This is a genomic window from Actinacidiphila sp. bgisy167 (assembly GCF_965342175.1).
Classification (GTDB): domain Bacteria; phylum Actinomycetota; class Actinomycetes; order Streptomycetales; family Streptomycetaceae; genus Actinacidiphila.
In genome coordinates this window covers 1-54,038 of record NZ_CBDRBL010000040.1, presented here as the reverse complement: position 1 = coordinate 54,038, position 54,038 = coordinate 1, and the positions used below count along the sequence as shown (strand labels likewise).

At 72.4% G+C, this 54,038-nt stretch carries 45 protein-coding genes and 2 pseudogenes; 28 read left to right on the top strand and 19 right to left on the bottom strand.

Going from position 1 to position 54,038, the window contains the following annotated elements:
- Positions 1 to 72: 72 nt before the first annotated feature.
- A complete protein-coding gene (locus ACRWND_RS17180) occupies positions 73 to 2,394 on the bottom strand; it encodes a transglycosylase domain-containing protein (RefSeq protein WP_431950187.1) in 2,322 nt (773 codons plus the stop codon).
- A 396-nt stretch (positions 2,395 to 2,790) separates the two neighbouring features.
- On the opposite strand from ACRWND_RS17180, the gene ACRWND_RS17175 reads away from it, so the two are divergent.
- Complete coding sequence (locus tag ACRWND_RS17175; RefSeq protein WP_361007162.1) at positions 2,791 to 3,129, top strand: WhiB family transcriptional regulator; 339 nt, start codon at positions 2,791 to 2,793, stop codon at positions 3,127 to 3,129.
- Here the strand turns inward: ACRWND_RS17175 and ACRWND_RS17170 are convergent.
- Together ACRWND_RS17170 and ACRWND_RS17165 are read right to left on the bottom strand one after the other, a co-directional pair.
- A complete protein-coding gene (locus ACRWND_RS17170; RefSeq protein WP_431950185.1) occupies positions 3,111 to 4,604 on the bottom strand; it encodes an ArsA family ATPase in 1,494 nt (497 codons plus the stop codon). The genes ACRWND_RS17175 and ACRWND_RS17170 overlap by 19 nt on opposite strands.
- Positions 4,601 to 5,581 carry an ArsA-related P-loop ATPase gene (locus tag ACRWND_RS17165; RefSeq protein ID WP_431950183.1) on the bottom strand — a complete coding sequence of 327 codons (981 nt, stop codon included), beginning with the start codon at positions 5,579 to 5,581 and terminating at the stop codon, positions 4,601 to 4,603. The genes ACRWND_RS17170 and ACRWND_RS17165 overlap by 4 nt, the downstream gene beginning before the upstream one ends.
- Positions 5,582 to 5,652: 71 nt before the next feature.
- Between ACRWND_RS17165 and ACRWND_RS17160 the strand changes: the two genes are divergently transcribed.
- The 4 genes from ACRWND_RS17160 (at position 5,653) to ACRWND_RS17145 (ending at position 8,133) form a co-directional block, all read left to right on the top strand.
- On the top strand, positions 5,653 to 5,814 hold the full coding sequence (locus ACRWND_RS17160; RefSeq protein ID WP_075033571.1) for a DUF4177 domain-containing protein: 162 nt from the start codon (positions 5,653 to 5,655) through the stop codon (positions 5,812 to 5,814).
- Complete coding sequence (locus ACRWND_RS17155; RefSeq protein WP_431950180.1) at positions 5,811 to 6,275, top strand: RidA family protein; 465 nt, start codon at positions 5,811 to 5,813, stop codon at positions 6,273 to 6,275. The genes ACRWND_RS17160 and ACRWND_RS17155 overlap by 4 nt, the downstream gene beginning before the upstream one ends.
- A 161-nt stretch (positions 6,276 to 6,436) precedes the next feature.
- Positions 6,437 to 7,309 (top strand): NUDIX hydrolase, encoded by an 873-nt coding sequence (locus ACRWND_RS17150; RefSeq protein WP_431950178.1) that lies wholly within the window; start codon positions 6,437 to 6,439, stop codon positions 7,307 to 7,309.
- Positions 7,306 to 8,133: an MBL fold metallo-hydrolase gene (locus ACRWND_RS17145; protein ID WP_431950176.1), complete on the top strand. Its 828-nt coding sequence runs from the start codon at positions 7,306 to 7,308 to the stop codon at positions 8,131 to 8,133. Before ACRWND_RS17150 ends, ACRWND_RS17145 begins: the two co-directional genes overlap by 4 nt.
- Before the next feature lie 88 nt (positions 8,134 to 8,221).
- Here ACRWND_RS17145 and ACRWND_RS17140 read toward each other — a convergent pair whose 3' ends face one another.
- Positions 8,222 to 8,896, bottom strand: a complete 675-nt coding sequence (locus ACRWND_RS17140) for a Crp/Fnr family transcriptional regulator (protein ID WP_431950174.1) — start codon at positions 8,894 to 8,896, stop codon at positions 8,222 to 8,224.
- A 254-nt stretch (positions 8,897 to 9,150) separates the two neighbouring features.
- Here ACRWND_RS17140 and nth point away from each other — a divergent pair, with 254 nt between their 5' ends.
- From nth to ACRWND_RS17125, 3 genes are read left to right on the top strand one after another with little or no spacing between them, the layout of a single operon-like run.
- Entirely contained in the window at positions 9,151 to 9,972 is an 822-nt protein-coding gene (gene nth, locus ACRWND_RS17135; protein WP_431950172.1) for an endonuclease III, read from the top strand.
- Positions 9,969 to 10,649 (top strand): NUDIX hydrolase, encoded by a 681-nt coding sequence (locus tag ACRWND_RS17130; RefSeq protein WP_431950170.1) that lies wholly within the window; start codon positions 9,969 to 9,971, stop codon positions 10,647 to 10,649. The genes nth and ACRWND_RS17130 overlap by 4 nt, the downstream gene beginning before the upstream one ends.
- A gap of 22 nt (positions 10,650 to 10,671) precedes the next feature.
- Positions 10,672 to 11,874, top strand: a complete 1,203-nt coding sequence (locus ACRWND_RS17125; RefSeq protein WP_431950168.1) for a MarP family serine protease — start codon at positions 10,672 to 10,674, stop codon at positions 11,872 to 11,874.
- A gap of 328 nt (positions 11,875 to 12,202) precedes the next feature.
- Here ACRWND_RS17125 and ACRWND_RS17120 read toward each other — a convergent pair whose 3' ends face one another.
- The 7 genes and pseudogenes from ACRWND_RS17120 to ACRWND_RS17090 form a co-directional block, all read right to left on the bottom strand.
- A complete protein-coding gene (locus ACRWND_RS17120) occupies positions 12,203 to 13,126 on the bottom strand; it encodes an alpha/beta fold hydrolase (RefSeq protein WP_431950166.1) in 924 nt (307 codons plus the stop codon).
- A gap of 12 nt (positions 13,127 to 13,138) precedes the next feature.
- Positions 13,139 to 13,621, bottom strand: a complete 483-nt coding sequence (locus ACRWND_RS17115; RefSeq protein WP_431950189.1) for a phage holin family protein — start codon at positions 13,619 to 13,621, stop codon at positions 13,139 to 13,141.
- A gap of 62 nt (positions 13,622 to 13,683) precedes the next feature.
- Complete coding sequence (locus ACRWND_RS17110) at positions 13,684 to 13,896, bottom strand: hypothetical protein (RefSeq protein ID WP_431950191.1); 213 nt, start codon at positions 13,894 to 13,896, stop codon at positions 13,684 to 13,686.
- 57 nt (positions 13,897 to 13,953) lie between these two features.
- A pseudogene (locus ACRWND_RS17105) lies at positions 13,954 to 14,202 on the bottom strand (Na+/H+ antiporter NhaA); the annotation flags it as partial.
- Entirely contained in the window at positions 14,199 to 16,160 is a 1,962-nt protein-coding gene (gene acs / locus ACRWND_RS17100) for an acetate--CoA ligase (RefSeq protein ID WP_431950164.1), read from the bottom strand. The pseudogene ACRWND_RS17105 and the gene acs, both read right to left, overlap by 4 nt.
- A gap of 267 nt (positions 16,161 to 16,427) precedes the next feature.
- Complete coding sequence (locus tag ACRWND_RS17095) at positions 16,428 to 18,737, bottom strand: SulP family inorganic anion transporter (protein ID WP_431950162.1); 2,310 nt, start codon at positions 18,735 to 18,737, stop codon at positions 16,428 to 16,430.
- Between the two features lie 196 nt (positions 18,738 to 18,933).
- Positions 18,934 to 19,914, bottom strand: a complete 981-nt coding sequence (locus ACRWND_RS17090; RefSeq protein WP_431950160.1) for an ATP-binding protein — start codon at positions 19,912 to 19,914, stop codon at positions 18,934 to 18,936.
- Positions 19,915 to 20,126: 212 nt separating this feature from the next.
- Between ACRWND_RS17090 and ACRWND_RS17085 the strand changes: the two genes are divergently transcribed.
- Positions 20,127 to 20,957 (top strand): oxidoreductase, encoded by an 831-nt coding sequence (locus ACRWND_RS17085; protein WP_431950159.1) that lies wholly within the window; start codon positions 20,127 to 20,129, stop codon positions 20,955 to 20,957.
- A 362-nt stretch (positions 20,958 to 21,319) separates the two neighbouring features.
- Here ACRWND_RS17085 and ACRWND_RS17080 read toward each other — a convergent pair whose 3' ends face one another.
- Complete coding sequence (locus ACRWND_RS17080; protein ID WP_431950157.1) at positions 21,320 to 22,150, bottom strand: HAD family hydrolase; 831 nt, start codon at positions 22,148 to 22,150, stop codon at positions 21,320 to 21,322.
- Positions 22,151 to 22,693: 543 nt separating this feature from the next.
- On the opposite strand from ACRWND_RS17080, the gene ssd reads away from it, so the two are divergent.
- The 7 genes and pseudogenes from ssd to ACRWND_RS17045 form a co-directional block, all read left to right on the top strand.
- Positions 22,694 to 23,803, top strand: coding sequence for a septum site-determining protein Ssd (gene ssd, locus ACRWND_RS17075; RefSeq protein WP_431950155.1), 1,110 nt, complete (start codon positions 22,694 to 22,696; stop codon positions 23,801 to 23,803).
- Positions 23,800 to 24,954, top strand: coding sequence for a TadA family conjugal transfer-associated ATPase (locus ACRWND_RS17070; protein WP_431950153.1), 1,155 nt, complete (start codon positions 23,800 to 23,802; stop codon positions 24,952 to 24,954). Before ssd ends, ACRWND_RS17070 begins: the two co-directional genes overlap by 4 nt.
- Entirely contained in the window at positions 24,951 to 25,859 is a 909-nt protein-coding gene (locus ACRWND_RS17065) for a type II secretion system F family protein (RefSeq protein WP_431950151.1), read from the top strand. The genes ACRWND_RS17070 and ACRWND_RS17065 overlap by 4 nt, the downstream gene beginning before the upstream one ends.
- Positions 25,856 to 26,632, top strand: coding sequence for a type II secretion system F family protein (locus tag ACRWND_RS17060; RefSeq protein WP_431950149.1), 777 nt, complete (start codon positions 25,856 to 25,858; stop codon positions 26,630 to 26,632). Before ACRWND_RS17065 ends, ACRWND_RS17060 begins: the two co-directional genes overlap by 4 nt.
- 69 nt (positions 26,633 to 26,701) lie before the next feature.
- The gene (locus tag ACRWND_RS17055) at positions 26,702 to 26,890 is read left to right on the top strand and encodes a DUF4244 domain-containing protein (RefSeq protein ID WP_431950147.1); all 189 of its coding nucleotides are present in this window, start codon (positions 26,702 to 26,704) and stop codon (positions 26,888 to 26,890) included.
- Complete coding sequence (locus ACRWND_RS17050; protein ID WP_431950145.1) at positions 26,877 to 27,224, top strand: TadE family type IV pilus minor pilin; 348 nt, start codon at positions 26,877 to 26,879, stop codon at positions 27,222 to 27,224. Before ACRWND_RS17055 ends, ACRWND_RS17050 begins: the two co-directional genes overlap by 14 nt.
- Positions 27,221 to 27,478: pseudogene (locus ACRWND_RS17045) on the top strand (Rv3654c family TadE-like protein); the annotation flags it as partial. The gene ACRWND_RS17050 and the pseudogene ACRWND_RS17045, both read left to right, overlap by 4 nt.
- A 59-nt stretch (positions 27,479 to 27,537) precedes the next feature.
- Here the strand turns inward: ACRWND_RS17045 and ACRWND_RS17040 are convergent.
- Positions 27,538 to 29,937, bottom strand: a complete 2,400-nt coding sequence (locus tag ACRWND_RS17040; RefSeq protein ID WP_431950143.1) for a DEAD/DEAH box helicase — start codon at positions 29,935 to 29,937, stop codon at positions 27,538 to 27,540.
- 134 nt (positions 29,938 to 30,071) lie between these two features.
- Between ACRWND_RS17040 and bldG the strand changes: the two genes are divergently transcribed.
- The 5 genes from bldG to ACRWND_RS17015 all read left to right on the top strand — a co-directional run bounded on the left by bldG (position 30,072) and on the right by ACRWND_RS17015 (position 36,030).
- A complete protein-coding gene (gene bldG, locus ACRWND_RS17035; protein ID WP_384628251.1) occupies positions 30,072 to 30,413 on the top strand; it encodes an anti-sigma factor antagonist BldG in 342 nt (113 codons plus the stop codon).
- Between the two features lie 84 nt (positions 30,414 to 30,497).
- On the top strand, positions 30,498 to 30,992 hold the full coding sequence (locus ACRWND_RS17030) for an ATP-binding protein (RefSeq protein WP_431950141.1): 495 nt from the start codon (positions 30,498 to 30,500) through the stop codon (positions 30,990 to 30,992).
- A 305-nt stretch (positions 30,993 to 31,297) separates the two neighbouring features.
- Positions 31,298 to 33,721 (top strand): sodium-translocating pyrophosphatase, encoded by a 2,424-nt coding sequence (locus ACRWND_RS17025; protein ID WP_431950140.1) that lies wholly within the window; start codon positions 31,298 to 31,300, stop codon positions 33,719 to 33,721.
- 171 nt (positions 33,722 to 33,892) lie between these two features.
- Complete coding sequence (locus ACRWND_RS17020; protein ID WP_431950138.1) at positions 33,893 to 34,456, top strand: small secreted protein; 564 nt, start codon at positions 33,893 to 33,895, stop codon at positions 34,454 to 34,456.
- A 56-nt stretch (positions 34,457 to 34,512) separates the two neighbouring features.
- Positions 34,513 to 36,030, top strand: coding sequence for a DUF7059 domain-containing protein (locus ACRWND_RS17015; RefSeq protein WP_431950136.1), 1,518 nt, complete (start codon positions 34,513 to 34,515; stop codon positions 36,028 to 36,030).
- Positions 36,031 to 36,088: 58 nt separating this feature from the next.
- Here ACRWND_RS17015 and ACRWND_RS17010 read toward each other — a convergent pair whose 3' ends face one another.
- The 3 genes from ACRWND_RS17010 to ACRWND_RS17000 all read right to left on the bottom strand — a co-directional run bounded on the left by ACRWND_RS17010 (position 36,089) and on the right by ACRWND_RS17000 (position 37,395).
- The gene (locus ACRWND_RS17010) at positions 36,089 to 36,364 is read right to left on the bottom strand and encodes an NINE protein (RefSeq protein ID WP_431950134.1); all 276 of its coding nucleotides are present in this window, start codon (positions 36,362 to 36,364) and stop codon (positions 36,089 to 36,091) included.
- 151 nt (positions 36,365 to 36,515) lie between these two features.
- Positions 36,516 to 36,926 (bottom strand): DUF2752 domain-containing protein, encoded by a 411-nt coding sequence (locus ACRWND_RS17005; protein ID WP_431950132.1) that lies wholly within the window; start codon positions 36,924 to 36,926, stop codon positions 36,516 to 36,518.
- Between the two features lie 31 nt (positions 36,927 to 36,957).
- Entirely contained in the window at positions 36,958 to 37,395 is a 438-nt protein-coding gene (locus ACRWND_RS17000) for a TM2 domain-containing protein (protein ID WP_431950130.1), read from the bottom strand.
- Positions 37,396 to 37,693: 298 nt separating this feature from the next.
- On the opposite strand from ACRWND_RS17000, the gene ACRWND_RS16995 reads away from it, so the two are divergent.
- The 4 genes from ACRWND_RS16995 (at position 37,694) to ACRWND_RS16980 (ending at position 45,595) form a co-directional block, all read left to right on the top strand.
- On the top strand, positions 37,694 to 37,894 hold the full coding sequence (locus ACRWND_RS16995; protein ID WP_431950128.1) for a hypothetical protein: 201 nt from the start codon (positions 37,694 to 37,696) through the stop codon (positions 37,892 to 37,894).
- Positions 37,895 to 38,055: 161 nt separating this feature from the next.
- A complete protein-coding gene (gene topA, locus ACRWND_RS16990) occupies positions 38,056 to 40,941 on the top strand; it encodes a type I DNA topoisomerase (RefSeq protein WP_431950126.1) in 2,886 nt (961 codons plus the stop codon).
- 80 nt (positions 40,942 to 41,021) lie between these two features.
- Entirely contained in the window at positions 41,022 to 44,120 is a 3,099-nt protein-coding gene (gene tmk / locus ACRWND_RS16985) for a dTMP kinase (RefSeq protein WP_431950124.1), read from the top strand.
- A gap of 776 nt (positions 44,121 to 44,896) precedes the next feature.
- Positions 44,897 to 45,595 (top strand): DsbA family oxidoreductase, encoded by a 699-nt coding sequence (locus ACRWND_RS16980; protein ID WP_431950122.1) that lies wholly within the window; start codon positions 44,897 to 44,899, stop codon positions 45,593 to 45,595.
- Between the two features lie 22 nt (positions 45,596 to 45,617).
- On the opposite strand, the gene ACRWND_RS16975 is transcribed toward ACRWND_RS16980, so the two are convergent.
- Together ACRWND_RS16975 and ACRWND_RS16970 are read right to left on the bottom strand one after the other, a co-directional pair.
- Complete coding sequence (locus tag ACRWND_RS16975) at positions 45,618 to 47,414, bottom strand: sigma-70 family RNA polymerase sigma factor (protein ID WP_431950120.1); 1,797 nt, start codon at positions 47,412 to 47,414, stop codon at positions 45,618 to 45,620.
- 113 nt (positions 47,415 to 47,527) lie between these two features.
- A complete protein-coding gene (locus ACRWND_RS16970; protein ID WP_431950118.1) occupies positions 47,528 to 48,244 on the bottom strand; it encodes a TetR/AcrR family transcriptional regulator in 717 nt (238 codons plus the stop codon).
- 292 nt (positions 48,245 to 48,536) lie between these two features.
- Here ACRWND_RS16970 and ACRWND_RS16965 point away from each other — a divergent pair, with 292 nt between their 5' ends.
- Together ACRWND_RS16965 and ACRWND_RS16960 are read left to right on the top strand one after the other, a co-directional pair.
- The gene (locus tag ACRWND_RS16965; protein WP_431950116.1) at positions 48,537 to 49,910 is read left to right on the top strand and encodes an NAD(P)/FAD-dependent oxidoreductase; all 1,374 of its coding nucleotides are present in this window, start codon (positions 48,537 to 48,539) and stop codon (positions 49,908 to 49,910) included.
- A gap of 117 nt (positions 49,911 to 50,027) precedes the next feature.
- Positions 50,028 to 51,677, top strand: a complete 1,650-nt coding sequence (locus ACRWND_RS16960) for an ATP-binding SpoIIE family protein phosphatase (RefSeq protein WP_431950114.1) — start codon at positions 50,028 to 50,030, stop codon at positions 51,675 to 51,677.
- 7 nt (positions 51,678 to 51,684) lie between these two features.
- On the opposite strand, the gene ACRWND_RS16955 is transcribed toward ACRWND_RS16960, so the two are convergent.
- Positions 51,685 to 52,932, bottom strand: coding sequence for an MFS transporter (locus ACRWND_RS16955; protein ID WP_431950112.1), 1,248 nt, complete (start codon positions 52,930 to 52,932; stop codon positions 51,685 to 51,687).
- Between the two features lie 116 nt (positions 52,933 to 53,048).
- On the opposite strand from ACRWND_RS16955, the gene ACRWND_RS16950 reads away from it, so the two are divergent.
- Positions 53,049 to 53,612: a MarR family winged helix-turn-helix transcriptional regulator gene (locus ACRWND_RS16950; protein WP_431950110.1), complete on the top strand. Its 564-nt coding sequence runs from the start codon at positions 53,049 to 53,051 to the stop codon at positions 53,610 to 53,612.
- The last annotated feature ends 426 nt before the right edge of the window (positions 53,613 to 54,038 follow it).

Here is a 54,038-nt window from a genome sequence, read left to right as displayed (position 1 = left end):
CCCCCCCCCCCCCCCCCCCCCCCCCCCCCCCCCCCCCCCCCCCCCCCTCCGGCTTTGTCCAGTGCCACGGACTCAGCGTTGGCCGGGACCGCCCGTCTCAGGGACGGTGTTGCCCGTCCCGGGCCCGCCGTCGTTCCCGGCACCGGTGTTGCCACCGTTGGCCAAACCGTTGGCCCCGTTGCCGCCGAGGGTGTCGCCGCCGAAGATGCCGCCGAAGAGGTTCTCGTCGCCGCCTCCGCCGCCGCCGTTGCCGTTGCCGCCGTGACGGCCGTCGCGCGGGCGGCCCTCGTCGCCGGGGTCCTGGTGGTCGTCGTTGCGCGGCTTCTCGGGCTCGCGGATGGCCACCGTGGGCAGGTCCGCCGACGTCGTCCCCGACAGGGCCCCGGACATCGCGTCCTTCCAGATCGGGCCCGGCGTGTCGGCGCCGAAGACCATGGCGTGGTACACGCCGCCGATGGTGATGTTGGTCATGCGGCGCTTGTGGGTCGGGTCGCCGACCCAGACGGCGCCGGCCATGTCGGAGGTGTAGCCGACGAACCAGGCGGCGTAGCGCTCGTCGGTCGTACCGGTCTTGCCGGCGCTGTCGCGGTCGGACAGACCTGCCTCATGGCCGGTGCCGTCCTCGACGACGCCCTTGAGCAGCGTGTTCAGCGTGGAAGCCGTCTGCTCGGACATCGCCCGCTTGCACTCGGCCTGCGGCACCTTGAGCTTCTTGCCGGTGGCGTCGGTGATCGACTCGATGGCGATCGGGCTGCAGTAGACGCCCTTGTTGGCGAAGGTCGCGTACGCGTTCGCCATCGTCAGCGGAGAGACCTCCTGGCTGCCCAGGGTCAGCGAGGGCACCTGCGTGAGGGCCTTGCCGTTGGCCCGCTTTATCCCCATGGACTTCGCCATGTTGACCACCGGGCACACACCGATGTCGCTGATCAGCTGCACGTAGTAGGTGTTGACCGACTTCGCGGTCGCCTCCTTCATGGAGTACGGGCCCTTCTCGGACTCGTTCTCGTTCTCGACCGTGCTGCCCTCGGTGTTGACCCAGTTGCCGCCGCAGGTGGAGACGGGGCTCGGGTAGGCCATCTTGTACGGCGAGGGGTAGACGGTCGCCGGGTCGGTGCCCTGCTCGATGGCCGCGGCCGCGGTGATCGGCTTGAAGGTCGAACCGGGCTGGTAGCCGATGCCGCCACCCATGGACTGGTTGACCGAGAGATTGATCTGCGTCTGGTTCTTCGCGAAGCCGTAGGGACGCGACTGCCCCATCCCGACGATCTTGCCCGTGCCGGGCTGGACCAGCGTCACCGCGGTGGCGACGTCGTCGCTCTTGTACACGTGGCTGCTGATCGAGTCCTGGACGGCCCGCTGAGCCTTCGGGTCGAGGGTGGTGCGGATGGTGAGGCCGCCCTGGTCCCAGCGCTTGGAGCGCTCGGCCTTGGTCTTGCCGAAGGCCTTGTCGGTGAGGAAGACCTGGCGCACGTAGTCGCAGAAGAAGCCGGCGCCGTTCACGGCGGTGATGCAGCCGTTCTTGGGCTGGCTGATCTTGAGGCCGAGCGGCTTCTTCTTCGCCGCGTCCGCCTCGGCCTGGGTGATGTCCTTCAGGTCGGCCATGCGCTGCAGCACCACGTCGCGGCGCTTCTTGGCCTCTTCGGGGTCGTTGACGGGGTCGTAGCGGCTCGGCGACTGGACGAGGCCGGCCAGCAGGGCGGACTCGGTGAGCGAGAGGTCCTTGGCGGACTTGCTGAAGTAGCGCTTGGCGGCGGACTCGACGCCGTACGCCTGCTCGCCGAAGAAGGTGATGTTGAGGTAGTTCTCGAGGATCTTCTGCTTCCCCAGCTCCTGCTCGAGCTGGATGGCGTACTTCATCTCCTTGATCTTGCGCCCGAGGGTCTGCTGGGTGGCCTGGGCGACCTTGGTCGCGTCGTTCCCGGCCTCCTCGACGAAGACGTTCTTGACGTACTGCTGCGTCAGCGTGGAGGCGCCTTCGGAGACCCCGCCCTCCTGGGCGTTCTTGTTGAGCGCGCGCAGGATGCCCTTGACGTCGATCGCTCCGTGCTCGTAGAAGCGGGCGTCCTCGATGGCGACGATGGCCTGCTGCATCGGCTTGCTGATCTTGTCGAGCCCCACGACCGTGCGGTCGCGCGAGTAGACGTTCGCGATCAGATCGCCCTTGGCGTCCAGGATGCGGGTGCTCTGGGAGAGCGGCGGACGCTTCAATTCCCCCGGTAGCGAGTCGAATCCGGCCGCGGTGCCCTTGGCGCTCAGTCCGAGCGCCCCTGCCGCGGGCAGGGCGATGCCGGCCAGGACGACGCCGGCCAGGACGCTTACGCCGAGGAACTTGGCGGCCTGCTGGGCGGAGCTGGTGCCGCCGCTGCTGGGGGGGCGCGATCGCTTGTGACCCATGGAGTGCAGCTTACGTTGCCATTCTCAAGACGAGGGCTCGCTTGTTCGCCTAGTCTGTAACAGACAGGCGCGGTCCCAGCGCACACGCCTGCCTTCTCCCCTCACTCTTGTGGGTGATGAGAGCTGCCCGAATTTTTGTCATATGCCAGTGATGTGACACAGATCTCGGGTCTCGATGTGGCGATCTGACTCTTTTGTGGTTGTTCGTCCATTTTGTCGTCGGCTCACTCCGTCGGGTGATCTGCCGCGTACGCATAGTCCGTTTGGGCCATCCAAGATTGGGCCTGAAAGGGCTGTTGCGCCGTGCCTACCTTCCGTAACGTCCTCAACTGGCAACGGTGAATATGCCGCTTGCCGCCGTGGGGGAGCCTCGATTCGGGAGAGGACGGCGCCAGCATGAGCAGCTGGGTTACGGACTGGAGTACGCAGGCCGCGTGCCGCACGACGGATCCGGATGAACTTTTCGTCCAGGGAGCGGCCCAGAACAGGGCCAAGGCGGTGTGCACCGGCTGCCCGGTGCGCACCGAGTGCCTGGCCGACGCCCTGGACAACCGCGTCGAGTTCGGCGTCTGGGGCGGGATGACCGAGCGGGAGCGCAGGGCGCTGCTGCGCCGGCGTCCCACGGTCACCTCGTGGCGCAGGCTCCTGGAGACGGCGCGCACGGAGTACGAGCGCAGCACGGGTGTGCTTCCGCTCGACGACGAGGGCTACGACGACTACGCGGCCGTCGGCTGACCCTGCGCGAGGCGTTCGCCGATCGCGCGCAGGCCCTCGAGGTCGTGCACGTCGCCGGGCAGGGCCGCGACGTCCACCAGGGGCACGTCCGGGTGCACGGACACGAAGCGGTCGAGGGTGCGCCGTTCGCGCGCGACCAGTTGCATCCGCTCCGCGTGCAGGCGCAGCAGGCCGGCGGCGATGCGGTCGGCGTCCAGCGGGCCCCCGTCGGGGGCCGGGTCGGTGTCCGTGTGTCGCTCCGGGGCGCGGTCTCGTGCGGGGTCCTCGGCGGGCGCGGGGGCCTGGGAGCCGGTGGGCGATGGGGGAAAACTTGTGTCCGCACTGTCCGTACTGGTGGTCCCTTCGCCGCCGTCGGCCGTACGGAATCCAGCTTTCCCGCCGGGCTGATCCACAATGCCGACGCTTTGAAGATTTTCTGCGGATACGTCAAACTCCCCGGTCAGCTGGGGAGTTCGCGGATCTTCGGCTCCGAGGCCGACGTCGGCGGGGTCGTCGTCGGCGCCGTTGCCGAGGGCGTCAGCGGTGGTATGGCCGTTCAGATCGTCCAGTGCCTCCGCCGCCGCCAGGGCCCGTTCCGCCGTGAGCTGGGAGGCACCGCTGCTGTGCACGCGGTTGAGCACCAGCCCGGCGAGCGGCATGTCCTCCGCGGCGAGCCGTTCCACGAAGTACGAGGCCTCCCGCAGCGCGTCCCGTTCCGGCGCGGCCACCACCAGGAACGCCGTCCCGTTCGCCTGGAGCAGCTTGTAGGTGGCGTCCGCCCGGGAGCGGAAGCCGCCGAACATCGAGTCCATGGCCGCCACGAAGGTCTGCACGTCGCGCAGCAGGTGCGCGCCCATGACCTTGCTGAGCGTGCCGGTCATCATCGACATCCCGACGTTGAGGAACTTCACGCCGGCCCGTCCGCCGACCTTCGCCGGGGCCATCAGCAGCCGGATGAAGCGGCCGTCGAGGAAGGACCCCAGCCGCTTCGGGGCGTCGAGGAAGTCCAGCGCCGACCGGCTCGGCGGGGTGTCGACGATGATCAGGTCCCACTCGTCGAGCGCCCGCAGCTGGCCCAGCTTCTCCATGGCCATGTACTCCTGCGTGCCGGCGAAGCCCGCCGAGAGCGACTGGTAGAAGGGGTTGTCGAGGATCGCCCGGGCCCGCTCCTCGTCCGTGTGCTGCAGCACGACCTCGTCGAAGGTGCGCTTCATGTCCAGCATCATCGCGTGCAGTTCACCGCCCGCGGACTCGTCGATCCCGGCCACCTTGCGCGGGGTGTTGTCGAGTTCCGTGAGCCCCATGGACTGCGCCAGCCGGCGCGCCGGGTCGATGGTCAGCACGACGGCCTTGCGGCCGCGCTCGGCGGCGCGCACGCCCAGCGCCGCGGCCGTGGTGGTCTTGCCGACGCCTCCCGAGCCGCAGCAGACGACGATCCGGGTCTCCGGATCGTCGATCAACGGGTCGATGTCCAATACCGGACTCTCCAGGCTCATGCGACCCCCAGCCCCTGCTTCCGCAGATTTTCAGCCAATCTGTACAGCCCGCCCAGATCGACTCCGTCTCCCATCAGCTCCAGCTCGCACGCCGGCAGCCCGAGCGAGCTCAGCTCCTCGCGCTGGGCGCGCTCCAGAGCCACCCGCTCCGCGTGCTCGTGCGCCTGGGCCAGCAGGGGGTCGACGAGCCGCTCCGCGAGGCCGCCGCGTCGCGCGCCGCCCAGCCCCGCCTGGGAGAGCGCCTTGGCGATCGCCGTGCGCTGCCCCTCGCGGGCCGCGGTGACGGCCGCGCCGTCCATCACCACCGGTCGCACCATGTTGATGACCACGGCGCCGGTCGGCAGCCCCGCGGCGCGCAGCTCGGCCACGCCGTCCACGGTTTCCTGGACGGGCATCTGCTCCAGGAGGGTGACCAGGTGCACCGCCGTCTCCGGGGACTTCATCACCCGCATCACGGCCTGCGCCTGGTTGTGTATGGGTCCGAAGCGGGCGAGCCCGGCGACCTCGTCGTTGACGTTGAGGAAGCGGGTGATCCGCCCGGTCGGCGGCGCGTCCAGCACCACGGCGTCGTACGAGCGCCAGCCGGCCCGGTCCTTGCGGCGCACGGCTTCGCAGACCTTACCGGTCAGCAGGACGTCGCGCAGACCGGGGGCGACCGTGGTGGCGAAGTCGATCGCGCCCAGCTTCTTCAGGGCCCGGCCCGCCCGGCCCAGCTTGTAGAACATGTCGAGGTAGTCCAGCAGCGCCTGTTCCGCGTCGATGGCCAGGGCGTGGACCTCGCCTCCGCCCGGCGCCACCGCGATCTTGCGCTCCTCGTAGGGGAGGGCCTCGGTCTCGAAGACCTGTGCGATGCCCTGGCGCCCCTCCACCTCCGTCAGCAGCGTCCGCCGCCCCTCGGCGGCGAGGGCGAGTGCCAGCGCCGCGGCGACGGTCGTCTTTCCCGTGCCGCCCTTGCCCGTCACGATGTGGAGCCTCACACCTGCGAGCCTAACCAGTCGAGGGCGGGGCTACTCGGGGGCGGGGCTGTGCCAGGCATTACAGTCCCCTCATGACGAAGTGGGAATACGCGACCGTGCCGCTGCTGGTGCACGCGACGAAGCAGATCCTGGACACGTGGGGCGAGGACGGCTGGGAGCTGGTCCAGGTCGTCCCGGGCCCGAACAACCCCGAGCAGCTGGTGGCCTACCTCAAGCGGGAGAAGAGCGCGTGAGCGCCGTCGAGCAGCGGCTCGCGGAACTGGGGCTGACGCTCCCCGCGGTGGCCGCGCCGCTCGCCGCGTACGTCCCGGCCGTCCGGTCCGGATCGTATGTCTTCACCGCGGGTCAGCTGCCGCTCCTCGAAGGCAAGCTGACCTGCACCGGCAAGGTCGGCGCCGAGGTCACCGCGGACGAGGCACAGCAGCTCGCCCGTACGTGCGCGCTCAACGCCCTGGCCGCGGTTCACTCCGTCGTGGGTGACCTCGACCGCGTCAAGCGCGTCGTCAAGGTCGTCGGCTTCGTCGCCTCCGCTCCCGACTTCACCGGGCAGCCGGCCGTCGTCAACGGCGCGAGCGAGCTGCTCGGCGAGGTGCTCGGGGACAAGGGCGTGCACGCCCGCAGCGCCGTCGGCGTGGCGGTGCTGCCGCTCGACGCGCCGGTCGAGATCGAGATCCAGGTCGAGATCGAGGACTGACGTCCTTCAGCACCCCTCCCACACCCCTCCGGTCCGGCCGCGCCCCGGCCGCCGGAGGGGTGTGGGCCGCCGGACAGGACCCGGCCGGCGGAGCGGCCCCGGTCCCGCCGCCCGGACCGGCCCTATCGAACATCCCCGCGCCAGCGCATAGCATCCGCCCCATGACCACCACGAACGGCCAGTGGTTCCCGCCGACCTGGCCCGACCGTATCCGGTCCCTCACCGCGGGCACCCTGCGGCCCGTCGTGCCACGCCGTGCGGCGACCGTCCTGCTGCTGCGGGACACCGACGGCGGTCCCGCGGTGCACCTGCTGCGGCGCCGGGCCTCGATGGCCTTCGCCGCGGGTGCGTACGCCTATCCGGGTGGCGGGGTGGACCCGCGCGACGAGCGGCCGGTGGCCTGGGCGGGCCCCTCGCCGGCCGCCTGGGCGGCCCGGCTGGGCGAGGGCCTGGACCCCGCCTCCGCGCAGGCGATCGTGTGCGCGGCCGTACGCGAGACCTTCGAGGAGTCCGGCGTGCTGCTGGCCGGGCCCGATGAGGCGTCCGTCGTCGCGGACACCACCGGTGAGCGGTGGGAGGCGGACCGGCGCGCCCTGGTCTCGCGGGAGCTGTCCTTCGCCGACTTCCTCGCACGCCGCTCCCTGGTGCTGCGCTCCGACCTGCTCGGCCCGTGGGCCCGCTGGATCACCCCGGAGTTCGAGGAGCGCCGGTACGACACATGGTTCTTCGTGACCGCGCTCCCGCCCGGGCAGCGCACCCGCGACGTCTCGGGCGAGGCGGACCGTACGGTGTGGCTGCGCCCCGCCGAGGCGGTGGCCGGCTACGACCGCGGCGAGATGACGATGCTGCCGCCGACCATCGCCACCCTGCGCGAGCTGCTCCCGTACGACTGCGCGGAAGCGGCCCTGCGCGGCGCCGCTCAGGGCCGCGACCTCACGCCCGTGCTGGCGAGGGCCACCCTCGTGGGCGACGAGATCGTGCTGAGCTGGCCCGGCCACGAGGAGTTCACCCGGCGCATGGGAGCCGCCGAATGACCACCCCGGCACCGCAGCCAGGCGACCCCCGCGAGCAGGTCGGCGGGCGGGCGACCGCCCGTGCCTTCTGCGTGCTCGCGCCGAACCCTTCGCCGATGACGCTGGACGGCACGAACACCTGGATCGTCGCCGAGCCGGACTCCGAGCTCGCCGTCGTCATCGACCCCGGACCGCTCGACGAGGGCCATCTGAACACCGTGGTCTCCACCGCCCACTCCCTCGGCAAACGGATCGCCCTCACCCTGCTCACCCACGGCCATCCCGACCACGCCGAGGGCGCCGGCCGCTTCGCCGAGCTGACCGGCACGCCGGTGCGCGCCCTGGACCCGGCGCTGCGGCTGGGCGGGGAGGGGCTCGTCGCGGGCGACGTCATCACCACAGGCGGCCTGGAGCTGCGCGTCGTGCCCACCCCGGGGCACACGTCGGACTCGCTCTCCTTCCACCTGCCCGCCGACCGTTCCGTGCTCACCGGCGACACCGTCCTCGGCCGCGGCACCACCGTCGTCGCCCACCCCGACGGACGGCTGGGCGACTACCTGGACTCGCTGCGCCGGCTGCAGGCCCTGGCGATGCACGACGACGTCGCCACCGTCCTGCCGGGCCACGGCCCGGTTCTGGCCGACGCCCGGGGCGCGGTCGAGTTCTACCTCGCCCACCGCGCCCACCGCCTCGCCCAGGTGGAGACGGCCGTGGAACAGGGTCTGACGACGCCTTCCGAGGTCGTCGCGCACGTCTACGCGGACGTCGACCGCGCCCTGTGGCCGGCCGCCGAGCTGTCGGTGCGGGCCCAGCTGGACTACTTGCTGGAGCACGGGCTGATCTGACCGCCCGCGCACCCGGACGCGCGAGGGGGGCGCCCACCCCGGGGTGGGCGCCCCCCTCGTACAGGTACGGGCGTCGGCTCCTGGCCCGTCAGCGCGAGCGCTTGGCCAGCCGCTCGACGTCCAGCAGGATGACCGCCCGGGCCTCCAGGCGCAGCCAGCCTCGGCCCGCGAAGTCGGCGAGGGCCTTGTTGACCGTCTCGCGGGAGGCGCCCACCAGCTGGGCCAGCTCCTCCTGCGTCAGGTCGTGCACGACGTGGATGCCCTCCTCCGACTGCACGCCGAACCGGCGCGACAGGTCCAGCAGCGCCTTGGCGACGCGGCCCGGGACATCGGAGAAGACCAGGTCGGACATGACGTCGTTGGTGCGGCGCAGGCGCCGGGCGACGGCGCGCAGCAGGGCCGTGGAGACCTCGGGGCGGGCGTTGAGCCACGGCTGGAGGTCGCCGTGGCCGAGACCGAGCAGCTTCACCTCGGTCAGCGCGGTGGCGGTGGCCGTACGCGGTCCCGGGTCGAAGAGCGACAGCTCACCGATCAGCTCGCCGGGGCCGACGACGGCGAGCATGTTCTCGCGGCCGTCGGGGGAGGTGCGGTGCAGCTTCACCTTGCCCTCGGTGACGACGTACAGCCGGTCCCCGGGTTCGCCCTCGTGGAACAGCGAGTCGCCACGCGCGAGCGTGACCTCCGTCATGGAGGCGCGCAGTTCAGCGGCCTGCTCATCGTCGAGCGCCGCGAAAAGCGGTGCGCGCCGCAGAACGTCGTCCACGAGCTCTCTCCTTGTCGACATCGCTGGGTCGGTCCCCATCCTGCCCGACAGCAAAACAGTGCGATCAATCACAAGTCTGTCTTATGTGCTCGTGTGATTGTGTTCCGGGGGTCCGTTCGGGGGCCGGATCGAGGCTCTCCGGGGCGATTGTCGGTGGCGAGGCTTAGGCTGGCCGGGTGTCGGATACGCCAAGTGGGCAGAAGAAAACGCGAAGTGGCGGGGCCAGGAGGGTGAGTGTCGCCGCGGATTCCGCTGTGAGTGAACAGCCCGCCGGGGCGGGCTCCACCGCCCGCGCCCGGGCGTCCCGCACCCCCGAGTCGCGGCTCGCGATGGTGCGCAGGGCGCGCCGGATCAACCGCGAGCTCGCCGAGCTCTACCCCTACGCGCACCCCGAGCTCGACTTCGAGAACCCGTTCCAGCTGCTGGTCGCCACGGTCCTGTCGGCCCAGACGACCGACCTGAGGGTCAACCAGACCACGCCCGCGCTGTTCGCCCGCTACCCGACGCCGGAGGACCTGGCCGCCGCCGATCCCGAGGAGCTGGAGCAGATCATCCGCCCCACCGGCTTCTTCCGCGCCAAGGCGCGTGCGCTGATCGGGCTCGCAACGGCGCTGCGGGACCGCTTCGGCGGCGAGGTGCCCGGCCGGCTGGAGGATCTGGTGACGCTGCCGGGCGTGGGCCGCAAGACGGCCAACGTGGTGCTCGGCAACGCCTTCGGCGTCCCCGGCCTCACCGTGGACACCCACTTCCAGCGGCTGGTCCGCCGCTTCGGCTGGACCGGCGCGACGGAGCCGGAGAAGATCGAGCAGGACATCATGGCGATCTTCCCGAAGAGCGAGTGGACGATGCTCTCGCACCGTCTGATCTTCCACGGCCGCCGGATGTGCCACGCACGCCGCCCCGCGTGCGGCGTCTGCCCGATCGCGCCGCTGTGCCCGTCGTACGGCGAGGGGGAGACGGATCCGGACAAGGCCAGGAAGCTGCTGAAGTACGAGCTGGCCGGTGGACCGGGGCAGCGGCTCAAGCCGCCGCCGGGGTTCCCGGGCAAGGCGGCGCCGCCGCTGGAGGTGGAGTGACGCAGGCACGACCGGACATAGACGACGTCGCGCTCGACCGTGAAGGGCTGCCGTCCTGGCTCGGCCCGGTGGTCCGCGCGGTCGACGGAGTACGGCCCGAACAGCTCAGCCGCCTCCTTCCGCCACCGAGCGGCGGCAGGCCCTCCGCCGTGCTCATCCTCCTCGGCGCGGGGCCCGAGGGACCAGAACTGCTCCTGATGGAACGGGCGGCCTCACTGCGCTCGCACGCGGGCCAGCCCTCCTTCCCGGGCGGTGCGCTCGATCCCGGGGACGGCGACCCGGAGGGCGAGGGCCCGCTGCGGGCCGCGCTGCGCGAGGCGTGGGAGGAGACCGGCCTCGACCCGTCCGGAGTGCAGCTCTTCGGGGTGCTCCCGCGGCTGTACATTCCGGTGAGCGACTTCGTCGTGACGCCGGTCCTCGGCTGGTGGCGTACGCCCACGCCGGTCGGAGCGGTCGATCCGGCCGAGACCGCACGGGTGTTCACCGTGCCCGTGACGGATCTCACCGACCCGGCCAACCGCGCCATGGTGACCCATCCCAGCGGCCACAAGGGGCCCGCCTTCCTGGTGCGGGGCGCCCTGGTGTGGGGTTTCACCGCGGGCCTGATCGACCGGATCCTGCACCACGCGGGTTGGGAACGACCCTGGGATCGTGCGAAGACGGTCCCGCTGGGCTGACCCGCCATGAGACGGTGTCCGGGTGAATGTGCTGGACATCGTGCTGCTGCTGGCCGCTGTGTGGTTCGCGATCGTGGGCTACCGCCAGGGATTCATCGTCGGCGTGATGTCGGTGGTCGGGTTCCTCGGCGGCGGTCTGGTCGCCGTCTACGTGCTGCCCGCGATCTGGAACGCGGTCACCGGCAACGCACAGCCCGGCACGGTGGCGGTCGTCGCCGCGGTGGTCCTGATCATCGTGTGCGCGTCAGTGGGTCAGGCCTTCACCACACATCTCGGCAACAAGGTCCGCACACACATCAGCTGGTCACCGGGGCGGGCGATCGACGCCGTCGGCGGCGCCCTGGTCAACGTCCTGGCGATGCTGCTGGTCGCCTGGCTCATCGGCTCCGCACTGGCCACCACGACCACGCTGCCCAGCCTCGGACGTGAGGTCCGCTCGTCCCGGGTGCTGCTGGGGGTGGCGCAGATCGTGCCGCGCGCGGCCGACAACTGGTTCGCGGACTTCAGCTCGCTGCTGGCGCAGAACGGACTGCCCCAGGTCTTCTCGCCGTTCGGTACCGAGCCCATCACCGCCGTCCCCGCCCCCGACCCGGCGCTCGCCGACAGCGCGGTCGTGGGCCGCGCGCGACGCAGCATCGTCAAGGTCGTCGGCACGGCGCCGAGTTGCGGAAAGGTGCTCGAAGGCACCGGTTTTGTGTTCGCGCCGCACCGGGTGATGACCAACGCCCATGTCGTCGGCGGCGTCGACAACCCGACCGTGCAGATCGGCGGCGAAGGCCGGGTGCACGACGGCAAGGTCGTGCTCTACGACTGGCAGCGCGACATCGCCGTCATCGACGTACCGTCCCTGAACGCGCCCGCCCTGACCTTCAGCAGCGGTGACGCCCGGTCACGTGACGACGCGATCGTCGCCGGCTTCCCGGAGAACGGCGGCTTCGACGTCCGTGCCGCCCGGGTGCGCGACCGCATCCCCGCCTCCGGCCCGGACATCTACCACCGGGGCACCGTCGAGCGCGATGTCTACTCGCTGTACACGCTGGTCCGCCAGGGCAACTCCGGCGGACCGCTGCTCACCCCCGAGGGGAAGGTGTACGGCGTGGTGTTCGCCAAGTCCCGCGACGACGCGGACACGGGCTACGCCCTGACGGCGGACGAGGTCGCGCCGGACGTCCGGGCCGGGCGGACGGCGACCTCGCAGGTCGGCACCCAGGGCTGCGCCCTGTGATGTCCCCTGGGATGCGTCCGGGGCGCCGGCCCCGATGAGGGGCCGGGCGGTCAGTCGCCGCGGGTATGCCTCAGCCGGGCGCCCACCCAGCGGGCGCGGCGCCTGAGGATGTGGGGGATGCCGAGTCGGGAGCCTCCGGACCGATGGTCCGGGGCCCGCGTCCCGGTGGTGGTCCGCGCCCTGTCGGCGCGGCGGTCGCGTGACACGTCACGGTGGTGGTGCGTCCAGCTCATGTCGAGCTCTCTGCCCGGGGTGCAAGGTCGATAACCACCTGGCACTCCATCAGTTGGCCTATGCGCCCGGCATGTGGCCCGATCGTCATACCGGATCAGCGGTCGGGCTCGGGATCCTTCAGCCAGTTGACCAGTTCGGCCGAGAACGCCGCCGGATCCTCCTCGTGGGGGAAGTGCCCCAGCCCGTCGAAGAGCCGCCAGCGGTACGGCGCCTCGACGTACTCCCCGCTGCCCGCGGCGTGCCGGGCCCGCATCGCCGGGTCCAGGGAACCGTGCAGATGCAGCGTGGGCACCCGCACCGGGCGCTTCATGCGCCGGTTGAACTGGAAGCCGTCCACCCGGGCCAGCGAGCGCACCATCCAGCGGAACGGCTCGATCGAACAGTGCGCCGTCGACGGGATGAGCATCGCCCTGCGGTAGGCGTCCACCGCGTCGTCCTCCGGCAGCCGCGGCCCGGACCAGTCCCGCAGCAGCCGTCCCACCAGGGCCGCGTCGTCCGCGACGAGTTGCCGCTCCGGGACGAACGGGCGCTGGAACCCCCACACGTAGCCGCCGGCCGCGCTGTGCCGCAGGTCGGTCAGCATGGCGGAGCGCCAGCGCCGAGGGTGCGGCATGGAGCACACCGCGAGCCGCCGGACGAGCTTGGGCCGCATCGCCGCCGCCGTCCAGGCCAGGTAACCCCCGAGGTCGTGGCCGACCAGCGCGGCGTCCGGCTCGCCGAGCGAGCGGATCACGCCGGTGACGTCGAGCGCCAGATTGGCGGGGTCGTAGCCGCGAGGCGTGCGGTCGCTGCCGCCCACCCCGCGCAGGTCCATCGCGACGGCCCGGAAACCCGCTTCGGCCAGCGCGGTCAGCTGGTGCCGCCAGGTCCACCAGAACTGCGGGAAGCCGTGCAGCAGCAGCACCAGCGGGCCGTCACCGAGCTCGGCGGTGTGGAAGCGGGCGCCGTTCGCGGCGACGTCCCGGTGGATCCAGGGCCCGTCGATGCGCACCGCCGGGGAACCGTCAACGACCGTCATGCCCTGAGCGTGTCACACCTTGGCCCGTACCGTGGCCTCCGTCCCGCCGGAGGGGGCGGGACGGGGGTGCGGCTTGACGCCCTGCAGCACCGCCGCGGTCTGCTTCGCCGAGCTGATGCTGCGCTCCGGCTTCTTGATCTTCTTGAACTTCGAGCGCGCCACCAGGCCCAGCACGCCGGCCAGCACCAGATACGCGGCGCCGACGATCAGGAACGACCACGCCAGGCCCAGCCCCAGGTTGTGGATGCCGTACGCCGCCGCGAAGCTGAGCACCGGCAGCGAGAACAGCGCCAGGACGCCGGCGGCGCCCACCGCCCCACCGCCCGTGCCGGCGCGCTTCATGTCCTGCCTCAGCTCCGCCTTGGCGAGGGCGACCTCCTCGTGGACCAGCTCGGACAGGTCCGCCGTCGCGGAAGCGAAGAGCTGACCGAGACTGCGGCTTCCGTTCGGGCTCACGGTCACCCCCATGTCCAGGGGCTCGTCCGCTCGGCTCATCGCGTCCTCCGTCGTCGTCATGGTGCGTCAGTCGTCATCCGGGGCAATCGGGTTACCCCCGATCATGCCCGACTCATCCTCGCCGCTGCCCACGGAGCGCGCCACTTCCGCGAGCTGCGGTGCTCGGCGGCCTTCGCCTCATGGATCGCGGCCATGCACAGGTGGAACTCGGGGTCCGCCCACTCGTAGACGTCCGGGACGCCGTCCCGGTCCTCGTCGCGCTCCTCCTCCTCGCAGATGCGGCGGTACCGGTCGTTGCGGAGCTTCCGCTGCACCGCGGCCAGCACGGCCGAGACGGACGAGCCGATCAGGACGGCCGCCTTGACCTGCGCTGCCAGCGCTTCGTCGCCCTCGAAGGCCGGCTCGCCGATGAGCAGCGAGACCGTGAAGCCGATTCCGGTGAGCGTGGCGAGGGCCAGGACGTCGAGCCAGGCCGGACCGGGCTGGAGCTCCGCCCGGGTGAAGCGGGCCGCCGACCAGGTACCGCCGACACGCCGACCGCCTTGCCCGCCACCAGCCCCAGGGCGAAACGCGAAGGGGCCCCGGAGGGGCCCCTCGGCCGGGTGGCGCGAACGGGTCAGTCCTCGCTCGCGGCGCTCGGGAGCTTGGACTGGATGAGGGTCATGACCGTGGAGTCCGTCAGGGTGGTGACGTCTCCCAGTTCCCGGTTCTCGGCGACATCGCGCAGCAGGCGCCGCATGATCTTGCCGGAACGGGTCTTCGGCAGCTCGGCGACCGTGAGGATCCGCTTCGGCTTGGCGATCGGGCCGAGCGCCTTGGCGACGTGGTCGCGCAGTGCGGCGATGAGCTCCTCGCCGTCCTCGGCGGCCGCGGTGCCCCGCAGGATCACGAAGGCGACGATGGCCTGGCCGGTGGTCGCGTCCGCGGCGCCCACCACGGCGGCCTCGGCGACCTTCGGGTGCGAGACGAGGGCCGACTCGACCTCGGTCGTGGAGATGTTGTGGCCCGAGACGAGCATGACGTCGTCCACCCGGCCCAGCAGCCAGATGTCGCCGTCCTCGTCCTTCTTCGCGCCGTCGCCCGCGAAGTAGCGGCCCTCGAAGCGGGACCAGTACGTGTCCAGGTAGCGCTGGTCGTCGCCCCAGATGGTGCGGAGCATCGACGGCCACGGCTCGGTGAGGACGAGGTAGCCGCCGGAGCCGTTGGGCACCTCGCGGGCCTCGTCGTCCACCACGGTCGCGGAGATGCCGGGCAGCGGGCGTTGCGCGGAGCCGGGCTTGGTCTCCGTCACGCCGGGCAGTGGGGAGATCATCATGGCGCCGGTCTCGGTCTGCCACCAGGTGTCCACGATGGGGCAGCGGCCGCCGCCGATGTGCTCGCGGTACCAGATCCACGCCTCGGGGTTGATCGGCTCTCCGACACTGCCCAGGACGCGCAGCGAGGACAGGTCGAACTTGGCGGGGATGTCGTCGCCCCACTTCATGAAGGTGCGGATCGCCGTGGGGGCGGTGTAGAGGATGGTGACCCCGTACTTCTGCACGATCTCCCAGAAGCGGCCCTGGTGCGGGGTGTCCGGGGTGCCCTCGTAGAGCACCTGGGTGGCGCCGTTGGCCAGTGGGCCGTAGACGATGTACGAGTGGCCGGTGACCCAGCCGACGTCGGCGGTGCACCAGTAGACGTCCGACTCCGGCTTCAGGTCGAAGACGGCGTGGTGGGTGTAGGAGGTCTGCGTCAGGTAGCCGCCCGAGGTGTGCAGGATGCCCTTCGGCTTACCCGTGGTGCCGGAGGTGTAGAGGATGAAGAGCGGGTGCTCGGCCGGGAAGGCCTCGGGGGTGTGCTCGGCGGACTGCCGTTCGACGACCTCGTGCCACCACACGTCCCGGCCCTCGGTCCAGGCGACCTCCTGGCGGGTGCGGCGCACCACGAGCACCTTCTCCACACCCGCGGAGCGTCCCACCGCCTCGTCCACGGCGGGCTTGAGGGCAGACGGCTTGCCGCGGCGGTAGCCGCCGTCGGCGGTGATGACGACCTTGGCGTCGGCGTCGGCGATGCGGGCGGCCAGAGCGTCGGCCGAGAAGCCGCCGAAGACCACCGAGTGCGCGGCGCCGACGCGGGCGCAGGCCAGCATCGCCACGACGGCTTCGGGGATCATGGGCAGGTAGATCGCGACCCGGTCGCCGGCCGTCACACCCAGTTCGCTCAGGGCGTTAGCGGCGCGGCTCACCTCGTCCTTGAGCTCGGCGTAGGTGATGGCGCGACCGTCACCGGGCTCGCCCTCGAAGTGGATCGCCACCCGGTCGCCGTTGCCGGCCTCGACATGCCGGTCGACGCAGTTGTAGGCGACGTTGAGGGTGCCGTCGACGAACCACTTCGCGAACGGCGGGTTGGACCAGTCCAGGGTCTCGGTCGGTTCCTTCGCCCAGGTCAGCCGGCGGGCCTGCGCCGCCCAGAAGCCCAGTCGGTCGTCACCGGCCTGGCGGTAGGCCTCCGCGGTCACATTGGCACCGGCCGCCAGCTCGGCGGGCGGAGCGAACCGGCGCTCCTCCTTCAAAAGGTTGGCCAGGCTCTCGTTGCTCACGCCGTGCTCCTTTGCAGGGTGTCCTCTTGTGTCCCACGCCATAGCTCACCAGCGGAGGGGCGGAAAGACAAGGGTTCACGGCGAATATTGGTTTAGACCTGTCACGGTCAGGCGCCCCACCCGCCCCGCGAGACCCAACCCCGGTCGTCCTCGCCTGTCCCGGCCCGTCCCGGTCGTCCCCGCATGTCGGCCCGTGCGCCCCGTCCCGGCCCGTCGGCGCAGGCCGAGGGGCCGGGACGGGAGGGGCGATTGCCGCTGCGGAGCCCGTCAGACCGCGTCGAGCACCTCGGGGCGTACGGCGGAGAACATCCCGCTGCCGGCGTCCAGGACATAGGTCTGGGCTTCGGCGACGTGGAAGTACATGCCGTGCAGCTGCAGCGTGCCTTCCGCCACCCTGCGAGCGACGCCGGCGTGGGCCATCAGATGGTCCAGCTGCTGCACCACGTTGACGAGGCAGAGCCGTTCGAGGTCGTCGGCCACCGGGCGGGTGGCGAGGGCGACCTCGCCGCGGCCGATCGGGCCCGTCCGCTCCAGGCGGGCGAGGCTCGGACGCCCGTGCCGCAGCCACCGCGCCAGCGGGGTCTGCGCCCCCGGCTCGTGGCCCGCCCCGCTGAGCAGCGCCTGCATGGCGCCGCACCCGGAGTGGCCGCACACCGTGATGCTGCCGACCTCCAGCACCTCCACCGCGTACTCGATGGCGGCGCCCACCGAGTCGCAGGAGGCGTCCTCCCCCAGCGGCGGCATGAGGTTGCCGACGTTGCGGACGGTGAACAGGTCGCCGGGCCCGCTGGAAGTGATCATGCTGGTGACCAGGCGGGAGTCGGCGCAGGTCAGGAAGAGCTGGGTGGGCCGCTGCCCCTCGCGGGCGAGGCGTGCCAACTCGTCCCTGACCAGCGGCGCCGTGTTGCGCTGGAAGGCGCTGAGTCCGCCCACCAGCTGCCCGGCGGCCCCCGCCCGCGTGCCCGGCTTGGTGCAGTGATGGTTGCGCCACGGTGTCCAGGGGCGGCAGGCGTGCATGCCGGAGGGGACCGAGATCGGCGTGCCCGCCCGGCTTGTGAGGGTCGCCCAGCCTCCCCGCGCCCGGTACCCGTCGCACCAGTGCTGCAGCGATTCGTAGGCAGCGTGGTCCATGAAGGAGCCGTCCAGGGTGATCACGGCGCTGGCGCCGTCCGGCACCTCGGCCAGCGCCCGCGTCAGCCGTGGCACCGCGAGGAAGGTCAACTGCCCGCTCACCTGCACCTGATGGACGCCGGACTCCTCCGTCACCGTGATCCGGGTGTGGGTGAGCCGGCGCAGCGACAGGAAGACGGCCACCGCGATGCCGGTCAGGATCCCCTCCAGCACGCCGAGCAGCAGCACCGCTCCGAGTGTCGCCGCGTAGACGGGGAACTCCCGGTGCCGCTGTACGTGCTTGATGTGCGCGAAGCTCACCATCTTCACGCCGACCACCATGACCAGGGCGGCAAGGGCGGCGAGCGGGATGTGCTCCAGCAGTCCGGCCAGCAGCCCGGCGCAGAGCAGCACCCACACACCGTGGAGTGCGGTGGCCCGACGTGTGCGCGCGCCCGCGGCCACGTTCGCCGAGCCGCGGATGGCGCCGCCGGCCACCGGCAGCCCGCCGAGCAGGCCCGAGACCACGTTCGCCGTGCCCTGGCCGAGCAGCTCCCGGTTCAGGCGGGCCGGGACGGCGTCCCCGGGTGCCCCGCGCCCGGCACGCAGTTTGTCGATCGCCACCGCCGACAGCAGTGACTCCATGCTCGCGACCAGGGCGACGGTCAGGACGGCGGCGGCGATGCCGAGCACCGGCCCGTGCGGCAGCCCGGGCAGCGCCACCGTGTGCCAGGCGGGAAGCTCCACCCTCGGCGCGGCGACGGGGATGCCGACGGCGGTCGCCGTCACGATGGCGGCGAGGGGCGCCGGGACGGTGCGCAGCGCCTTGCCGGCCCGTCCGGGAAGGCGCGGCCAGCAGATCAGCACGAGCACCGTCACCGCTGCGATCGACAGTGCGCCGGTGTGCGGGGACGCCAGCTCCTGCGGCAGGGCCAGCAGGTTGGCGAGCGTCGAGCCGTCCGGACGTGCGCCGAGGACGACATGGAACTGGGCGAGCGCGATGGCGGCGCCGATGCCCGCCAGCATGCCGTGCACGATCGCCGGGCTGACGGCGAGCGCCGCCCGTGCCACCCGCAGGGCGCCGAGGGCGATCTGGACGAGTCCGGCCAGCACGGTGATGGCGCACGTGGTCCGCCAGCCGTAGCGGTGGACGAGTTCGGCGGTGACCACCACCAAACTGGTGGCGGCGCCGCTTACCTGCAGCGGCGCACCGCCCATGAGCCCGACGACGATGCCGCCGACGACGGCGGCGACCAGCCCCGACTGCAGGGGCGCTCCGGTGGCCAGGGCGATGCCCAGCGACAGCGGAACGGCGATCAGGAAGACGGTGATCGAGGCCGAGAGGTCGTGCCGCCAGACGACGGAGGTCCCTTCGGCGGCGCGGGGCGGCGGTGACAGATCCTGCGGTGGGGTCTGTGACTGCGGCGTCTGTGACTGCGGCGTCTGTGATTCTGGCGTGGCGTGCATGTTCCCGTCTCCTCCGGGGCTGCGCGGCTGCGTACGTCGGGTGCGCGTACACGGTCGTGGTCACGGCTGTGCGGCGGGTGCTCTCGGCCTTGAAAGTAACGGAAGGTGATTACTTGACTACTCCCAAGAGTCGGTAAATGGAGGGTAATGCAGACAAAGGGCTCATGAACGAGGATTCGCCCGAACGGACGAACGATTAGCCAGTGAGGGTGAACCGTTCGCTCAGGACGAAGCCGGGGTCGACCTGCGAGGCGAGGTCCGCGCCGGTCCGTGCGTTGCCCCAGCTCTCCGCGTTCCGGAGGTGGAAGTGGACCATCTGGCGGGTGTAGCGCTCCCAGTCCCGCCGCTCGTAGGAGGCGTCCGCGGCGTCCCGCATCGACCGCAGCGCGGCACGGACGGGCTCCTCCAGCTCGCCGAACCGCGGCGAGCGGCCCTTCTCCATGGCGCGCACCCAGTCCGAGTGCGCCACGGTGACCAGCAGGTCGTCGCCCACGTGCGAGCGCAGGAAGTCCACGTCGTCCGGGCCCTGCACCTTGTTGCCGACGACGTGCAGGGCGACGCCGAAGTCCCGGGCGTACTCCTTGTACTGGCGGTAGACCGCCACTCCCTTGCGGGTCGGTTCGGCGACCAGGAAGGTCAGGTCGAAACGGGTGAACATGCCGGAGGCGAAGGAGTCGCTGCCGGCCGTCATGTCGACGACGACGTACTCCTCGCGGCCGTCGACCAGATGGTTGAGGAACAGCTCCACTGCCCCGACCTTCGAGTGGTAGCAGGCCACCCCCAGGTCGGACTCGGTGAAGGGGCCGGTGACCATCAGTCGCGCCTCGCCGCCGTCGAGCGTGACGGGCCGGGCGCAGGCGGAGTAGACGGGATTGTCCTCGGTGATCCGCAGCAGGCGGGAGCCCTCGCCGGGCGGGGTCGTCTTGATCATCGACTCGGCGGAGGTGATCCGGGGGTTGGTGCCGCGCAGGTACTCCTTGATCTCCGGGAGGTGGGCGCCCATGGCCGGGAGGGCGGCGGCTTCCTCCTCGTCGAGGCCGAGCGCCGGGCCGAGGTGCTGGTTGATGTCGGCGTCGACGGCGACGACGGGGACGTGAGCGGCTGCCAGGTGGCGGACGAAAAGGGAGGACAGCGTGGTCTTGCCACTGCCTCCCTTTCCGACGAAAGCGATCTTCATGTTCGTTAAGCGTAGTGTCGAGGCTGGCTCTCCCGCAGCCTGCGCCACCGGAGTTCACCCGTCGGTGGGCATCCGCACCCCCTTCCCGGCCTTCGCCGGCCCATGGCGGCTGGACTCCGACCGGCATCGTGCGGTCGGCGGCGGCTCCCGGTGCGGGTGACGATGCCCCCTCGCCCGCCGGCGCGCCATGGGGGATGCGTAGGGTCGGGGGTATGGGTACGTCAGCTGATCCGCTCGCCGTCCTTGCTTCGCTCCCCGGTGTCGCCGAGTCGGTGGACTCCGTGCGCAAGGCCGTGGACCAGGTCTACGGGCACCGGGTGATGCGCCGACGCTCCAACGAGGTGTCCTCGGAGGCGGCGTTGCGCGGCGCACGCGGTTCCGCCGCGCTCGCAGGCGCCGACTGGGCGCTGGAAGAGGTGCGCAGACGCAGCGACTTCTCCTCGGACGGCGAGTCGCGGGTGGTGGGCGCCGCGCTGCGACTCACCGCGGAGTCCGGCCAGTTGCTCTCCGTCTGGCGGCAGTCGCCGCTGCAGGCGCTGGCCCGGCTGCACCTCGTGGCGGCCGGCGGCACGCTGCCGGACGAGACGGTCGGCCGCCCGCGGCTGGCGGGCGAGAAGGTCGACGATCCGCTCCTTGACGACGCCGAGTTCCCGCTGCCGCAGTCCGCGGAGGTCCTGGCGCGGCTCGACGGGCTCGCCGGCCTGCTGCTGGCGGGCAGCGATGCGCCCGCGCTGGTCGTGGCCGCGATCGTGCACGGCGAGCTGCTGTGCCTGCGGCCGTTCAATTCGCACAATGGTCTCGTGGCGCGGGCCGCGCAGCGCATCGTCCTCGTCGGGAGCGGTCTGGACCCCAAGTCCATCTGTCCCGCGGAGGTCGGACACGCCGAGCTCGGGCGCGCGGACCATCTGAAGGCCCTGCGGGGCTACGCCTCCGGCACCCCCGAGGGGATGGCGGCATGGATCTCCCACTGTGGGCACGCGGTCGGTCTGGGCGTACGGGAGAGCGTGGCCGTCTGTGAGGCGCTGCAGCGCGGTGCCGCGTAGCGGGCGTGCGCGGCCGGGCGTGGGGGGCGGCCGGGACCAAAGAGATGCGGCGGCACCGAGCGGGTGCCGCCGCCGGCACGACGGCCGGGGTACCAGGCGTGCACGATTGCTGCCCATCAGGTCGGGGACTTCGCCCGTCACCTGGTGCGGCCGACCCGGTCAGCGGGTCCGCGTCGCGTGGGTTCCCGACTGTCGTGCTCGGTCCGTGGGGCCGGTGCGGCGGAGTTCCTCGCGGAAGTCCGTGGTCTCGCGGGCCGTACAACCTTTGTACTGCACCTTCGGCCGCACCGGAAGCCCTCGCCGCGGGTCTTTGCGTATGGGGAAGAATCAGCGCGAATCACTCGAATGCACGTGGCGCGCTGTCAGGCCGGCGTGAGCCTGCGCCGCCGGGCCGCGTACCAGACCAGTCCCGCTGTGGCGGCGGCCGCGCCGACGGCGGCCAACGCCAGCACGGGCCCCGAAGGTATCGTCAGGGCGGGCACCCGCTGGTGCAGCCGGACGGGGCGGCTGAAGGTGAGCGTCGGCCATTCGCGTGACGAGGCTTCCCTCCGCAGCCCGCGGTCGGGGTTGACCGCGTACGGGTGGCCGACGGACTCCAGCATCGGGATGTCGGTCACCGAGTCGCTGTAGGCGAAGGAACGCTTGAGGTCGTAGCCCTCGAGCGCGGCGAGCTCCGTGATGGCCCGCGCCTTGGCCGGTCCGTAGACGTAGTGCTCGATGCGGCCGGTGTAGCAGCCGTCCTCGACCGCCATCCGGGTGGCGATGACGTGGTCGGCGCCGAGCATCTCGCCGATGGGCTCGACGACCTCTGCGCCCGAGGCGCTGACGATGACGACATCGCGGCCGGCCAGGTGGTGCTCCTCGATGAGTGAGGCGGCCTCGTCGTAGATGATGGGGTCGATGAGGTCGTGGAGGGTCTCGGCCACGATCTCCCGCACCTGCTGCACGTTCCAGCCGCGGCACATGTCGGAGAGGTACTTCCGCATCCCCTCCATCTGGTCGTGGTCCGCGCCGCCGAGCAGATAGACGAACTGGGCGTACGCGGTCCGAAGTACGGCGCGGCGGTTGATGAGGCCGCCGCGGTAGAACGGCCTGCTGAACGCCAAAGTGCTCGACTTGGCGATCACCGTCTTGTCGAGATCGAAGAACGCGGCGGTGCGCGGCGACAGGTGGTTTTCCACGAGGACGAGCATAGGGACCCACCATTCGGCGTAAGCTCCTGCGCGTGGGTTTGCCTGAGAAGGCCTTCGGGTACACCATGGAAGTCACGGATCGTTCGCGACCGTGCTAACCCGGTCTGGCTCCTCCCCCCCCGAGTCGGACCGTGGGGACGACCCCCGCTCTCCCCCCCGGCGGGGGTCGTCGCATGTCCGGGGGCATATACAGGCCATGAGTCCGTACGCGCCCGGCGTGTGACCGGCCCCCCGCGGTTTCCGCGGGGGGCCGGTCTTTTGCTTTGATCGACTACAGCGAGTGACGGCTCGCATTCGTTGTGCTGCTCGGGCGAAGCCACTCGGGCGGGTGGCGGAGATATCCACAACAGACTGGTTATTCACAGAATGCCACCAAGATCATCAAATTTCGGCGACTCGCGGGACGCTGACGGCGTGCGAATACGGGACGCGGAGGCGTCCGGTGATCTGCCCGGAACCGGCAGCAGGTCCGGAACGAGCGAGGGGGACGACGTGGTCGCCGAATCATTCAACGCTGCGGCAAAAGGAACGAGTGGAGGACCGATGTCCGGGAGGACATCGCCACGGTCTCGTGGAAAGAACGATTCAGGAGGGGGTCCGCTCATCGTCACCGAGGACGGGGCGCTCCTGGACGACCTGCTGCGTCTGTGTGCCGCGGCGGGTGCGGAGCCGGAGGTCGCCTTCGGGGTCCCGCCGGCGCCGGGCAGCTGGGAGTCCGCGCCGCTGGTGCTGGTCGGCGCCACGGACACCCGCCGGGTGCCGGGGACGGCGCGTCGCCGCCAGGGCGTGCTCCTCATCGGAAGGGACCTGGACGATCCGGAGGTGTGGCGCCGCGCCGTGGACGTCGGCGCCGAGCACGTCGCCTTCCTGCCCGACGCCGAGGCGTGGCTGGCCGACCGGATCGCCGACGTGGCGGAAGGCGCGGGGGAACCGGCACTGACGATCGGAGTCGTCGGCGGCCGCGGCGGCGCGGGGGCCAGCACCCTGGCCTGCGCGATGGCCGTCACAGCCGCTCGTTCCGGGCGCCGCACGATGCTCGTCGACGCCGATCCGCTCGGCGGCGGACTGGATGTGCTGCTCGGGGCCGAACGGGTGGGCGGGCTGCGCTGGCCGGACCTCGCCGAGTCGCGGGGCCGGGTCAACGGCGGGGCTCTGGAGGAGTCGCTGCCCCGCACCCACGCGCTGAGCGTGCTCAGCTGGGACCGCGGCGACACCGTCGTCATCCCGCCCCAGGCCATGCGGTCGGTGATGGGAGCCGCCCGGCGGCGCGGCGGGGTGGTGGTCGTGGACCTGCCGCGCCGGATGGACGATGCCGTGGCCGAGGCGCTCGCCCAGATCGATGTCGGTCTGCTGGTCGTTCCCGCCGAGCTGCGCGCGGTCGCGGCCGCCGGGCGGGTGGCCTCCCGGATGGCCATGGTGCTGCGCGACCTGCGGGTCGTCGCCAGAGGCCCCTTCACCTCGGGGCTCACCGACGAGACACTCGCCGAGCTGGTCGGGCTCCCGCTCGCCGGTGAGCTGTTGCCGGAGCCCGGCCTGCCCGCCGCGCTCGACAGCGGGGAGGCGCCGGGCGGCAGCGGCCGGGGCCCGTTGTCCGTGTTCTGCTCGGCCTTCCTCACGGCGGCACTGGCCGACGGCGGGAGCGTGGCCGCATGAGCGCCGATGTCGTGACGCCCGCCCTGCTCGACGCCGTGCGGCTGCGTCTGGCCTCCTCCGGCGACGAGCCCACGCCGGCGGGTGTGGCCGCGGCGCTGCGGGCCCAGGGCCGCTTGCTCGGAGACACCGAGGTGCTCGACGTGGTGGCCGCCCTGCGGTCGGAGATGGTCGGTGCGGGGCCCCTGGAGGTGGTGCTCGCCGAACCGGACGTCACCGATGTGCTGGTGAACGGGCCGGACGAGGTGTGGGTCGACCGCGGCGCCGGACTGGAGCGCACCGAGGTGCGGTTCGCGGACGCGGCGGCCGTGCGCAGGCTCGCCCAACGGCTCGCCTCCGCGGCCGGCCGGCGGCTGGACGACGCCCGGCCCTGGGTGGACGCGCGGCTGCCGGACGGCACACGGCTGCACGCGGTGCTACCACCGGTGGTGGTCGGCGCCCCGTGCCTGTCCCTGCGGGTCGTCCGCACCCGGGCCTTCACCCTGGACGAACTGGTGGCCGCCGGCAGCATGGACGGCGGCACGGCCGCGCTCCTGCGGGCCCTGCTGGACGCCCGCGTCTCGTACCTGGTCTCCGGTGGCACCGGCTCCGGCAAGACCACACTGCTGAGTTGCCTGCTCGGCCTCGTCCCACCGGGCGAGCGCATCGTGCTCGCCGAGGACTCCGCCGAGCTGCGGCCGCGCCATCCGCATGTCGTACGGCTGGAGACCCGGCCCGCCAACCAGGAAGGCGCCGGGCTGGTCACCCTGCGGGACCTCGTACGGCAGGCACTGCGCATGCGGCCGGACCGACTGGTGGTCGGCGAGGTACGCGGCCCTGAGGTCCTCGATCTGCTGGGAGCGCTCAATACCGGCCATGAAGGCGGCTGCGGGACTGTCCACGCCAACGCCGCGGGTGACGTGCCGGCCCGGCTGGAGGCGCTGGGCGCCGTGGCGGGTCTCGACCGTGCCGCGCTGCACAGCCAACTGGCCGCCGCCTTGTCGGTGGTGGTGCATCTGGTCCGGGACCGCGCGGGCCGGCGCCGGGTCTCCGAGGTCCACGTTCTCGAGCGCGGGCGGGACGGGATCGTCTTCACGGTCCCCGCCCTGAGCGGGGGCGAACGCGGCCCGGGGTGGGGGCGGTTGGCCGCGCTCTGCGAGAGGGGGCGGCCATGAACGCCGTGGTGCTCCTCCTCACCGCGTGCGTGGGCACTGCGGCTTGGATGCTGTGTGCGCGGGACGAAGTGCTGCGCAGAGCACGGACGTTGTTCTACGGTGCTTCCGAGGCCCATGGGGCGTCCGGTGCGCTCCTGGGGCCCGGAGGCATCCAGAGCCGTCTGAGCGGGGTGCTGGAGCCGTTCCGGGTGCGGTTCGGCTGGCGCCTGGGCCGCGAAGTGCTGGCGCTGCCGGCCGGGCTGGTCGCGGGACTGGCCGCCGGATCGGCGCTTCCGGTCCTGCTGGGGGCGGCCGCGGTGCCGCTCGCCGGGCGTTGGCTGCGCGGGCGCGAACGGCGCGCGGCGGCAGAACGGCGGTCCGCGGCCGTGGGCGCGCTGTGCGCGGCGGTCGCCGGCGATCTGCGGGCCGGGCTGGCCCCACCCGCCGCCCTGGCCGGTGCCCTGGGCCGCGAGGGCTGGCCGGAACACCCCGGCCTGTCGGAAGTCGCACTTCCCTTGCTGGCCGCTGCCCGGTTCGGCGGTGATGTGCCGGCGGCCCTGCGGGCCGCTGCCCGGTCGGAGGGCGCCGAGGGGCTCTCCGGCGTGGCGGCGTGCTGGCAGGTGGCCGTGGACGGCGGTGCGGGGCTCGCGGACGGACTGGACCGGGTCGCGGCAGCTCTGGGCGCCGAGCGCGATCAGCGCGAGGAGCTGAGGGCACAGCTCTCGGCGCCCCGCTCCACCGTGGCCATGCTGGCCCTCCTGCCCGGTTTCGGGCTGGTGCTGGGAGCCGGGCTGGGCGCCGATCCGCTGGGCACCTTGCTGCGCACGCCCGCGGGGCTCGGCTGTCTGGCCGTCGGAGGGCTTCTGGAGGGGGCGGGGCTCGCCTGGACCGCCCGCATCGTCCGGACGGCGGAGGGCGGGCCATGAGCGGTGACGCTGTCCACAGGCTGGGGATGGCCGTCGCCTGCGCGGCCGCCGCCCTGAGCGTCGCGATCGTCCTCGTTTCCGCCCGGAGCGAGCGCGTCGCTCGGCGCAGGCTCCGGCTGCTCATGGGCGCGGCGCCCCGGGTCCGGCGGATCCGGGGACGGCCGGGGACGGGCCTCGTACGGGACTGGGCGGCGGTCGCCGGGGTCGCCCTGGGGGTGCTCGCCCTCGTGGGCGGTGCCGTCGGAGCGGCGGCCGGGCTCGGCGCCGCGTGGGTGCTGCGCCGCCGGCAGCGGCGGCCACGGCCCGCTGAATCCGCGGAGCAGTCCCGGGCCGCGCGTCAGCTGCCGCTGGCGGCCGATCTGATGGCCGCCTGCGTCGCCGCCGGTGCGGGGCCGCGCGAGGCCGCGGAGGCCGTCGGGCCGTCCCTCGGCGGGCCGCTCGGTGAGGCGCTCACCCGCGCCGCCGCCGAGCTGCGTCTGGGCGGCGAACCCGCGCAGTGCTGGGGACGGCTGGACCGGCTCGGCTGCCGTGAGCTCGCCCGGTGCCTGGAGCGCGCCACCACGACGGGAGTGCCGCCGGCCTGGGAGATCGCGCGCCTCGCCGCCGGATGCCGCGCGGAGCACGCCCGTATCGGCGCGGCGCGCGCACGCCGCGCCGGGGTGCTGATCACCGCTCCGCTGGGGCTGTGCTTTCTGCCGGCCTTCCTGCTCGTGGGGGTCGCGCCGGTGGTGATGGGCCTGGCGGGGGCGATCCTCGCCGGAACGACGAACTGAACACGGCGAACACGACGAACTGAAGACAGACGAACTGACAGTGAGTGAAGGGGGACTCCCATGCGCGTCATGCGTTGTCTGAGGAAGCTGAGCCGCCGGTGCCGTACCGGCGACCGCGGGATGACCACGGCCGAGTACGCCGTGGGCACACTGGCGGCCTGCGGTTTCGCGGCCGTGCTCTACAAGGTGGTCACCTCGGGGGCGGTCAGCTCCGCGCTCGGCGGGCTCATCAAGAGGGCCCTCGATGTGGCGTTCTGAACGCCGCCGCGACGGCGGCTACGTCACGGCGGAGGCCGCGGTGGTCATCCCGTCGCTGGTGTTCCTCACGGCGCTGCTGCTCTGGGGGCTGGCTGCGGCGGCCGCTCAGATTCGCTGTGTCGATGCGGCACGGGCCGGAGCCCGTGCGGCTGCCCGCGACGAGCCTGACGAAGCGGTGCTGCGCACCACCCGTACCGCCGCTCCCGGGGAGGCCGCCATCGCGGTCCACCGGGAGGGCGGCCTGGTCCGGGTCACGGTCGAGGCCCGCTCCCTGTCCCTCACCCTGCGCGGCGAGGCGGTCGCCGCCGTGGAGGGACCGGGGGAGGGGCCGTGAGCCGGCGCGGGAGAGACCGGGGCTCCGCAACGGTGTGGACGGCCCTGCTGGGGGCACTGCTGGCGCTGGCCGCCTGCATCGTGCTGGCGTTCGGCGCCGCCGTCGCGGCACGGCACCGCGCGGGTGCCGCGGCGGACCTTGCGGCGCTCGCCGCAGCCGACCACGCCCTGCGGGGCCGCGCCGAGGCCTGCGCCGTGGCTGGACGGGTGGCCGCCGCCCAGCACGCCCGGCTGGTGCGCTGCGCGGTCAGCGGTGAGGTCGCCGACGTCACGGCCGCGGTCGGGCCCGCCCGGGTCCGCGCCCGGGCCGGGCCTCAGGACTCCGGATCCGGAGCCTTCGCGGGAGACGCGGGACCGGACTCCGAAGCCGTCGCGAGGAGCACGTCGAGCAGGCGTACCGCGGCCTGCTTGTCCAGCGGGTCGTTGCCGTTGCCGCACTTGGGCGACTGCACGCAGGAGGGGCAGCCGAACTCGCACTCGCAGGAGGCGATCGCCTCTCGGGTGGCGGTGAGCCAGCTCCGGGCGGTGCGGAAGGCCCGTTCCGCGAAGCCCGCGCCCCCGGGATGACCGTCGTACACGAAGACGGTCGGCGCCCCGGTGTCCTGGTGGAGCGGCACGGAGACCCCGCCGATGTCCCAGCGGTCGCAGGTGGCGAAGAGCGGGAGGAGGCCGATGGAGGCGTGCTCAGCGGCGTGGAGTGCGCCGGGCAGTTCCTCGGGGTGGATGCGCGCGGCCTCGAGCTGGTCGTCGGTGACCGTCCACCACACGGCGCGGGTGCGCAGCGTACGGGGCGGCAGGTCCAGCTTGGTCTCGCCCATCACCTCGTTGGTGATCAGCCGACGGCGGAGGAAGGAGACGACCTGATGCGTGACCTCGACGGAGCCGAAGTGGAGGCGGGCCCCGCCCCACTCCTCCACCAGGTCCTCGTCGAGGACGGAGATCGCCGTGGTGTCGCGGGCCATGGTCGAGTACGGCGGGTCGGCCCGCTCCACCAGCGCGACGGAGTCCTCCAGGTCCAGGTGCCGGACGAGGTAGGTGCGGCCCTGGTGCAGGTGGACGGCGCCCTCGTGGACGGTGGTGTGCGCGGCGCCCGCGTCGACGGTCCCGAGCAGACGCCCGGTCCCCGCCTCGACCACCTGGACGGGCCTGCCGCCCTCGCCGCGGATGTCGGTGAGGTCGGCCGCCCGTTCCCGCCGCGTCCAGTACCAGCCGCCGCTGCGCCGCCGCAGCAGTCCGCGGCGCTCCAGCTGCGGCAAAAGCGCGGCGGTCTCCGGCCCGAAGAGCTCAAGATCCGTGTCGCTCAGCGGAAGCTCGGCCGCGGCGGCGCACAGGTGCGGGGCCAGGACGTACGGATTGTCCGGGTCCAGCACGGTCGACTCGACCGGACGGCGGAACAGGGCGTCCGGGTGGTGCACCAGATAGGTGTCCAGCGGGTCGTCGCGGGCGATCAGCACCGCCAGCGCCCCCTGTCCCGACCGGCCGGCGCGCCCCGCCTGCTGCCACAGGGAGGCCCGCGTGCCCGGATAGCCGGCCAGGAGCACGGCGTCGAGCCCGGAGACGTCCACACCCAGCTCCAGGGCTGTCGTGGAGGCCAGTCCGAGGAGCCGCCCGGTGTGCAGGTCGCGTTCGATGGCCCGGCGCTCCTGGGGCAGATAGCCGCCCCGGTAGGCCGCGACCCGGTGGGTCAGCCGGCGGTCGATCTCGGCGAGGCGTTCCTGGGCGATGACGGAGATCAGTTCGGCGGCCCGCCGGGATCGCACGAAAGCCACCGTGCGGGTGCCGTCGAGCACCAGGTCCGTCAGCAGGTCGGCGGCCTCGGCGGTGGCCGTGCGGCGCACCGGGGCGCCGTGCTCCCCGCTGAGCTCGGAGAGCGGGGGCTCCCACAGGGCGAAGGCCACCTCGCCGCGCGGCGAGGCGTCCTCGGTGACCTCGGCGACGGGCACGCCCGTCAGCCGGGTCGCGGTGGCGCCGGGGTCGGCGGCGGTCGCGGAGGCGAGGAGGAAGACGGGATCGGCGCCGTAACGGGCGCAGACACGCCGCAGCCTGCGTATGACCTGGGCGACGTGCGAGCCGAAGACGCCCCGGTAGCTGTGGCACTCGTCGATCACGACGTAGCGGAGCTGCCGGAGGAAGGAGGACCACCGGGAATGGCCCGGCAGGATGCCCAGATGGAGCATGTCGGGGTTGGTGAGCACATAGGTGGCGTACTGGCGGACCCATTCGCGGTCCTCGAAGGGGGTGTCGCCGTCGTAGACGGCCGTGCGCACCGCCTTGCCCAGGGGGGCGGCGAGCTCGGCCACGGCACGCCGCTGGTCGGCCGCCAGGGCCTTCGTGGGCGAGAGGTAGAGCGCGGTGGCGCCCCGGCCGTTCGGCGCTTCGGACCCCTCCAGGAGAGCGCTGAGGACGGGGACCAGGTACGCCAGTGACTTGCCGGAGGCCGTACCCGTGGCGACGACCGCGGACGTGCCGGCGAGGGCGTGGGCGGCCACCTGAGCCTGGTGCTCCCACGGTCGCTCGATGCCGCACGCCCGGACCGCGTCGATCACTTCCCTGCGGATTTGATCAGGCCAATCGGCATGGCGACCCGATCGCGGGGGCAAGTGCTCCGTATGGGTGATGCGCGCGGCCCTGCCCGCCCCCGTGGCAAGCCGCTCCAGGAGGGCGCCGGGGGAGGTGCGGCCGTGCGCCGACTGCGGAAGATGATCCTGAGCCATCGGCACTCAGTGTGTCACTGGCACGACGGACAATCGCCGTAAGGCGTCGTGCAGGCCCGCTGGTAGTGATTGAATGCCATCGCGGCTGCCGATCCATGGGGGGCGACCGCTCGATGCAAGGTGCTGGAGGATCCGTGGACCTGTCCCTGTCGACTCGAACCGTCGGCGACCGTACGGTCGTCGAGGTCGGCGGCGAGATTGATGTGTACACCGCACCCAAGCTGCGCGAGCAGCTGGTGGAACTCGTGAACGACGGCAACTACCACCTGGTCGTGGACATGGAAGGCGTGGACTTCCTGGACTCGACCGGACTGGGCGTGCTGGTCGGCGGGCTCAAGCGGGTTCGCGCGCATGAAGGCTCGCTGCGCCTGGTGTGCAACCAGGAGCGCATTCTCAAGATTTTCCGTATCACCGGCCTGACCAAGGTGTTCCCCATCCACACCTCGGTCGACGAGGCCGTCGCGGCCACCGACTGACGTTCCGCTGCCGACCGCGGGGCTCCGGGCGACGCCGACGCCCGGGCCCCTGTGTTGCCCGCCCACAGGCACGAGGGGGAGGCCATGCCCACCGTAGAACTGCTCTTCAGCGCACTGCCGGAGCACGTCCGCACCGCACGACTGGTGGCGGCTGCGGTAGCCCGCAGGGCAGGGGTGGACGAGGCCGTCCTCGACGAGGTCCGCCTCGCCGTCGGTGAGGCGTGCAGCCGCGCCGTGGGGCTGTACCGCAGCGGTGGTGCGGAGCGTCCGGTCCGGGTGGTGCTGACCGAGGAGGAGAAGAAGTTCTCCATCGAGGTCGGCGACAAGTCCTCCGAGGCGGACGACCACTCCGCCGACGCCGCCGCCGTGCCCTCGGCCCGCGGCGACCACCCCGCCGAGCGCTCCGGGCCGCTTCCCGACAGCTCCCCCCCGTCCCCCGACTCCTCCGAGGCCGAGGACGAGAGCCAGATGGGCCTGGCGGTCATCAGCGGTCTGGTCGACGACGTCGAGGTCTTCTCGGGCGAGTACGGCGATGTCATCCGGATGAGCTGGCCGCTGAATCCGGCCGCGCTCTCCTAGCGGCCCCCTTCTCACACTTCCGCCGAGCCGCCTGCGAGCTGCCGCCGCAGGTGCGCTCGGCATCCCGCGTTCACCCGGAAGTTGATCCACTTACCAGGTGACTGTTCACCTTTTTCGGTGATGTCTACGCGCGACCTCCTTTGCCGTGTCCCCGGCCTGTGCGAATTTCGCTTCCTGCGCCCTGTTTTGATCTAGTTCGGCTCCCTACAATCCGTCCATCTTTGCTCAGCTCTCACAAGCCTGAGCGTCGCGGCTGCGAAGTCGCCGGAGCCGCGCGCCCACGTGCCAAACGTCAAGGAGGACGAATGGCGGGGCCACTCACCCCTCACCTGCAGGACATCGCTCAACCACTGGCCGCATCACCCGTACTGACCGACGGCAACCGCAATCTCGTGCTCGGGATCGCGGTGGTGGCACTGGCCGCCCTGGCGCTCGCCGTGGTGCTGGTGCGTCAGGTGCTCCGTGCCGACGAGGGCACCGACAGCATGAAGAAGATCGCCGCTGCCGTGCAGGAGGGTGCCAACGCCTACCTCGCACGGCAGTTCCGCACGCTGGCAATCTTCGCGATCGCCGCGTTCTTCCTGCTCATGCTGCTGCCCGCCGACACCACGTCGCAGCGCATCGGCCGAAGCGTGTTCTTCCTGGTGGGCGCCGGCTTCTCGGCGGTCACCGGCTACATCGGCATGTGGCTGGCGGTGCGCAGCAACGTCCGCGTGGCCGCAGCCGCACGGGCCGCGACCCCAGCGCCGGGTGAGCCCGCGGGGGACCTGACGACCGTCTCGCACCGCGCGATGAAGATCGCGTTCCGCACCGGCGGAGTGGTCGGCATGTTCACGGTCGGCCTGGGGCTTCTCGGCGCCGCCGTCGTCGTGCTGGTCTACAAGGCCGACGCGCCCAAGGTGCTCGAGGGCTTCGGCTTCGGTGCGGCGCTGCTCGCCATGTTCATGCGTGTCGGCGGCGGCATCTTCACCAAGGCCGCGGACGTCGGCGCCGACCTGGTCGGCAAGGTCGAGCAGGGCATTCCCGAGGACGACCCGCGCAACGCGGCCACCATCGCGGACAACGTCGGCGACAACGTCGGCGACTGCGCGGGCATGGCTGCCGACCTCTTCGAGTCGTACGCCGTCACCCTGGTGGCCGCGCTCATCCTCGGCAAGGTCGCCTTCGGCGACTCCGGCCTGGCCTTCCCGCTGCTCATCCCGGCGATCGGCGTGCTCACCGCCATGATCGGCATCTTCGCGGTGGCCCCCCGTCGCAAGGACCGCAGCGGCATGACCGCCATCAACCGCGGCTTCTTCGTCTCCGCGGTGATCTCGCTGGCCATGGTGGCCGTCGCGGCCTTCGCCTACCTGCCCTCGACCTACGCGGAACTGGCGAACGTGCCTGGCGACATCGCCTCGCACGCCGGCGACCCGCGCATCCTCGCGCTGGTCGCGGTCGCCATCGGCATCGTGCTGGCGGCGCTCATCCAGCAGCTCACCGGCTACTTCACCGAGACCACCCGGCGTCCTGTGCGCGACATCGGCAAGACGTCGCTGACCGGGCCCGCCACCGTCGTCCTGTCCGGCATCTCCGTCGGCCTGGAGTCCGCGGTGTACTCGGCCGTCCTCATCGGTCTGTCGGTGTACGGAGCGTTCCTGCTGGGCGGTGCCTCCATCTGGCTCGCCCTGTTCGCGGTCGCGCTGGCCGGCACCGGTCTGCTCACCACCGTCGGCGTAATCGTCGCCATGGACACCTTCGGCCCGGTGTCCGACAACGCCCAGGGCATCGCCGAGATGTCCGGCGACGTCCACGGCGAGGGCGCCCAGGTCCTCACCGACCTCGACGCGGTCGGCAACACCACCAAGGCGATCACCAAGGGCATCGCCATCGCGACCGCCGTGCTCGCGGCGACGGCGCTGTTCGGCTCCTTCAAGGAGGCCGTCGACACAGCGGTGCGGGAGGCGAACATCTCCGCCGGCGATCTGCGGTGGCTGGACCTGGACATCTCCCAGCCCAACAACCTGGTCGGCCTGCTGCTCGGCGCGGCCGTCGTGTTCCTCTTCTCCGGACTGGCCATCAACGCGGTCTCCCGGTCCGCCGGCTCCGTGGTCTTCGAGGTCCGCCGTCAGTTCCGCGAGCGGCCCGGGATCATGGACTACACCGAGAAGCCCGAGTACGGGCGCGTCGTCGACATCTGCACCAGGGACGCCCTCCGCGAGCTGGCCACCCCAGGTCTGCTCGCCGTGCTCGCCCCGATCGCCGTCGGCTTCGCGCTCGGCATCGGCTCGTTGGGCGCGTACCTGGCCGGGGCCATCGGCGCGGGCACGCTCATGGCGGTCTTCCTGGCCAACTCCGGCGGCGCCTGGGACAACGCGAAGAAGCTCGTCGAGGATGGCCACCACGGAGGCAAGGGCAGTGAGGCCCACGCCGCCACCGTCATCGGCGACACCGTCGGCGACCCCTTCAAGGACACCGCGGGACCGGCCATCAACCCGCTGCTCAAGGTCATGAACCTGGTGGCGCTGCTGGTCGCCCCCGCGGTGGTCCAGTTCTCCTACGGCGACGACGCCAACCTCGCCGTGCGGATCGGCGCCGCGGTTGTGGCGCTCCTGGTCATCGTGCTCGCCGTCTACATCTCGAAGCGCCGCGGCATCACCGTCGGTGACGACGAGGGTGCCGACGCCGGCCACGACGACAGCCAGAGCACGAAGCGGTCCACCGACCCGAACGCGACGGCAACGGTCTGACGTGGAGTGAGCCCACTCGGTCGCGGCGGCGGGCGTCATCCCCGGGGTGGCGCCCGCCGCTCGTGCCACGTCAGATGCATCACCCTGTTCTTGGTTCATAAGGGGCAATCGTGGGCGCATCGCGTGGAAGGGATGCGGCCCGCCCACAGGAGCCGTGTAGGTTCCGGGGCCGTGAAGAACAAACTCGCGGCTGCGCTGTCCGTCACGGCTGTCATCCTCGCGACGGGGTCGCTGTCGGGATGCGGCGACGGCAACAAGGAGCTCGACGCCTGGGCGAAGAAGGTCTGCGACCCGGCCGCCGTCCAGGTCAAGAAGATCAACGACGCGAACACCCACATCAGCAACACCCCGAGCGACGCCAAGCCGCAAGAGGTCAGAGACGCCGACTCCACGGCGTTCGGGCAAATCTCGGACGCCTACAAGGCGCTCGCCGGCATCGTCGGCAAGGCCGGCGACCCCCCGGTCGACAACGGCGCGAAGCTCAAGCAGGACGCGGTCGGCGACCTCAACTCCCTGGCGACCGCCTACGCGGACCTGCGGGGGCAGGTCGACGCGCTGCCCGTCTCGGACCAGGCGAAGTTCGCCGACGGTCTGAAGAGCGTCTCCGACAACCTGGCCAAGGTGAGCAAGAGCGGTGAACAGGCGCTCGACACGCTGCGCCGGGGCGAGGTCGGCCAGGCCATGGCCAGGCAGCCCGGCTGCCAGGACTCCACGGCCTCACCCTCGAAGTCCTGACCGCCCGAGGGCGGGTGGAGCCCGGCGGGCGCCCCTTCCGGGGTGACAATGGCAGCGTGAGTACGCAGCCGCCCCCGCAGTCCCTGCCCGCCCCCGACCGCGCCGACCGCCTCCGCGACGCGCTGCGCGCCGCCGCCTTCACGGCCGACGGCTGCCTCGACCTGCTCGGGGCCACCGCCTACGCCGCGCTCTCCCGGGCGGAGACCGTGCCGGCCCTGCGCGCCACCCGTGGCGGCGGCCCGCTGGAGAGCCTGGTGCGGCTCTTCCTGCTGCAGCAGCCCGTCCCGTACACCCGGCTGCGCGACGTCCTGCCCCTCGAGGCGGCCCTCAATGACGGCTGGCTCGTCCGGGACGGCGACGAGGTGCGCGCCACGGTGGACGTCCGCCCCTACGGCGGTGACGAGGGCGAGGACTGGTACATCGTCTCCGACCTGGGCTGCGCCGTGGGCGGCGCGAACGGCATCCGTACGACGCCCGGAGTGGACCGGGCGGATCTGGTACTGGGCGTCGGCGGTGCGTCGACGACCCTCGCCGGGATCACCGTCCGCACGCCCGTGGACCGCGCGCTGGACCTCGGCACCGGCTCCGGCATCCAGGCCCTGCACGCATCCCGGCACGCCACCCGGGTCACCGCGACCGACCTCAACCCCCGAGCCCTGCACTTCACGCGGCTCACCCTCGCCCTGTCGGGCGCCCCCGAGCCGGACGTCCGGCAGGGCAGCCTCTTCGAGCCCGTCGGGGGCGAGCGCTACGACCTGATCGTCTCCAACCCGCCCTTCGTCATCTCACCGGACAGCCGCTTCACCTACCGCGACGGCGGCATGGCGGGCGACGACCTGTGCCGCACCGTCGTCCGGCAGGCCGCCGACCACCTCGCCGAGGGCGGCTACCTCCAGCTGTTGGCCAACTGGGAGCACACCGAGGGCGAGGACTGGCAGGACCGGGTCGCGACCTGGGTGCCCGACGGCTGCGACGCCTGGATCGTGCAGCGCGAGGTGCAGGACGTCACCCAGTACGCGGAGCTGTGGCTGCGGGACGGCGGTGACCACGTGGCCGGCCCCGACGCGTACGCCGCCCGGTACGACGCGTGGCTGGACGCCTTCGAGCAGCGCAAGACCAGGGCCGTCGGCTTCGGCTGGATCACCGTGCGCAGGACGGGCGCCGACCGGCCGGTCGTCGTCGCCGAGGAGTGGCCGCACCCCGTCGAGCAGCCGCTCGGCCCGCACATCGCGGCATGGTTCGACCGCCAGGACTTCCTGCGCGCCCGGGACGACGCGGCTCTGCTCGACGAGCGCTTCCGGCTGGCGGACGAGGTCGTGCAGGAGCAGGTGGGCCTGCCCGGCGCCGAGGACCCGGAGCACGTCGTCCTGCGGGCCAACCGCGGCATGCGGCGCGCGACGCGGGTGGACACGGTCGGCGCGGGCTTCGCGGGCGTGTGCGACGGGACGCTGACGGCGGGTCGCATCCTGGACGCGATCGCCCAGTTGCTGGGCGAGGACCCGGTGACGCTGCGGAACCGCACGCCGGAGGCGATCCGGCTGCTGGTGGAGCAGGGCTTCATCGAGCCGGTGTGAGCGGGAACGCGACGGCCCGCCGCCGCGGGGAGCGGAGGCGGGCCGGGACGCGGGGTGGTCAGCGCAGGACGCGGCCCTGCGCGTCGGTGGGGGCGCTGGCAGCGAGGCGGACGATGCCGTCGATGAAGCCCCACAGGCCGCCGGCGCCCAGGGTGATGACCGAGACGAGGAGCTGCAGGACGCCGATCTTGGTGTGGCCGGTGTAGAAGCGGCCGATGCCGAGACCACCGAGGAAGATGCCGAGGAGACCGGCGGCGACCTTGGACTTGTCGGACAGCGGACGGCCGGACGGGTCGAGGCCGAACGGGGCGTCAGGGGTGGCGGGCGTGGCCATGGAACGTGCTCCTTGTGCAATGGGGACGTCTCAGCGGGAGCACACGCATCGTTCGATCCGGCCCCCGCTAGGAATGGCTGAATCCTGGCAGGTGAAAACACCATCCGTTGCTCTGATGAGCAGACGTCACGCAACCGTGATCACTGCGTTGTCAAACCGCGTTGCGTACGACCGCCCACGTCACGGCCACCCCGAGAACCGCCGCCTGCGCGCGCTTGGTGAGCGTCGGCCGGTACGTCCGGCCGCGGAGCCCCTCCGTCACCCACCGCGCGTACAGATAGAGGGGAAAGGGGCTCGCCAGGAGCAGCAGCGCGTTGTCGTGGAAGGCGGCCGGGAGGTCGCCGTGCATCAGGTCGTAGACCATGCGGGTCGCGCCGCAGGCGGGACAGAGCAGTCCCGTCAGGAAGTTGAAGGGGCATCGGGGCAGCCAGTGGCCCGGCTGGTGCGGGTCGGTGCCCCACAGATAGGCGGCGCCCGCCGCGCCGGCGACGAGCGAGGCCAGGGGGGCCGCGGCCGGTCGTGCGGCCACGGCCCCCAGGCGGTTGCGTCGCGGTGAGGTCATCGTCCTCGGCGTCCTCGGCGTCCTCGCGTCCTCAGCCGCGCAGGATCCGGCCCTGGGAGTCGGTGCGGTCGTTGCTCGTCAGGAAGAGGATGCCGTCGATCAGCGCCCAGATGCCGAGGCCGCCGCAGGTGAGGAGCTGCGCGATGCCGATGCCGACGTCGCCCACGTAGAAGCGGCCTATGCCCAGGCTGCCCACCAGCAGCTGCAGCACGCCCGCCACGACCTTGGACTTTTCGGACAGTGGGCGGCCGTACATGTCGTAGCCGTACGGGGCGTTGGGGTCGCCGGTGTAGGCGCCCGGGGGGTAGGCGGACGGGTACCCCGGGGCGTACCCCTGCTGGGGGTAGCCCTGCTGCGGGTAGCCGTAGCCCGGCTGCTGCCCGTAGCCGCCGGGGCCGGCCGGGGGCTGCTGCGGGTAGCCGTAACCGTCCTGTTTGGGCTGGCCGTACGGGTTGTGCGGGTCGGACATGCGGGACTCCCCCCGAGAGAACGTTCCTTGTATCCGGACATCTTGTCAGGCCGGTCAAGAGCCGAGAGGTACGGAAGCGAGGCGCGCGGGTGAGCGGCGCGGGCACGGGGGACGCGAACCGGCGGGACAGGCGGCGGCCAGGCGGCCGGCCAGGCGGCCGAAGCGCAAGGAATCGGCCAGCTCCTTCGGGTGGCGTTCACGGCGGGTTCGTCCCTTTGTCGCCCCGACGTGCCACTCTCCGTGACTGCGGGGGGTTCGGTCGTGGAGCGCCGAGGGGCGCCTGAGGATGCCGGGGGTCATGCTCATGGAAACAGTGCCGGGGGTCTTCGCCGGGACGGTGTGCGCGGTGTTCGGGGCGGTCCTGCTGGCCTGGACGGTCGCCCGGTCGCTGCGGCGGCTGCCGGTGGTCCGCGACGGCGGCCCGGCATCGGCCGCCGCGGCGGGTCTCTCCGGGGCCGTTTCGCTTCTTGTCGGGGTCTGGCTGTTCCTGATCCTCTGAGCTGGGCAAATCGGACATGGGCGGCAGTCCGTGCGGCAGACAGGACGCTTGTCGGGTTACCGTTCGAGTGGCGTTGCGGACTTTTCCCGTTTGACACGGGACCGGGATGTACGGTCACACTCCGCAGCGAGACCACCTTCGACCCGGAGAGAAGAGCGAAGTTGTCCCCGACCCGCGAGACCGCACAGGGCAGCGGCCGCCGACTCGTGATTGTCGAGTCGCCTGCCAAGGCGAAGACGATCAAGAGCTACCTCGGCCCCGGCTATGTCGTCGAGGCCAGCGTCGGGCACATCCGCGACCTCCCGAACGGGGCCGCCGAAGTGCCGGCGGAGTACAAGGGCCAGCCGTGGGCGCGGCTCGGCGTCAACGTCGACAGCGAGTTCCAGCCGATCTACGTCGTCAACGCGGACAAGAAGGCCCAGGTCAAGAAGCTGAAGGACCTGCTCAAGGAGTCCGACGAACTCCTGCTCGCCACAGATGAGGACCGCGAGGGCGAGGCCATCGCCTGGCACCTGCAGGAAGTCCTCAAGCCCAAGGTCCCGGTCCGCCGGATGGTCTTCCACGAGATCACCAAGGACGCCATCCAGGAAGCCGTCCGCAACCCCCGCGAACTGAACCAGACCCTCGTCGACGCCCAGGAGACCCGCCGCATCCTCGACCGCCTCTACGGCTACGAGGTCTCGCCGGTGCTGTGGAAGAAGGTCATGCCGCGGCTGTCGGCCGGCCGTGTCCAGTCCGTCGCCACCCGGCTGGTCGTCCAGCGCGAGCGTGAGCGCATCGCCTTCCGCTCCGCCGAGTACTGGGACCTCTCCGCGACCTTCGCCACCGGACGGGCCGGCGACGCCACCGACCCCGGCACCTTCGGGGCCAAGCTCAACGCCGTCGACGGCAAGCGTGTGGCGCAGGGCCGCGACTTCGGTGCGAACGGGCAGCTCAGGGACGGCGCCAACGTCCTCCACCTGGACGAGGCCGCCGCCCGCGCCCTCGCCGCCGCCCTGGAGGGCGCCGCTTTCTCCGTCCGCTCGGTCGAGTCCAAGCCGTACCGCCGCTCGCCGTACGCGCCTTTCCGCACGACGACGCTGCAGCAGGAGGCCAGCCGCAAGCTCGGCTTCGGTGCCAAGGCCACCATGCAGGTCGCCCAGAAGCTGTACGAGAACGGCTTCATCACTTACATGCGTACGGACTCCACCACCCTGTCGGAGACCGCCGTCGCCGCCGCCCGGGCCCAGGTCGCGCAGCTCTACGGCGCCGACTACCTGCCGGACCGGCCCCGCGTCTACGCCGGCAAGGTCAAGAACGCCCAGGAGGCGCACGAGGCGATCCGCCCCTCGGGCGACCGCTTCCGCACCCCGGCCGAGACGGGCCTGACCGGCGACCAGTACCGCCTCTACGAGCTGATCTGGATGCGCACCGTCGCCTCCCAGATGAAGGACGCGGTCGGCCAGTCCGTCACCGTCAAGGTCGGCGGCCGTGCCGCCGACGGCAGGGACGTCGAGTTCTCCGCCTCCGGCAAGATCATTACTTTCCACGGCTTCATGAAGGCCTATGTCGAGGGCGCCGACGACCCCAACGCCGAGCTCGACAGCAGCGAGCGCCGGCTGCCGGCCGTCACCGAGGGCGACGCGCTCACGGCGCGCGACATCGCCGCCGACGGCCACGCCACCAAGCCGCCCGCCCGTTATACCGAGGCCTCGCTGGTCAAGGAGCTGGAAGAGCGCGAGATCGGACGTCCGTCGACCTACGCGTCGATCATCGGCACCATCCTCGACCGCGGCTACGTCTTCAAGAAGGGCACGGCCCTGGTGCCGTCCTTCCTCTCCTTCGCCGTCGTCGGGCTGCTGGAGAAGCACTTCGGCCGGCTCGTCGACTACGACTTCACCGCGCGGATGGAGGACGACCTCGACCGCATCGCCCGCGGCGAGGCCCAGGCCGTGCCGTGGCTGCGCCGCTTCTACTTCGGAGAGGGCGACACCCCGGTCGGCGGCGCCGCCGACGCGGGCAACGGCGACGGCGACCACCTCGGCGGCCTGAAGGAACTGGTCGAGGACCTCGGAGCCATCGACGCCCGCGAGGTCTCCTCCTTCCCCGTCGGCGACGGCATCGTGCTGCGCGTCGGCCGCTACGGCCCGTACGTCGAGAAGTCCGGCGAGGCCGAGGGCGAGACCGGAAGGCGCGCCGACGTCCCCGACGACCTGCCGCCGGACGAGCTGACCGTCGAGCTCGCCGAGGAGCTGCTCAACAAGCCGAGCGGCGACTTCGAGCTGGGCACCGACCCGGCGACCGGCCGCCAGATCGTCGCCAAGGACGGCCGCTACGGCCCGTACGTCACCGAGATCCTCCCCGAGGGCACCCCGAAGACCGGCAAGAACGCGGTCAAGCCGCGCACCGCCTCCCTCTTCAAGTCGATGTCCCTCGATACGGTGACGCTGGAGGACGCCCTCAAGCTGATGTCCCTGCCGCGCGTCGTGGGCACCGACGCCGAGGGCGTCGAGATCACCGCGCAGAACGGCCGCTACGGCCCGTATCTGAAGAAGGGCACCGACTCGCGCTCGCTGGAGAGCGAGGAGCAGCTCTTCACGATCACCCTCGACGAGGCCCTGGCGATCTACGCCCAGCCGAAGGTGCGCGGCCGGGCCGCCGCCAAGCCCCCGCTGAAGGAACTGGGCACCGACCCGGTCAGCGAGCGCCCTGTCGTCGTCAAGGACGGCCGCTTCGGCCCGTATGTCACCGACGGCGAGACGAACGCGACGCTCCGCCGCGACGACGACGTCGAGACGATCACGCCTGAGCGCGGCTACGAACTGCTCGCCGAGAAGCGGGCCAAGGGCCCCGCCAAGAAGACGGCGAAGAAGACCGCCGCCAAGAAGGCCCCGGCGAAGAAGACGACCGCGACCAAGACGACCGTGGCCAAGACGGCGGTGAAGAAGACCGCCGCGAAGAAGACGGCGGCCAAGACCACCACGGCCAAGAAGACGGCCGCCAAGAAGACGGCCGCCAAGACGACGGCTAAGAAGCCCGCCGCCTCGGCCGCGGAGTCCGCCGAGTAGCACCGGACGGGAGCCGCAGGCCGGTACCGGTCCCGGCAGGCGCTCTCCGGCACGACAAGGTGTCCGGATAGGCTGGCGTAATGACGCGATCCGAGCAGCCAACGGACACGTTCGCCGACGCACTCGAAGCCGACTCGCGGCAGCGCGCCGTGGGCGCGCTCCTGAAGATCCCGCCGCTGCGCAGGCTGTGGGGCGCTCAGCTGAGCGGCACCATCGGCGACCGCCTCTCCCTGCTGGTCCTGGTCGTCCTGACGGCGCAGGCCGTCGTGGGCGCCCAGTCCTTCGGCGGTGGCTACCGAGGTGTGGCCTTCGCCGTCGCGGCCGTCTTCGCCGCGCGCCTGCTGGCCGACCTGCTCTTCGGCGCGGTACTGCTCGGCCCGCTGGGCTCCCTCACCGGGCCCGACGGCATGCTCGACCGCCGGTGGACGATGATCGGCTCCGACCTCGTACGCCTCGCGCTGCTGATCGTCGCCCCGCTGTGGATCGACTGGGTGCCGGACGACGCCGTCGCCTGGCTGCTGGTCACCGTCTTCGTCACCGGGGTGTCCGAACGGCTGTGGACCGTCGCCAAGGACGGCGCCGCCCCCGGCCTGCTGCCCGCGCCCGCACCCGGTGCAGGAACGGTACGCCCGCTGCCCGACCGTCTCGACGCGCTGCGCCGCCTCGACCGGCGCACCAGCTTCGTCGCCTTCCCGTTCGCCGCCGCGACCCTGGTCGTCGTCACGCTCGTCGGCAACCTGATCGGCCTCGGCGTCGACTGGTTCGGCGCCCACCAGGCCGCCCTCGCCTCCTACGTCGCCGCGGGGCTGTTCGCGGCCTCCGGCGCCGTCCTGTACCTGCTCGAACTGCCGGGCGACCAGGCCGCCACCCTCCGCTCCCCCCTGCGGGGCCTGCGCGGCAAGGACCGCGGGCGCACCGGCGCCGTGCCGCTGCTCGTGTTCGGCACCGCCGCCGTCGCCGGTGCCATCGCCGCCGCCGTCGCGCTCGCCGTACTGCATGCAGCCGATCTCGGCGGCGGTCCGGTGGGCTTCGGCCTCCTCGTGCTGGCGCTCACCGCCGGCCCCGTGCTCGGCATCAGGATCGCCCCGCGCACCCTGCCGGGCCTTTCCCGGCGCCGTCTGCTCGCCCTCGCCATCGCCGTCACGGGTCTGGCCCTGCTGCTGAGCGGAATCGTGCCCGACCCGACGGCCGTGCTGCTGCTGGCCCTGCTCGCCGGCGTCGCGGCCGGCATCACCGCCAACACCGGCCATGTCCTGGTGGACCAGGAGACCGAGGAGTCCGGACGGGCCCGCGCCACCGACCACCTGCACGCGGTCGCGCTCCTGCTGATGGCGGTCGGCGCCGTCGGCGCTCCCCTGCTGGCCGGCGGTATCGGCCCCCACCGCCTCGCCGAAGGGCACTTCACCTTCGACCACGGCGGCGCCGCGTACGCCCTCATGCTGATCGGCGCGCTGCTGCTGCCCGTCGCCGCCCTCGTCCTCGGCAAGACCGACGACCGCCAGGGCGTCCCCCTGCGCCGCGACCTGCGCGAGGCGCTGCGCGGCGGTGACCCCGAGCAGGCGCCCGCGCCCACCGGGTTCTTCATCGCCGTCGAGGGCGGCGACGGGGCCGGCAAGTCCACCCAGGTCGAGGCCCTCGCCGCGTGGATCCGCGGCAAGGGCCACGAGGTCGTCGTCACCCGCGAGCCGGGCGCCACGGCCGTCGGCAAGCGGCTGAGGTCCATCCTGCTCGACGTCTCCAGCGGCGGGCTGTCCCACCGCGCCGAGGCCCTGCTCTACGCCGCCGACCGCGCGGAGCACGTCGACACCGTCGTACGTCCCGCGCTGGAGCGCGGCGCGGTCGTCATCTCCGACCGCTACATCGACTCCTCCGTCGCCTACCAGGGAGCCGGGCGCGACCTCGCGCCGACCGAGATCGCCCGCATCTCCCGCTGGGCGACGGACGGGCTCGTCCCGCACCTGACCGTGCTGCTCGACGTCACCCCCGAGACGGCCCGCGAGCGCTTCACCGAGGCGCCCGACCGGCTGGAGTCCGAGCCGGCGGAGTTCCACGAGCGCGTGCGCACCGGCTTCCTCACCCTTGCCGCCGCCGACCCCGCGCGCTACCTGGTCGTCGACGCGGGACAGGAGCCGGAGGCCGTCACCACGGTGATACGGCACCGCCTCGACGAGATCCTCCCCCTGTCGGAGAAGGAGATCGCGGCCCGCGAGGAGGCCCGCCGCCGCGCCGAGGAAGAGGCCCGCCGCCGCGCCGAGGAAGAGGCCCGCCTGCGTGCCGAGGAGGAGGCCGCCCGCAAGGCCGAGGAGGAGCGGCTCGAACGCGAGCGCCAGGCCCAGCTGGAGAAGCTCCGGGCGGAGGAGGAGGAACGCCGCCGTCTCGCGGAGGAGGCCGCCCGCCGGGAAGCCGAGGAGGCCGCCGCAGAGGAGGCCCGCCGCCAGGCCGAGGAGGCCCGCAGGCAGGCGGACGAAGAGCGCGCGCGCCGCGAGGCGGAGGAGCGCGTCCGCCGCGAGGAGCAGGAGCGGCTGCGCCGCCAGGCCGAGGAGCAGGTCCGCCTCCGTGCCGAGGCCGAGGAACGCCGCCTCGAGCGCCAGCGCAAGGCCGAGGAGGCCCTGATGCGTGCCGAGCAGGCCCGTATCGATGCGGAGGACGCGACGCAGACCGTCGAGACGCCCCGCCCGCAGGGGGCGTCGACGGGGTCGACGGGTCTTCCGGACTTCTCGAAGCCCGCGGTGCCGGCGGCGTCCGCACATTCAGCCGAGGGTGGTGACGTGGAGGAGACGGCGGTGTTGCCGCCGGTCAAGCCGGGTTTCCCGGACTTCTCGAAGCCCGCGGTGCCGGCGGCGTCCGCACATTCAGCCGAGGGTGGTGACGTGGAGGAGACAGCGGTCCTGCCGCCGGTCACCCCTCGCGCGGTGGACGACACAGCCGTCCTGCCGACGGTGGCCCCCGCCGACCGCGTGCCGCCCGGCATCTTCCGGTCGGAGGCGCCCGAAGGGGCGCAGCACGACCCGGACAACGAGCGCACGCGCGAGATGCCGTCCGTCCCGGAGGAGGGGCGCCGCCGCCCCCGGCCCTCCTGGGCCGAGGAGACCCCCCTCGACGACCTCCCCTCCCTCGCGGACGAACTGCTCGGCCCGCGCGACGAGGATGACGACCACGACGGGGGCCCCTCCCGGTAGGGCGCTTTTCAAGGATTGTTGTCGGCCGTGTGCGGGCGTGTGTGGTGGCGGTTGCGGATTTCCGCATCCCGCCCACCCTCCCCCCACCCTTCGGCCGGGGGGACCCGTCCGGCGCGTCCAGTGGGCGCCTCGCAGGTCTGTCGGGGGCCGGGGGCGCCTCCGGGGCTGGACGTCCTGGACTGGCATGTTCACGTGCTGCGGGCGGTACGTGTGGGCCCCGGGGTCATGGCGCCCCTCGTCAACATTCCGAGGATCACCAAAGTGCCCTCGGTGGCCACTTCCAGGAGAGGGCCCAGCCACGACGGCGCATCCGCCACCGCCCCGGCCACCGACCGGTACGCGGACGCCGAAACTCCATCCGTGACCTCGACAGCATCAGCCTCGCCCAGCCCACCGGGGGCCAGCCACGTGACAACTCCTGCTCCCACGCCCAAGACGGCCAACGCGCCGAGCAGCCGACCGGCTCGGACCTTCATCCGCGGTTCTCGTTCCATGAGGCCCGAACGTAGAAGCGGGAACAGCCAGGAACCCGAGCCGAACGGCAACACCAGATCGTGACGATCGTCAGGGTTGACGGCTCCGGGCACCTTCGTTCCCCGTCATGGGCCCACATCCCGATCTTCAACAAACCTTCGTTCTCTGAAGATCGCCGAGTGGAGGTCCGCACGCCCCCGCAGCGGGAGGCAGGGCGGCGGCCCCGGAGGGGGTATGGCCGGGGAAGGGTGGCCCGATGCATCCTTGAGCATTCAACTGATGGCTCGGATGACGGAGACAGCATGAAGGTCGAGATCTACAGCGACGTCGCCTGCCCCTGGTGCTACATCGGCAAGCGGCGTTTCGAGCGGGCACTGGCCGCCTTCCCGCAGGCCGACCAGGTGGAAGTGGTCTACCGGCCCTTCCAGCTCGACCCGGGCAAGTCCACGACCCCCGAGCCGCACCGCGCCTACCTCGACGAGCGCTTCGGCCCGCAGTCCGCGGCGATGGACGCCCGGGTGGCGGAGCTCGGCCGCGCCGAGGGCCTGGCCTTCGACTTCGACCGCGCCATCGAGAACAACACCCTGCTCGCCCACCGTCTGCTGTGGCACGCCCTGACCGCCTACGGCGCCAAGGAGCAGGCCGCGCTCAAGGACCGGCTGCTCGTGGCGCACTTCGCCGAGGGCGCCGACGTCGGCGACCGCGACACCCTGGCCGCGCTCGCCGCCGAGGCCGGGCTGGACCGCGATCGCGCGGCCGAGTTCCTCGCCTCCGACGAGGGCCGCGCGGAAGTGCTCGCCGAGATCGACCGGGCCGCCGGCATCGGCGTGAACTCCGTCCCCACCTTCGTCTTCGAGGGCAAGTGGGCCGTCCAGGGCGGCCAGGAGTCCGCGACCTTTCTGCGCGTGCTGGAGCAGGTCGCCGAGGAGACCGGCGCAACCCCGGCCGTGCCCGCGGCGGACGCCTGCGCCGACGGCGCGTGCGAGGTCCCGGAGGGCTGAGCGCGCCGTACGGCGGCGCGGCTCAGCCGCAGCTGAGCCGCGACAGCGCCCAGTCCGCGACGTTCACCGCGGGGAACCCTCGCGCCGGTTCGACCTCCAGCCGGAGGGTGCTCTGCCCGGTGATCGGCACGTGTACCGGCACCCCGGGGTCACCGCCGCGCAGCACCTCGGAGCGCCACAGCCGGCCGTGGTCGCCGTGGACGGAGAAGCGCGCCGCGCCGAGGCCCCGGGCGACGTCGTCGATGCCGACGACGGCGTCGAAGGCGGTGCAGGAGCGGTTGAGGGCGACGGTGACGGTGGAGTGCCCGCCGACCGTGACGCCGTCGGAGTAGCGCGTGCCGCCGATGCCGAGGTCCCAGCGCCGCCAGACCCAGTCCCCGAGCCGGATCGCGGGCTGGTCCGGGCGGCCGGTGAGGCCGTATCGGAGTCCGCTGAGCCGGTGCACCACCGGCTCGGGCCCCGGGGGCGGGGTGGGGGTGGGGGAGGGCGTGGCTGGGGGTCGTGGGAGGCGGCTCGGGGACGGCTCCGGCGGCTCGGTGGGCACGGGCGCCGGCTGCTGGACGGGATGCTCCGGCTCCGTCGGGGCCGGGGCGGTGGCCCGCTCCGGGACCCGGACGGACGGTGTCGGGGTCCGCGAGGGGGAGGGGAGCGGTGCGGGCGGCGGCGGGACGACCGGCGCCGCCGAGGGCCTGCTCTCCGCCCGGGGGTGCGGTGCGCCGCCGTCCCCCGCGAGGGTGATCGCCACCACCGCACCGGCCGCCGCGAGCGCCAGCCCCGCTGTCGCGGCGATCTTCACCGGGGCGGCGGCCCCTTCGACGCCGCCCGCGCCCGCCGCCGCACCGCCCGCGCCCGCCGCCGCACCGCCCGCGGCGACGCCCGCCGCCTTCGCCGCGTACGCGGCGCCGGACCAGCCGACGACCGCGACCGGCAGCAGCCCCTTGAGCGCCGCGTTCACGTCCGCCAGCTCGGCGGCGGCCGTACGGCATCTGACGCACCCCTCCAGGTGCTTGCGCAGCTCCCGGTCGGCCCGCGTCCGCAGACCGCCGCGGGCGTGCGCGCCGAGCCGGTCCGCGTGGCGGGCGCAGGACTCCCCCGCGGTCAGCGAGGACGACACGTGCGCCTGCAGATAGGCCTGGCGCAGCCCCTCGCGGGCGCGGTGCGCCAGCACGGCCGTCGCGTTGGCCGACAGCCCGAGCAACGGCGCCACTGTGCCCGGCGACTCCTCCTCGACCGCGGTGTGCCACAGCACCGTCTGCCAGCGCTCGGGGAGGGTCCGGAAGGCCTGGACGGCCAGCGACCGTTCGGCCTCGCGCATGGCGCGCACGTCCGCGCCCGGCTCCTGGGCCCCCTCGCCCGCCGAGCCGCCGGCCGACGCGGTCGCGAACACGGCGAAGTCCCCGACCAGTTGCTCCCGCCGGGCGGTGCCGCCCCAGGAAGCGGCCACCCGCCGCACCGAGGTGAGCAGATAGGCGCGCACCGCGGCGTCCGGACCACTGCCCCCGCGGATCGCCTGCAGCGTGCGGGCGAAGACCTCTCCGGTCAGGTCCTCGGCGGTGTGCCGGTCGCGGCAGCAGCCGCGCGCGTAGCGCCGTACGGCCGCCGCATGCCGCCGGTACAGCTGCTCGTACGCGCTGTCGTCGCCTCCGCGCACCCGGGCGACCAGGTCGGCGTCGGACGGCTGCGCCCCGGGATCGTCCGAGGCCTCGGGGAGGCGCTCCGCGAGCGGCTCCCGCTGTCCGGGAACGCGGCCGGCCGGCGGGCTCCCCTCGGAGTCGCCCGCCTCCGCAGGCGGACCGGACTCTCCGTTTCCTTCATCCACGGGCGCAACGGTGACATACCCGTACCGTCCGACGACCTGTCAAGCATCAGAACCACCCGTCCGGGGAGTTTCGCTCCCAGGACGCCGGTCGTCACCCGCACGGGTGAGCCTCGTCAGTGTTCGACGACGCCCTGTGCGCCCGGGCGGGAGCGCAGCCCCTCCAGCAGGATGTCCAGCAGGCGGGCCGAGGCGGCCGCCTGCTGGGCCGTGTCCGGAAGCGACGGCGCCGAGGTCGCGATCACCAGCAGCACGTCGGCCACCGAGACGTCCGCGCGGAGCTCACCGGCCTCCCGCGCCCGCTCCACCAGCTGCCCGACGACGTCCAGCAGCGTGGTCGTCCCGCCGCCCGACGCGGCGTCGTCGGCCCCGCCGCGCTGCTGCGGCACCCGCGTCCCGTCCGCCGCACCGGCCGGCTGCACCTGCAGCACCTGCGGCGGCAGCAGCCGCCCGGCCCCGGAGGCCACCGAGGTCCGCAGGAAGCGGGAGAGCGCCGACCAGGCCTCCTCCTCCTGGCTCAGGGCCGAGCGCGCCTGCTCCGTCAGCCGCGCCGTCTCCTCCTCGGCTATGCGCCGCACCAGCACGTCCTTGCTGGGGAAGCGCCGGTAGACGGTGCCGACGCCCACCCGGGCCCGCCGTGCCACGTCCTCCATCGGCGCGCCGTACCCCAGCTCGCCGAAGACCTCGCGGGCGGCCCGCAGGACGTGTTCGAGGTTGCGCTGCGCGTCCACGCGCAGCGGGGCGGTACGGCCCCCGCCTGCACCGCGCAGGCCCGGGTCCGCGGGGCCGCCGACGGTCGTGGCCACCGCCCACTGAGGGTCCTGGATATGCATGTGTATCCCCCGGTTGATCGCGTCTCCCCCCGGAGACTCCCCACCCCATGATCCCCGGGAGGCGGCGGACGACGCCGCGCGAGCACCCCGGTGGAACACGAACATAGTTGAGCCCTGGTCAAGAATGAAGGGGGGAACCGCGCACGATCGGAGCACCGCGGCCGCGGGCTCCCCTTTCCGGCGCCCCGCACCGGTCGGCAAGGTGCCCGTGACCTGCCGGACGACGGGATTCGGCCATTCGCCGCCGTACGCCCTGTGGACAAACCCCGAGAGCCCGTTGCCTCATGGAACGATGGCAGCACTCGAGGGGCCGTACGGCGTGTCATCGGGGATCCCGCGCATCCTGCTCGTCGGCGGCGGTCATGTCGGCATGTACACCGCCGCGCGGTTGCAGCGCCGGCTCAGACGCGGCGAAGCGGAGATCGTCGTGGTCCAACCGCGGCCCTATATGACCTACCAACCCTTCCTGCCCGAAGCTGCGGCCGGCTCCATCTCGCCCCGGCACGTCGTGGTGCCCCTGCGCCGGGTCCTGCGCCGCAGCACGCTGGTCGTCGGCGAGGTCCGGAGCATCGACCACGGCAGGCGGGTCGCAGAGGTATCCACCCTCGCCACCGAGGAGGAGGGCTCCCCTCCGCTCGAACTGCCCTACGACTGCCTCGTGCTGGCGCCCGGCTCCGTGTCCCGCACCCTGCCCCTCCCCGGCCTCGCCGAGCACGGCATCGGATTCAGGACCGTCGAGGAGGCCATCGGGTTGCGCAACCACGTCCTGGAGCAGCTCGACATCGCCTCCTCCACCCGGGACGTCGAGGTCCGCGACGCGGCCCTGACCTTCGTGTTCGTCGGCGGCGGCTACGCGGGCGTCGAGGCCCTCGCCGAGTTGGAGGACATGGCCCGCCATGCCGTGCGCCACTACCACAACGTCGAGGCCGAGGACCTGCGGTGGATCCTGGTCGAGGCCGCCGACCGCATCCTGCCCGAGACCGGCGAGGAGATGGGCCGGTACGCCATCCGGGAGCTGCGCGGCCGCAACGTCGACATCCGCCTGAACACCCGTCTGGAATCCTGCGACAACCGCATCGCCGCCCTCGACGACGGCTCCCGGCTGCCCACCCGCACCCTGGTGTGGACGGCCGGCGTCACACCGCACCCCGTGCTGGCCCGCACCGGCCTGCCGCTCGTCGGCAGCGGCCGGATCAGGTGCACCGCGGCTCTGCGGATCGCCGGAGAGGAGAACGCCTGGGCAGCGGGCGACGCCGCCGCCGTCCCGGACCTCACCTCCGACGACCCGGATGCCCTGTGCGCCCCCAACGCCCAGCACGCCCTGCGACAGGGCCGGGTCCTGGCCGACAACATCGTCGCGAGCCTGCGCGGCGAGCCCCTGACCGACTACCGTCATGTGTGCGCGGGCTCGGTCGCCTCGCTCGGACTCCACAAGGGCGTGGCGCGGATCCGCGGGCGCGGGCTCACGGGCCTGCCCGCCTGGGTCGTGCACCGCGTGTACCACCTGAGCCGGATGCCCACCGTCAACCGCAAGGCGCGCATCCTGGCCGAATGGGTCCTGTCCGGACTCTTCCAACGGGAGATCGTCTCGCTCGGCTCGCTGGAGCACCCGCGTGCCGAGTTCGAGCTCGCCGCGGAGACCGGACGCAAGCCCGACGCGCCCTGACCGCCAGTGCGGATGCGGTGGCCGATTCCCCCGGAGCGGTGAGTCGGCCACACTGGTCCATGTGACCAACCGTGCGCCAGCACCCGCAAAGAGTGACACATACGAGGAATCGGACGTTTGAACCTCACGCGTTGGAGCGCCCGGCTCCCCGGAACACAACGACGCAACGCCCAGGCGGCGGCCGCCGATGCCGAACCCCCGTCCGGCGGAGCGGTTCCCGCGGCGCGCGGGGAGTCCGCCGAGCAACCGGGCGCGCCGGCGCACACCCTCGACGCCCTCCCCGTACGCGAGGTGCTGGGCCGGCTGCCCGCCCTCATCGCGGTCACGCACGGGCCCACCCACCACCTCGGATACGTCAACGAGGCCTGGGCCGAGGTCTTCGGGCCCCGCACCCCCGGGGAGCCCGCCCGCGAGTCGCTCCCCGAACTCGCCGAACTCGGCCTGCTCCCCCTGATGGACCAGGTCTTCCGCAGCGGCAAGCCGCGCACCGTCAAGGCACGCAAGGTCTCGACCGCCACCCGGCAGGGCTACTTCACCCTCACCTGCAGCCCCGTCCCGGTGAACGACGGGGGCGACACCGGCGGCGTCCTGGTCTTCGCCGCCGACGTCACCGACCAGGTGCAGTCCGCCGAACGCCTCCGCGAGAGCGAGCGCCGCCTGCACGCGACCGCCGTCACCCTCCAGCGCAGCCTGCTGCCCCAGGAGCTCGAACAACCCGACGACCTGCGGGTGGCCGCCACCTACCAGCCCGGCGGCAAGGACGCCGCCGTCGGCGGCGACTGGTACGACGTCATCACGCTCGGCGCCGGCCGCACCGCGCTCGTCATCGGCGACGTGATGGGCCGCGGCGTCCGCGCCGCCGCCGTCATGGGCCAGCTCCGCACCGCGGTCCGCGCCTACGCCCGCCTCGACCTGCCTCCGCACGAGGTCATCCAGCTCCTCGACGGCCTGGCCGCCGAGATCGACGCCACCCAGATCGCCACCTGCGTCTACGCCGTCCACGACCCCAGCGAGGGACGGCTGTCCTACGCGTCGGCCGGCCATCTGCCGATCGTCGTGCGCGACGCCGACGGCACCGTCCGCCGTGCCGACGAACCCACCGGCCCCCCGCTGGGCACCGGCGGCTGGATCCACACCTCCGGCTCCGTCCCCCTCGGAACGGGCGCCACCGCCGTGCTCTACACCGACGGCCTCATCGAGCGCCGCGGCGAGGACATCGACGAGGGCGTCTCCGCCCTGATGAACGCCCTGTCCGGCGCCACCGGCAGCCCCCAGGTCATCTGCGACCGCCTGCTGCGCGCCCTCGGCGTCACCTCCGAGCACGCCGACGACGTCGCCGTGCTCGTCATGCAGTACCCCCAACGCGAGGGCAACGACTCCGAGCTGTTCCGGGGCGCCTCCCTGGAACTGCTCGGCGGCATCGAGGCGGCCCCCCGCGCCCGTGCCTTCGCCCAGGGTGTGCTGACCTCGTGGCGCTTCCCCGTCGAACTCGTCGACCTCGGCGTCCTCGCCGCCAGCGAACTGGTCGCCAACTCGCTCCAGCACGGCGTCCCGCCCATGCGGCTGCGGCTGCGGCGTACCGACCGGCGCCTGATCGTCGAGGTCACCGACGGCGACGAGCACCTGCCGCGCCGCCGCCGCGCCGAACCGGCCGACGAGGCCGGCCGGGGCATCTCCATCATCGCCACCATCGCCTCCGCCTGGGGATCCCGGCGGACCCCGGGCGGTGGCAAAGCGGTGTGGTGCGAGTTCGCCCTCCCCGACTGACGGAGGATCAGGCCGCCAGCACCGGCTCCCGCATCGGCGCGTCCTGTCCGACCGTCAGGCGTCGGCCCAGCCGCACCGAGAGCACACTGACCGCCAGCGAGCACGCGACGAGCATCACGATGTACTCGGGGTACCTCCCGCTGCCCGCCATCAGCCCGCCGACCGCCGGCCCCACGGCCAGCGCCAGCTGCTTCACCAGCGCGAACGCCGCGTTGTACTGGCCGACCATCCGCTCCGGGGCCATGTCCGCCACCAGCGGCGCCACCGTGGGCGACAACATCGCCTCGCCGAGCCCGAACAGCACATAGGTGCTGATCAGCATCGCCGTCGCGAGCCCGTGCGCGGAGCCCGTCAGCCCGGACAGACCCGCGAACACCCATGCCACGGCCCACAGCAGACCGACCGCCGCGATCACCCGGCTGCGCCGCCGCCGCTCCACCGGCCGCAGGACGAGGAACTGCGCCACCACGATCGCAGCGGTGTTCGCCGCGAGGGCCACGCCCAACGTCGCCGGCGACACCTTGGTCACCTCGACCGCGTACGCCGACAGCCCCGACTCGAACTGCCCGTAGCAGGCGAAGAACAACACCCCGCCCAGCACGCACAACCGCACCATCGCCCGGTCGGCGAGCAGCGCCCGCCAGCCCCCGGCCGCCTTCTGCGCCGGCGCCCCCTCCACGCGCGCGGGCCGCGGCAGCCGTACGGAGGCCGCGACGACACCGAGGACGACGAACATCGCCGCCTCGACGGAGAACAGCAGGGTGAAGGAGCCCGGCCGCGAGGTGTCCACCAGCAGCCCGCCCAGCAGTCCTCCGACGCCCAGCCCCAGGTTGTTCAGGAAGAACTGGGTCGCGAACGCCCGTGACCGCGTACGCGGCGTGGAGCACCACACGATGAGGGTGGCCAGCGCCGGCTGCATCACGGCGATGCCGGCGCCCATCACCGCGGAGGCGGCGATCACCAGGGGCGCACTCGAGGCGAGCCCGAAGCCCATGGCGCCCACCGCCGCCGCCAGCGCACCGGCCAGCACCACGGGCAGCGGGCCGCTCCGGTCGATCGCCCGACCGGTGAACGGCAGAACGGCGAGCGCGGCGACGGCGAACGCGGACAGCACCACACCTGCCGTACCTGCTCCCAGATCCCGTACCTGGGCCACATAGACGAACAGGAACGGAACGGTGAAGCCGTTGCCGAACGCGCTCAGCGCGTTGCCCAGCTGGATCCGGCGCAGCGCGGCGCCCATCGCGGTGGTCACACTCACCCCTTAGGTCAGTAGTCCTTGAACTTGAAGACTTCAAGTTTAAATTTCGAAGCTAAACAGTACATGCCGGAAGCCTTTAGGTCGAACGGGTTTCATGGCACACTCCTGCCATGACGAGTGCAGCCGAAGGTCCCGCCGGCACCCCACAGGAGCTGGATCTCGATGAGCAGATCGCGATCTACCAGCGCGAGTACCCCGAGGTGGACCCCCAGGTCGAGAAGATCGTCACGGCGCTGGGCAGGCTCAACCGCCGCATGAACGTGGGCTACAGCCGGCACCTGTCGGCCGTCGGCATCACCAGCGCCGAATGGGAGGTGCTCAAGGCCCTTGTGGTCGTGGGCCGCCCCTACCGCCTCGGCCCCGGCGACCTGGCCAAGAGGCTCGGCCTCACCCCCGCTGCCATGACCCACCGCATCGACCGCATGGTCTCGGAAGGCCTGGTCACCCGGGAGCGCGACGAGAGCAACCGCGTCCGCGTCATCGTCGAGCTCACCGACCTCGGCCGCGGCAAGTGGCTGGAGACGATGCGTATGGCCTCCGTCTTCGAGGCGGATCTCCTCCAGGACCTCGCAGCCGACGAGCGCAACGTCCTCGGCGACCTGCTGACCCGTCTGCTCCGCCGTGTCGAGGCCGACCAGCCCGACGCGGGTGGCCGGTTGCAGGATCTGGACTGACCCCGCCTGCCGGTTTGACAGACGTGTGGGGCATCCGTAATGTTCTCCGGGTTGCCCGCCGGTGAACACCGGCTTCGGTCGGCCCCGGGCAGCCATTCCGCAAGATCACATCCACGAACGGCCGCGTGCCGTCTCGTTCGTGTGTGCGTTTTTCGGAATGAGGATCGACGGAATTGCTCGATTGGCATCGAGCGCCATTGATCCGCTAATGTCTCACCAGTCGGAACGGCCCAACGGCCTGGAAGACGAGCCCCGCTGACTGGGGATCAGGACGGAAACGGTCTGATAGAGTCGGAAAAGCCGGAAAGCGAAAGCCGGAAGGCGGAACCCCCTCCAGAGGGTGGCAGAGAAGGAAATCGGATCTGCTAAGCTGGAGACAACGAAGGGAAAGCCCGGAGGGGCCGGTGAGACGGTCTCGAAGGAAGC

Coding starts and splice junctions, on each gene's coding strand:
- ACRWND_RS17180 (WP_431950187.1), bottom strand. CDS start 2,394: ATGGGTCACAAGCGATCGCGCCCCCCCAGCAGCGGCGGCACCAGCTCC.
- ACRWND_RS17175 (WP_361007162.1), top strand. CDS start 2,791: ATGAGCAGCTGGGTTACGGACTGGAGTACGCAGGCCGCGTGCCGCACG.
- ACRWND_RS17170 (WP_431950185.1), bottom strand. CDS start 4,604: ATGAGCCTGGAGAGTCCGGTATTGGACATCGACCCGTTGATCGACGAT.
- ACRWND_RS17160 (WP_075033571.1), top strand. CDS start 5,653: ATGACGAAGTGGGAATACGCGACCGTGCCGCTGCTGGTGCACGCGACG.
- ACRWND_RS17150 (WP_431950178.1), top strand. CDS start 6,437: ATGACCACCACGAACGGCCAGTGGTTCCCGCCGACCTGGCCCGACCGT.
- ACRWND_RS17145 (WP_431950176.1), top strand. CDS start 7,306: ATGACCACCCCGGCACCGCAGCCAGGCGACCCCCGCGAGCAGGTCGGC.
- ACRWND_RS17120 (WP_431950166.1), bottom strand. CDS start 13,126: ATGACGGTCGTTGACGGTTCCCCGGCGGTGCGCATCGACGGGCCCTGG.
- ACRWND_RS17115 (WP_431950189.1), bottom strand. CDS start 13,621: ATGAGCCGAGCGGACGAGCCCCTGGACATGGGGGTGACCGTGAGCCCG.
- ACRWND_RS17095 (WP_431950162.1), bottom strand. CDS start 18,737: ATGCACGCCACGCCAGAATCACAGACGCCGCAGTCACAGACGCCGCAG.
- ACRWND_RS17090 (WP_431950160.1), bottom strand. CDS start 19,914: ATGAAGATCGCTTTCGTCGGAAAGGGAGGCAGTGGCAAGACCACGCTG.
- ACRWND_RS17085 (WP_431950159.1), top strand. CDS start 20,127: ATGGGTACGTCAGCTGATCCGCTCGCCGTCCTTGCTTCGCTCCCCGGT.
- ACRWND_RS17080 (WP_431950157.1), bottom strand. CDS start 22,150: ATGCTCGTCCTCGTGGAAAACCACCTGTCGCCGCGCACCGCCGCGTTC.
- ssd (WP_431950155.1), top strand. CDS start 22,694: ATGTCCGGGAGGACATCGCCACGGTCTCGTGGAAAGAACGATTCAGGA.
- ACRWND_RS17070 (WP_431950153.1), top strand. CDS start 23,800: ATGAGCGCCGATGTCGTGACGCCCGCCCTGCTCGACGCCGTGCGGCTG.
- ACRWND_RS17065 (WP_431950151.1), top strand. CDS start 24,951: ATGAACGCCGTGGTGCTCCTCCTCACCGCGTGCGTGGGCACTGCGGCT.
- ACRWND_RS17060 (WP_431950149.1), top strand. CDS start 25,856: ATGAGCGGTGACGCTGTCCACAGGCTGGGGATGGCCGTCGCCTGCGCG.
- ACRWND_RS17055 (WP_431950147.1), top strand. CDS start 26,702: ATGCGTTGTCTGAGGAAGCTGAGCCGCCGGTGCCGTACCGGCGACCGC.
- ACRWND_RS17050 (WP_431950145.1), top strand. CDS start 26,877: ATGTGGCGTTCTGAACGCCGCCGCGACGGCGGCTACGTCACGGCGGAG.
- ACRWND_RS17040 (WP_431950143.1), bottom strand. CDS start 29,937: ATGGCTCAGGATCATCTTCCGCAGTCGGCGCACGGCCGCACCTCCCCC.
- ACRWND_RS17030 (WP_431950141.1), top strand. CDS start 30,498: ATGCCCACCGTAGAACTGCTCTTCAGCGCACTGCCGGAGCACGTCCGC.
- ACRWND_RS17025 (WP_431950140.1), top strand. CDS start 31,298: ATGGCGGGGCCACTCACCCCTCACCTGCAGGACATCGCTCAACCACTG.
- ACRWND_RS17010 (WP_431950134.1), bottom strand. CDS start 36,364: ATGGCCACGCCCGCCACCCCTGACGCCCCGTTCGGCCTCGACCCGTCC.
- ACRWND_RS17005 (WP_431950132.1), bottom strand. CDS start 36,926: ATGACCTCACCGCGACGCAACCGCCTGGGGGCCGTGGCCGCACGACCG.
- ACRWND_RS17000 (WP_431950130.1), bottom strand. CDS start 37,395: ATGTCCGACCCGCACAACCCGTACGGCCAGCCCAAACAGGACGGTTAC.
- ACRWND_RS16995 (WP_431950128.1), top strand. CDS start 37,694: ATGCTCATGGAAACAGTGCCGGGGGTCTTCGCCGGGACGGTGTGCGCG.
- tmk (WP_431950124.1), top strand. CDS start 41,022: ATGACGCGATCCGAGCAGCCAACGGACACGTTCGCCGACGCACTCGAA.
- ACRWND_RS16980 (WP_431950122.1), top strand. CDS start 44,897: ATGAAGGTCGAGATCTACAGCGACGTCGCCTGCCCCTGGTGCTACATC.
- ACRWND_RS16970 (WP_431950118.1), bottom strand. CDS start 48,244: ATGCATATCCAGGACCCTCAGTGGGCGGTGGCCACGACCGTCGGCGGC.
- ACRWND_RS16965 (WP_431950116.1), top strand. CDS start 48,537: ATGGCAGCACTCGAGGGGCCGTACGGCGTGTCATCGGGGATCCCGCGC.
- ACRWND_RS16950 (WP_431950110.1), top strand. CDS start 53,049: ATGACGAGTGCAGCCGAAGGTCCCGCCGGCACCCCACAGGAGCTGGAT.